Raw genomic sequence first — 57,671 nt, 5'->3', positions numbered from 1 at the left:
AAAGCCCATTCTATCTCATATCTTCATTCAGAACTTAATGGATGGGTTTATTTATCAGTTACTTCCATCGAGAGTATGACGAGACAATCGAATACGATTGGTACACTAACTTTATATATATGTGCTCTCATGTTAGTTCTTTCTATTCTACTGGCTTGGCTCGGTTCTCGGCGCATGTATTCGCCGATCGAACGATTACTTAACCAAATGGGACAACGTGTAACGGATGTTCGAGCAAAACACACGAATGAATTCCAAGTGATTGGTGAACAGATCCACCACTTATTCCAGTCTAAATCTCAATTAGAGAAAGAGGTTCAACAGCATATTCAGCATGTCCGTACTTTTTTCTTAATCAGAGCATTCCAGGGAAATATTAAACAACGAGAGTTATTAGAGGAGCTGGAGCAATTCGGTTACCATACTCAGCTTCTAGAGTGGAAGACTATGGCTGTTGTGACGCTTTCCATCGATTACGGTGAAGATTCCCGTTATGAGAAACGAGATCTAAATTTATTGCTCTTCGCCGCACATAACATGATCGAGGAAGTGATTCCCACCTCACAGCGGCTCGCACCTGTCATTATGGATCACACGGTCGTCACATTGATTGGGAGCACTATGGATGATCCAGAGGCCTTCCATCACTTTCTCTATGCATTGACTGAACGTCTTCAACAAGAGGTCAATAGCTATCTAGATCTAAGGGTGAGCATTGGATTAAGTCTTCCCTTCCATTCATTCCATAGAATAGCCATTGCCTACAAAGAAGGATTAGAAGCATTGAAGCATCGAATTAAACTCGGTAAAGGAATCATCATTCAATATGAGAACGTTAACTCTGGTAACCACTATTTGAATTTAACTTACCCTGTACATACTGAGAACGACTTAATTGATGCGATCAAACTGGCGGAGACAGATAAAGCGAAGGAACTTCTCCATCTTATTTTTAAAAACATCTTCTCTTTGGAGCTTTCACCACAAGAATATCAAGTTCCACTAACACGCCTATTGAACAATCTACTGATTGTGATGCAAGAATCAGGCATTAGTCTAAATCAGATTTATCATGCCAATGGCTCATTATTTGAGGAATTGATTGACCTTCATATCGTAGCTGAGATTGAGGATTGGTTCTGGACCATGGTTATTCATCCCATCATTAAAATCTTCATGGATCGACAAGATGAACAATACCATAACATTTCTGAGAAAATTATCGATCTGGTTCAGCATCATTATGATACGGATCTAACGTTAGAAGAGTGTGCTTCAAGGCTACATTATAATGCTAATTACTTGAGCAGCGTATTCCGTAAAGAAACCAACTATTCATTCAGCGAATATCTCACCATGTATCGGTTCAATATGGCGAAGAAATGGTTGGCAACGACGGATATGCCTATTAAGGATATTGCCGCAAAGTTAAGATACAACAATTCTCAGAACTTCATCCGTTCCTTCCGCAAGCAAGAAGACATGACTCCCGGTCAATACCGGGACAATAAGAAGCAAAGGGATTAAGGGATCCATCCCCTAATCCCTTAATGATTTATTAGCTTATTAACTTATTGACTTAGCCATGTATCGAAGAAGTTCCGATATCCCTCTTTCATCACTCGGCTGGAGAATTTCTCAAAGGCATAAGCTCGATTGTCGAACGAGAACTTATGCGGTGAAGCCGCAGCCATATTAACTAGCTCGAACCAGTTCTTATCGTTACCGGAGAAGGCATGCGTCGAGCTGATATGGCCATAGCAAGGGTGTTCAGGCTTAACAATAATCTTCCCCATTGCCAAAGCTTCGGTAAGAGGCATAGCAAAGGTGTCGAACTTGGAGCAGCTCCAGTATACTTTCGATGAATTCATCAGTGTAAATATTTCCGCTTGCGATAATGCGAACTGTAACTTCACGTTAGAAGGAATGTTATATTTCTTCATACTTTCCTTATAACGTTCACCACCGAACACCATAATAACCTCCTTGTCTGGGTTCTGTCGTGCATATTCCAGAACTAGATCAGGTCGTCTATTCTCTTCATCCCTACCAATCCAAAGGATCCGATTATCGATGATTTGTGATGGGTCAAAGTGCTGCTCAGCTAAGCTCTCGCTGAATCCAATCGGGATCACATCCACATCTGTCACCCCATAATGACGGGCAAATTCTTGCTTCAAGAATTCGGTCTGAACGATAGCTTTATCTACCATTTGATAAAAAGGCTTCATCATCTCATAACCTGTCAGTGCCGGGTCTGGGAAACTATGTGGAAACAGTACGCTGTTCTTAATGAACATCTTCAAATATGTAAATCCCGAGACGGTATAAATCACATGATCAATTTGTTGTGCATGGATCTGATCGAGCACAATATCATAATTGACCAAATCACCCTTCTCATGCTCATATCCCGGAATCCAGTCGTGAGCACTAACATGACGCTCGGGGGATATAAATACAATATCCACACCCAATTCCTTGCCAATTTGCTGCAAGCGATCTGCAAACACACGAGGACCTTGAGACTCTGCAAATTGTATCTTTCTCATGACCAATCCGACTTTTGTCATCTATAGTTCATCCTATCTCTCATTAGTATTCGTATGACCAATATTACAGACGGTACATATCGTTATTGCTCACTTTAGCTCTACTGAAGTTCTTGTGAAATAACCTTCGATCTTCCTAATAATGACTAGCGATGCAGCGATAAATAACAGAACATACACCAGTTGAATAGGATGCTCAACAAAACTCTGCAAGTCATGTCCAATATAGGAAACATAGAATACCATAATACCTTTACCCAAAGTAACGGCTATCAGATAAGACCATATGCGCATACGCGCTATACCTGCTACTATATTAACAACTACAAATGGCCCCACTGGGAATATCCCTAATAAGAATACATAACTAAAGGCATTACGCTGAATCCAGATCATACTCTTAGCCACTTTAGGTTTCTGTGACCACTTTTGGAAATAAGGAAGTGTCGAGACCCTTCGTACGACTAGGAAAGTCACCAAGCAACCACTCACTAACCCTATCCATGAATATAGAAATCCAAGCCACAAGCCATACATTGCAGCATTTACACCCACGATGATCAATGTAGGTAATGGAGGTATAAATGATTTCATAAACGTCAAAAGAATGCCCGGTATTGGACCAAATTCACGGAACCTCTCCAGTGACTCCTTTATATTCTCCTCTGTCAACATAGACATAATATCTATTGCAGCTATCAACATGTACACCTACCTATCTCGCATCTATAGCTCATATTCCCTGACAATACCATCTTCGCATCATACCATATCCTTCTGTTATCTATATAATTGAAGGCAGATGCCTTTCTTCATGATAAAATAAAGATCATCTGATAGAATCAAACAACTTCATTATAGCTTAAAAAGGAGATCATCACTGTGAGTGAAATCAATTATCCCATTCTAGATCGTCTGATCATACTAGACCGAATGAATGAATTAACAGAGAACGATCCACTTTATCCATTTGCATTAGATGAACTTCTCTGCAGACATACAGGGAAAGGTGGTCCTGCGATCTGTCATCTATGGCGCCAGCCAAGGTCTTTTATTATCGGGATGAGGGACAGTCGTCTAGACGATGCCGAGAATGGACGCCAATGGATATCTTCTCAGAATTATCAGGTTGCCATTAGAAATTCCGGTGGTGCCGCTGTACCGCTCGATCTTGGCGTCGTTAACATTTCTCTGATATTGCCTCAAGATCATGGACATAACAACTTCAATCTTGGTTTTGAATTCATGTATAACCTTATCCAAGATGCCTTATCAAATACAGGTCTGCGTGTAGATAAGGGAGAAATACAAGGTGCCTATTGCCCAGGTAATTACGATCTAAGTATTGGTGGACGCAAATTCTGCGGTATTGCTCAACGGAGGCAAGCTCATGCTTATATCATTCAGGCATTTGTTATTGCTGAGGGCTCAGGTCAGGAACGAGTCAAGCTCGTAAGAGGATTCTATGATCGAGCCGCGGGGGAATCACCAACCGACCATTATCCGTTAGTAACAGATGATAGTACAGCGAGTCTTGAGGAACTAACTTCGATTGGATCTGGGGCAGCTAGAACATTCGCCGAAGCTGTGAAATATGTCATCCGTGATGGACAGACCGCACAGAGTGTGTCCAATGTAGCTAAAGATCTATACTTACCAAAGGTAGGTGAGATTAACGAATTGGCCCAAGCTTTGCGCCACCGATATGAAGTAAACGTTACCTAGAGAGTCCCATCGAGAATAATCAGGACATTTATAGTTTAAGAGGTTGTTCAAAAAGCCATCTTTTGATCACGAAGTATGCCAAGAAGCTTATTCGACATCGAACATTGAATTCAGCCGGTCCTTCTGGTGCTCACGTAGGTACTGCCTACGCTCCGCTCCTCACTCCCTTGCTTCATCCAATCTTCTTGGTGCTGAAAATTCGACTTTTTGAACACGCACTTTAAGATGGAAATACCCATAGAAAAGGGCTTCCTAATATTTCGGAAGCCCTTCTTACTGCGTTCATCAAGCCTTATATCAGCTCATCATGGTTTATCGAAATAGTTGACCGCGATAGCGTGTTCGATAAGTTGTTGGAAATATACATCATCTGGTTCCTGGCACTCTACTTGCAATTTCTGTAGATATTCCGTAGTTTGCGGGCAAGCAAATCTATAGATGGAATTCTTGGCGCCATCTCCTTCGAGCTGAGCCATAGCTAACTCTAATCCGACTCTCTCTTTCGGTTGACTGCTATCAAGTATCCATGATTCATACTGTTCCCAGTCTAGGAGAGTTATATCATATCCGTACTCACGGAACGCCTCGATCATATCTTCATAGGGAATCTGTACCGGATTACAAATATGAAATACTCGTCCAACCGTGTCGTTACTTAGAGCTAACGCAGTAATCGCTTGTCCCGCGTAATTAATCGGTGTCATATCAACCTGCCAGCTGACTTGCGGCGCTTTCTTCAAGAGTAGCATCGCTTTAAGCATTCTATAGAATGCATTATTATCTATATTATTCTGAAATACACCTGTCTCAGAATGACAGGACAAGTTCCCGACACGATATACCGTTGCCGCTACGCCTTCTTCCTCGCAAGTTCTAACAACTAACTTCTCGGCTTCTAGCTTACTGTTCGTGTAGACATTCTCAATGCTTACAGAATAATCGTAGGTATTACCATCGATGAACTTATTCCATTGCCCACTGAGTGCCAAATCCTCTGGAATTCCCAAGGTGGATACGAAATGAAAGCGAACATGTTCTTTCCCCCTAGCGAATGAGAGCAAACGGTTCGTACTGTCCACATTGACTCTAGCAAAATACTCAGGGTCTCCAAAATGCTTCACCTCGGCCGCACAATGAATAATAGAATCTAGCTTGTCGTTCAATAACGCTGCTACTGTATCTATCATACCTAGATTATCCTGCTCCAAATCCCCCTGAACAGCAACGACCCTCCCCTCAAGCTTCCCTACAATATCATCTCCGAAATAATCCTTCATAATTTCTATGAGACGCAGATAGGGATCTTCACTCCCCGATGAACGTACCAAACAATACACGGTTGCCTCAGATCGTTGGATGATCTCATATAGCAAGTGTGAGCCTAGATATCCCGTCGCTCCAGTTAAGAGTATATGTCTGTTACTGTATTCCTTAACATTTGCAGGAGATTGTATTCCAAATGAGCTCGGAAATTCTGCTAAATCCTGAATCCGTGAACTAACTGCCCTATTGTTATTCATCACCAACGTATCCTTTAGCTCTACAACCCTTTCCGCTAATTTGGAGATCGTGGAGAAGGCAAAGAAATCATTGATTTTTAATCTCGGAAACTTAGGCTTCAGAATAACTAGAACTTCCAATATCTTCAGCGAATGCCCACCGACCTCAAAGAAATCGTCGTGAATGCCTATGTGAGTACGGTTCATCACTGTCTCCCAAGCTTCGGCTATTTCCTGCTCCAATTCATTACGGGGAGCTTCATAATTGGAATTGTCCGCTACGGTTACTTCTACTTCGTAAATTGCAAGTTGTTTGCGGTCTATTTTGGCCGTGGGCGATAAAGGCATCTCTTCCAAAAAACAGAAGTGACTTGGAATCATATAGGATGGTACTTTTTTGCTTAAATATTGGACAAGCTCATTTCTGGAGATATCTTCTCCGTTCTTTGAAGTATAGAAGGCGACAAGGAACTTCGTTCCATCCGCTTCTGCCTTAGCAATGATCGCTATTTCTTTGATCTTCTCGTATTTAACTAAGTTTTCTTCAATCTCCCCGATCTCAATCCGATATCCTCTGATCTTAACCTGTAGATCCTTTCTACTCACGTACTGAATTCCGTTCTTCTGCAACATCACCATATCTCCAGATCGATAATATCGTTTGCCAGAGTTCGGATCCACTGGGTCAGGAATGAATACTTCATTCGTCTTTTCCTCTAGATTCAAATAACCTTTGGCTATACCCACAGAGCTGATGAGCAATTCACCCATAACATGTAACGGACAAGGTTGATTATTCTCGTTCACGATCAGAACCTCATAATTGGTGAGGGGTACTCCAATAGGAATGCTCGAGATATCATCTGGGACAACATAATCAATTACATGGCCCGTCGTTAAGGCTGTTACTTCTGTTGGACCATATACATTTATTATTCTAACGGCATGGCCGAACTTCCTCTGTAATACTCGGACGGATTCCCCGGATAAAGACTCGCCTCCAACGACAAGACTCTTGATCACATGATACTTCAGTGCATCTTCATCACTAAGATGAGCTGATAACTGATTAAAGAATACCGTCGGCAAGAGGCATAGTCGTGTCGCCTTGACTTCTTCAATTGCGGCTGTGAACGACTCTATTGAGAATCGTTGTTCATTATTTAAGATATGTAGTCTTGCGCCACTACATATTGAACTGTACATGTCATACACGGATGCATCGAAACTAAAAGTAGAATACTGTAACATAACATCTTCTTCATTAAATTGAAGATCTTCCTTGGTTCCCAAGGCAAGATTTACAACGCCTGCATGTGCGATCATCGCACCTTTGGGTTTACCAGTCGACCCAGATGTATAGATGACATACGCCATGTCATCGGGATGACTGATTACATCAACAGGATCCTTCGAATACGGATCGAGTTGCTTATCCAAACTAAATACTGCAACTTCTGATTCATTCCCACTTAACAGTTCTGCTACCTTAGCTGTATGTTGATCTTTTGTAATAATAATGTGAGATTGGGTATCCATAATGATGTAAAGATTTCGGTCATCGGGATGCTCCGGATCGAGTGGAATATAGGCTCCCCCCGCCTTTAATACACCCAACATACTTATAATCGCTTCAAGACCTCTCTCCATAAAGATAGAAACAAATTCCCCTTTGGAAAGTCCTTTATGCACCAGCATCTGAGCCACTTGATTCGATAAACCATCCATTTGGCTATAAGTTAAGCTACCCATATCAGAGGAAAGGGCTATCTTATCGGGAAAGCGACTTACTACGGATTCCAGCATTGCTGGAATCGTCAAAGTAAGTGGCCAATCCTTGGATGTGTTATTCAATTCAGCATATGCGTTCATATCTTCCTTGGTTAGAATGGGTACGTTTCCTATCAATGTGGCAGTATCGGCCAATCCAGCATTTACAAGATACTGATAGTACTGAACAAATCCATGAATGGTACTCTCCTTGAATAAGTTCATATGATATGAGATATGTACAGCCCATATATCTTCATCCTTACGGACTGACCAATTTAGAATGCTATCTTCCACCGTATGGTCTTCGCCATAAATCGTCTTAATAAGGGAAGACTGGCCCGTCATTAATTCTATCTCTGATATTGGTAGACTAGCAGCATATATGCTGCTTAATTTCTCCGATATAACATCGAATAGTTGTTGAAACGAAATATCTCCTTCCCACACCATCCGCAAAGGTAATATATTTCCGCTATGATCGTTGACACCAACAATCAAGTCCCTCTCACCAGTCATTCTATACAGAAATGCATAATAGCAACTTAGCATCCAACTATTCATATCCATAGGGTTAGTATGGTCTGGATTAACTTCTAGTACAAACCTTGCCTTCTGTAATACTCTGGGTGTAAGATGTTTCGGGAAATCCGTATATATATCCAATGCCGATAAAGGCGACTGCAGCTCTTTCACCCAATATTCGTTCGTAGTCCCCGTTATCAAAGTAGTAATCATTAACAATCGCTCCTTATTTATATCTCTAGAAGTAACGTATTTTGCGATAACAAACTAACCTTCGACATGCTATTTTAGACTTTCAATCCAAAGACTAATTCTTCAATCTTACTAGATACTTGATTTAAGTGCTCCGCAGTTTCAACCATTTTGTTCGAAGATGTTCGTTGCTCATGGGTACTAGACTTAATTTCCTCAGATACCTCAGCATTTCTCTCTGCTATAACCGCAAGATGCTTAATTGCAGCGGTGATTTGTTCTGTCTCAGCTACCATCTCTTCTGTTGCGGCAGAGACTTCCTGAATCTGACTTGTCACTGATTCTGTAGCTATTAACAGCCCATTAAATAAAATGCCTGTCTCCTTCACAATTCGTATTCCTACTTCTACATTACGTTCTCCTTCATTAGCCGCATTAACTGCAATCTGAGTTTCCTTTTGAATAAACTGAATTAATTCTGCAATTTGTTCAGCAGATTTCTTAGACTCTTCCGCCAGTTTTTTTACTTCATTGGCTACAACAGCAAATCCGCGTCCCTCTTCTCCAGCTCTTGCTGCTTCAATGCTAGCATTTAAAGATAGTAATTGCGTTTGCGTAGCAATTTGGGTAATCACGTGCACAATTTCACCTATTTGTCCAGAACGATTCTGTAATTGTTCGATGGAACTAACGGAGTTAAGTACCGATTTATGAATATTATCCATCTGTTGCATAACTTCGCCTACATTCTCGTTACCACGCTCTGATTGATCTTTCATTTCCATAGACGTATCAGATAACAGATTAGTACTGCTCGCAATAGTGCCCACGCCTGAGGATATTTCCTCTAATGAAATTACACTCTCTAAAATGGACTTACTTTGTTGAGATGCTTGTTCAGATATCTCCTCAATATTAGTAGTAATCTCCATTGAAATTTCTTGGTTATCTTCCAGATTGGAGAACAATTCTTTCGATTGTTCTGCCGATTGTAAAGATACGGATTTAATAGTCGTTACCAAGCGATTCATAGTGGTGACTGTCGCGTTAAATCTTTCCGCTACTTGACCGAATTCATCCTTGCCTATTGGTAGTTGAACGTTAAAGTCACCTTTACTTAGTGTCTCTAGAGCATTCATCAAGTGCTTCACAGGTGCAAAGGTCCGCTTCGTTATGAAATATTGCAGCGCCAACATAACAATTAAGGTAGCAAGTAGAGCTATCGACGTACTTTTTAGCAATGCCTGTTTCCCAGCCATAATTAAGCTCGCATCAACATCTATACCCATATAAGCGAATATATTGCCTTCGCTATCTTCATAGGGTGATAGAACGGTTACCCACGTACCGTAGTCATCATCATACGGATCAGTAAATGCCATTTCCTTCGTCTTCAACATTTCTCTGACACCATCAGCATGAATAGTAGGCTGAGGGTACAGCGCCCCGTAAGCTAGTCCGTCTGCAGCAAGCATATCCATCACTTCATCTGAAAAGGCGATAATAGATGTTTCATTGCCATTCACAAGTTCAGGCCCGAATATGTAACCTTGAGCAACGTTAGGATGCATCTCTGGCAATTCGGCAAATACCTCAGCCATTTTTCGATGAATCGGTGAATTACGGTCTGTATTAGCTTTCGCTTCAAGAGTCTCTTCCGCTGTTATCTTCCCTTTCCAAGACTCCATAATTTTCTGCGAATCAGACTCCAATTGATCTGTAAGAACTTCTCCTTGAATATAATAACTTGATATAATTAATATAACTCCTGTTAAAATAATGGATATACTAGTCCACATCATATTTTTAGTGACAATACTTCTGTTAGTGATCGATTTAAACATTTGTGGTAACTTCATGTCCTATCTCCTCTTTGTCTGTTTAATATGTGCGAAATCTAATGTCGTTGAAACTACAATTATAACGTCGTTCCCCCCTATCCTTTCAAGTTCAGTTTTGTCTATTCATAAAGACAAAAAAAAGGTGATCTACGGAAACTGTTATAACAGCCGCAAATCACCAATTTTTCATGTAACTGGCTGACTATCCCATGCGGATTTAGTCCCTTTAGCTTTGCGTCACTACTTTTCAGTAATTTTGCCGAATTTTTTTTATGAAATTAATAATCCAACCAAGTAAATCCTAGTTCATTATATCTATTTATTAAAATACAATAACGAGTCCTATCTTACTACGTATTTGTAATCATTTCCATTGAATTTTGCAATTTTCTGAAATTTTCTTTCTAAAAGTAGAACTTTATGGTTCTAACGACCTAAACTCAATGAAATGATGAAGATAGAAATGACTTCAACATCATTTGACGGTATACTGGAGATTCGGTCTTGTTGTGTAAGGGAGGGATTTATATGGCTAAGCCAAAGGTTGCGAAGAGGCCCACGCGTGATGAATTTGAATTAGAAGAATTAGGGAACCAATTAGTCGAAGCAAAGAACGAGGAAAGTGACATCGTATTAACCGTTTGGGGACGGCAAGAACAGGTGCGTGGTCAGATCGTGCTCTTGGACTCAAGAACCCGATTAGTTCATATTCAGTATGATATAGAACTAACGAAGATACCTTTTCTAGATATTATGAGAGTGGACTATCCAAGAGATTAATCACATTGAAATCATACGCCCGAGGAATATGAGATTTCCATGGGCGTGATATGAATAGATATCCTTATATTTCAAAATAACTCCATGCTCAAGTATCGTTCACCCGTATCAGGAGCTATACATATTACTCTCTTGCCGGTTCCTAACTTCTTGGCTACCTGTATCGCGGCATAAACAGATGCACCTGAGGAAGGTCCTACAAGAATGCCCTCAAGACGAGCTAGGTCCTTCATCATTCCAACAGCATCTACATCCGTTATCTGAATAATTTCATTATATACCGTTGTATTAAGAATTTTCGGAACAAAGCCTGGACTCGTGCCCACTAATTTATGCGGACCAGGTTGACCACCAGAAAGAACGGGAGATCCTTGAGGTTCCACAACAGCGATATGAATATTAGGCAAATGTTCACGTAACTTCTCGCCTGTACCTGTAATCGTACCTCCTGTACCTGCGGTAGCTACAAATGCATCCAAACGATAATCCATTTGCTCCAATATTTCCGGAGCGGTCGTGATACGATGAATATCAGGATTAGCAGGATTCTCAAACTGCTGAGGTATGAAGCTCCCGACAATTTCTCCACTGAGTTCCAGTGCCTTAGCAATAGCACCTGGCATTTTTTCATTACTTGGCGTTAAAACAACCTCTGCTCCGTATGCTTTTAGAATATTGATTCGTTCCTTGGACATATTATCAGGCATAATAAGAATAGCCTTATAACCTTTAGCCGCTGCAATCATAGCTAAGCCAATACCTGTATTGCCGCTAGTCGGTTCAATAATTGTCCCACCAGGGGTGAGTAAACCCATTCTTTCGGCTGTATCAATGAGATTAAAGGCCGCTCGATCTTTCACACTTCCTGAAGGATTGAACATTTCTAACTTCACGTATACCTCTGCTGCCCCTTCCGGAACGGTACGATTTAAACGAACCATCGGTGTCTGGCCTATAAGTTCTGTTACACCATTTACGATCTTCATATATATCTCCTTCACTTATACAAGTATCCATATCTGGTTATAGTGAAATATTCCTTTCTTGATGGGAAGGCTCTTTCCAACTCCGAAAAAATAAGTGGAGTGAAATTCGGGCACAGGCAAGCGCAATAGCAAGAAATAATAACGCCCATAATACGGTAGGTATATGTGTCCACTTAGCTAAATTAGAAGCATCCCCAGCATTCTTTCCCAGTAGAGATTGTGTAACGAGAAATAATGGCCCCATTACAGATTCCTCCAATGTCAGGAAGGCCAGTAATCCGAAATACATATTGCGTAACATCGGTGGAAAATATAGCATGATGATGTTCAGGACAATGAATCCTATAAGCCAGATCACCCCATAACCCTGATGTACAAAAAAGATAATCATCAACAGTGCAATCGTTGTTAATAGCACCAATCCCCACTTCTGCCGCTGCTTATGCAGCCAATAGAACAACAATACAGCCGTCAATGATGCTGTGATATAACCTGCAAGTCCAATGAATATAGCACTCCATAACGAGGTCATTGTCGAATATGTAACACCGCTGTGGTCTGCATTCAATTCAATGAACAATACGCGACCAGATGTGAACAACGTCATCACGGCATGAGCGAATTCATGAATCATCGTATCCAACGTCCGAAATAAATAGCTCATCGGAATGAATCGTGTCAATATAGCCGACCCAAGTAGTATAAGAATTGTCTTCAGCCATTTACTCATAGCATTCTCTCCTCGGCGCCAGCGCCTCAATCACAATGTTATTCTTTACTGTAATTATCATAGTTACATTAAACATCATATGCAAATATGTTTAAGAAAGGCGCCGACGGCGCCCAGCGGAATAGCTGCAAAAACTGCACTTAAAATAGCGGGAAAGGTACGGAAGCGGGAACTAGTTGCACAAGCTACAGTTAAAAGTGGCGATAACTATGTAAAGTGGGAATTTGAGTAATCTAGATGTACTCTATGCAGCTAAAATTAGTGTTAGAGGAAATTGGTCGGATTTAGATGTACTTTGTACATCTGTTGATTAACGAAAAGGTGGAATAGATCTAAATGTCTCCCAAAAACAAAAACTTATACTTTCTATTATGTTAAAAAAATAGGAGCGAATAAATTCGCCCCTACTATGTCACTCATTATTTACTCTATTCCAGCAACCCATTCATTTACCGTTGCTTCATTCGCAGCGATCCACTTCTGAGCAGCTTCTTGTTCAGTCATACCTTCAGATATATCGACCATAACAGTCTCCATATCAGCTGCTGTCCATTCGAATTGATCTAGAAATTGATACGCAGCTGGTTGATCTTCTTTTAACCCTAAACGAACGAGTGTATGGATTTGCTCGCTACCGCCATATACGGCTTTAGGATCTTCAAGGTATTTCAAATCCATGTCAGCGAACTTCCAATGTGGAGTCCACCCTGTAATAACAATCGGCTGTTCCTTTGCGTAAGCGTCTTGCAGTACTTTGACCATCGCGGCAGAAGAGCTCTCAAGAATGTTCCAATTCTTCAGGTCATATTCCTTAACAACATTCTCCGTTTGTGTCATAATACCCGCACCCGGTTCGATTCCCGTAATTGTGAAATTAACGGATTTCCCTACTTCTTCTTTATTCAAATCCTCAATTGTTGTAATATCCATGTAGCTTGGAACGACTAATCCACTTTTAGTTCCATCTAAATTAGCTCCGAGATCTTCGAATTTTTCTTTATTCGGCTCATAGTAGATCTCACCATGCGTGCTTGGTAACCATGCAGCCACCATGGCATCTGCACTACCGTCTGCAATACCTACGTACATTGGACCCGCATCAACCTGAAGCATTTCTACTTTATAATTCAATTTACTTTCCAGTACTTCCTTTACAACATTCGTACTGGCAATTTCGGAATCCCATGCCACATAAGCCATCGTGATCTTCTTATCCTTCTTGGCTCCTGTTGTATTACCGTTCCCATTTCCATTAGTAGAACACCCTGCAAGCACCAACGTTATCGCCATAAAAGCCATCAAAAGTACACTCATTTTCTTCTTCATCATATCTTACAATCACTCCTTCTTATTTTTTTTAGCTAATTTCTGTGTCATTCGATCTAACATAATAGCAAGGACAACAACCGCTAATCCTGCTTCTGTACCAATACCTGTCTTCGCTTGCGTTACTGCTCTATACACATCTGCTCCAACACCTTGTGCTCCAATCATCGATGCAATAACAACCATCGATAGTGAAAGCATAATCGTCTGATTAATTCCTGCCATAATGGTTGGAATAGCAATCGGCAACTGAACCTTAACTAATTTCTGCATTGGAGTAGAACCGAAGGCATCCGCTGCTTCTACTAAATCCTCGGGAACTTGACGAATACCTAAGCTAGTTAACCGAATAGTAGGTGGAATAGAGAATATGACTGAGGCGATAACGCCAGGTACAACCCCAAGTGAAAAGAAAGCAACGGCTGGTAATAAGTAGACGAATGCCGGCATCGTTTGCATCAAATCGAGGATCGGAGTAAAAACGCTCTGTACTTTTTTATTTCCAGCACATAGAATACCAATCGGCACGCCTAGCACAATAGAGATGAATGATGCTGTCAGCACCAATGCAAGGGTGTCCATCGTATGTTCCCAGTAACCTAAATTAAGAACTAGTAATAAACCGAGAAGTGTAAACGCTCCTAATCTAACCTTACCAAGCCAGTAGGCCAGAATCGTAAATAGTGCGATCACAACAAGCGGAGGTAAGAAGTTAAATCCATCTGCCAAGCCATTGACTACACTACCAACAACAAATTTGATGCCATCGAAGAAAGGTTCAAAGTTCGTCTCCAGCCAGCCTTCTAGCGCTTCTACCCATTCTCCAATGGGGATCTTAGGTATACTCATTGAGGTTCACCTACTTCTTCCTCATTATTTCCACTCAATGCAGCAAGAACCGCTCCTCTAATTACAATACCTACTAAGCGTTTGCGTTCGTCAATGACCGCTACTGGAATTTTGGCACTACTCACAACATCAAATAACTCGACCAGAAGAACATCCGGAGATACAATCGGCGAATCTTTAATGATAATCTCCTCTAACGACTGACCCTCTCTAATAGCTGTTGCTGCATCTTCTGCCGTCACAACTCCAATAAGCTGACGAGTCTTGTCTACGACATAAAGATTGGATATTCCCCGCTCACGCATAAGCTGTAACGCTACTCTTGGCCCGCGATCCATCGTAATTGTCTCTGCACGAATCATCACATGAGCTGCTGTAAGTACTTTGGATAAATCTACATTCTCGACAAATCGCTCTACATAAGCATTCGCAGGGTTCATTAGAATCTCCTCAGGAGAACCAATCTGAACGATAGCTCCATCCCTCATTAATGCAATTCGGTCGCCAAGACGCAAAGCCTCATCCAAATCATGCGTAATAAAAATAATCGTCTTCTTCATATTTGCTTGGAGTTCTAATAATTCATCCTGCATATCTTTACGAATCAATGGATCTAGCGCACTAAAGGCTTCATCCATTAATAGAATTTCCGGATCATTAGCAAGACCACGTGCTAGTCCTACTCGTTGTTGCATCCCACCACTTAATTCATCTGGACGTTTATCTTCTAGACCACCCAGTCCGACCATTGCTAATGACTCTTTTGCTTTCTTTCGCCGTGCTTCTTTTTCTACCCCTTGTACCTCTAAACCATATTCAACATTCTCTAATATTGTTCGATGTGGAAATAAGGCAAACTTCTGAAATATCATACTCATTGTTTTACGTCTAACATGACGTAACTCTTCTCGATTCATCTTAACAATATCCTTACCATTAATAAGAACCTGTCCTGCCGTTGGCTCGATAAGACGGTTTAACAATCTAACCACCGTTGATTTCCCGCTACCCGATAAGCCCATAATAACGAAAATCTCTCCAGGTTCGATTGAGAAATTGACGCGGTTGACCGCCACTGTCAGTTTTGTTTCCTTAGCAATACGCTCCTTGGACAAGCCTTGCTCTAGTAAAGGAAATGCCCTTTTCGGATCATTTCCAAACACCTTAGTTAACGATTTGACTTCTATAATTGCCATCTATCTTCCTCCATTCCAAATCATCCGTATCTGATTTATGCCACTTCTATAGTGTAGACTTCATAAAATATGGGGTCAAAATGCAAAATGGACCGTATAGAGTGTACAGTTTTAACTTTACGTACTTTACTAACCGTATACTCTGTTTAACTTACAATCCCTGTAACACCTCATCCTTTACTTTTCAGATACTTTTTCCTACAATAGGTGCTGTGGATATTGTTTCCGCTCATCGCAGGCGTTATTCAAGGGAGAATACAATATGGCAACATTTGATGGATTAAATGAGGAACAAGTAAAAGTGATCGAGAAATCCCGACAACGCGTCATGGATTCTGTTGGCACAAATATGGATCTGTATGGGGTCACGATGTCCATTGGTCATTTGTATGGCAATATGTACTTCCATGATGGTCCTGTCACGCTGGACGAGATGGGTCAAGAAATGGGAATGAGCAAGACGAGTATGAGTACTGGTATGCGTACTTTACTCGATCTAAAAATGATAAGTAAAGTTTGGGGTAAGGGCTCGCGGAAGGATCTATATGAGGTAGAAGGAGATTGGCATCAGAATTTCGTTGATTACTTCTCGATTAAATGGCGCAAATCTATGGAAATGAATATTCACTCTTTATATAAATCGTTAGCGGAACTCAGAAAGCTACGGGAAGAAAATTCGGATAGCTTGCAGGTGATTGCCCATCTTGATAAAGATATCGACAAAATGCTTCACGCTGTCCAATATTACAAATGGTTGGGTCGCTTCATCGACGCATTAGAGACTGGAAAGATATACGATTTAGTTCCAAAAGAAGAGGATTAGCTATCACAATATAAAGAGCCGCTAACAGAAGGATTACTCCCACGTTAACGGCTCTTTATGTTGTGATTAGAATTGGTTATAGCTTACAAACTCACCCACAGGTTTCCGGTACCCACGCGGTCTTTTACTCGATTCATCCTCTTTACCTATCGTGATCATCATAGCTGGCACATACGTATCTGGAATATTCAATATATCGCGAATCTCTTCCGGATCAAAAGCAATCATCGGGCACGTATCCCAACCCTTTTCTTTCGCAGTTAGCATGAATAACATAGCAGATAAGCTTGCACCTCGAATGGCTTCTTCTTGTATAAATGAAGACCCTCTATCTTCATAGAAAAAATTCACCTCTGCGGATGCCGCATCATATTCCTGCTTACTCATAATACCTAAGTTAAGCAGTCCCTCATTGATTCTCCCTATGTCTTTGTAGGCATCCTTCTTTCCGAGAACTAGAATGACAGCAGAAGCCGTCTTTATTTTATATTGTTTATTAGCAGCCATATATATTCTTTCCATGATCTCAGGATCTTTAACAACGACATAATGTGCATGTTGCAAGTTGAAGGCAGAAGGCGCAAATTTCACAAGACTGAATATTTCCTCCAACTCTTTATCTGGTATCTCCACACCTGTAATAAACTTATTCGCTGATCTACGTGCCTGTACTAATGTAGTGAAATCGTTCATGATTTATTCCTCCGTTTAATTTATCTTAATTTAAAGATACATTATTCAAGTGTATCGGTCAACCTATATTTATGAAGAATGTCACCGATTCATTCCTTTATGGTTAAACATCATAGGTCTTTGGGCAACCTCTAACTAATAGGGAAGGGGATCTATCTACATGCAGCGCAATCAAACGATGATGCAGTTTTTCGAATGGCATATCCATGCAGACGGAACGCATTGGAATACATTAAGAGATGCCGCACCAGAATTACAATCGAAGGGCATTACCGCTATCTGGATTCCGCCTGTCACCAAGGCTCTGTCCGTTAATGATACAGGTTATGGTGCGTATGATCTCTATGACCTAGGGGAATTCGACCAGAAGGGAACCGTTACAACCAAATATGGCACAAAGCAGGATCTAATGAATGCGATATCGGCCTGTCACGAACAAGGTCTTACTGTTTACGTGGATCTGGTTATGAATCATAAAGCTGGGGCAGATGAGACGGAGAAATTTCAGGTCATTGAAGTTGCTAGAAACGATCGAGTGAAAGAAATTTCGCAACCTTTTGAAATTGAAGGTTGGACGAAATTCACTTTTCCGGGACGAGGGGAACAATATTCTTCTTTCAAATGGAACTTCGAACATTTCAATGGAACAGATTATGACGCACGTGCCAATCGAGGTGGAGTATTCAGAATCTTAGGTGAGAATAAACGTTGGAATGAGCATGTAGACCATGAATTCGGGAATTATGATTACTTGATGTTCGCTGATATTGATTATAATCACCCACAGGTGAGAGAAGAAATGACCTCTTGGGGGAAGTGGCTTGCCACAACGTTAAGTTGTAATGGTTACCGTCTGGATGCGATCAAACATATTAACCACAATTTCATTAAGGATTTCGCAACACAGATGGTCAAGGAACGCGGAGAAGATTTCTATATGGTTGGCGAGTTCTGGAACCCAGATTTATCTGCATGCCAACAGTTCCTAGATACGATTGACTACACAATGGATCTGTTCGATGTATCCCTTCACTACAAATTGCAAGCCGCCTCACAAGCTGGGAAGGATTTCGATCTCACGACCATTTTTGAAAATACATTAATCCAATCCCACCCTATGAATGCTGTGACTTTCGTCGACAACCATGACTCACAGCCACATGAAGCGCTGGAATCATGGGTTCAAGATTGGTTCAAACAGAGTGCTTATGCGCTTATTTTGCTCCGCCAAGATGGCTTCCCAGTGGTCTTCTATGGTGACTATTATGGAATTGGTGGAAAAGAACCACTAGAGGGGAAGCGCTCGGCTATCGACCCACTACTTTATGCGCGTTACCATAAGGCTTACGGCGAGCAACAAGATTATTTCGATCATCCCAATACAATTGGCTGGGTTCGCCGCGGCATACCTGAAATTGTAGGTTCAGGCTGCGCTGTCGTTATATCTAACAGTGATCCTGGAGAGAAACGGATGTCACTTGGAGAGCAACATGTAGGGGAGGTATGGGTAGACTATACCCATAACAGAAAGGATACCATCACCATAGAACAGGATGGGTACGCAACATTCCCAGTCAATGGTGGTAGTGTGTCCGTATGGGCAAATACATAAGAGGATGTCCTGCAAGCCATATCATATGGCTGCCGGACATCCTCTTGATTAAACTTCACACCTCGGATATTTATTCATCGAAGTTATTGTCCTTTTCTAGTTACTTATTCCCCTTCTTAAGCAAAGAAACGGTAAAGTGGATTGCTTCTAGAACCTCTTTTACAAAAGGAATATTCTCCTTCTCCCACTCCTCCGGGCTATCCATACCGTATTCATCTATATATTCTAATAATTGTGCAGTGGCATCATGGAGTTGAGCCCCTTTTGCAGCTGATTTGCCTCGCAACACTTGAACGGAGAGCTTCATCGCTTTGGACGTATCCTTTATAAAAGGGTACTCATCCCGCTCCCAAGCTTTCGCATCGTCCATGTCATATACTGAAATCCACTTCTCTATTAGTTGTGCTGCACGTTTCGCATCCATTTGGCTCATATCATCGTTCTCCAATCTTGTTGTTTTTCTTATCTTACCACGTCAATTACATTCAGTTCATATTTTTTGCTATTATAAGCTTTTACGGATATGGTTGAAGATATAATGAAATAGGAAGAGAAATTAATTGCTAAAGGGATGGGAAGTTATTGATAACAAATCAACAAGCACCAACATTTATTTACACTTTTGCATGTAGTGATGATGAACGATCCTTGTGGGGATTGGAGATGCGCTCACTTTTTGCACAGGAAACAGAATCTTTTATAATGAAAAGTTCTATTAATATTGACCCTAGTCGCAGTCCATTTATTAAAGAACAGATCGAAGTTATGTACGAAGGACAGAACTTGGCGGATATCTTAAAGCAAGTAGAGGACATTGTATTACATAAGGATACTTTCAAGGTTATTTTCATTAAAATCAACGACCTTACGGAAGTCGACAAAATATCCTATGAAGATAGGCGTCTCATTGAGAGGGATTTAGGGTTGCATATCGAAGGTGAAGCTGATGTTCATAACCCAGATCATACATTTGGAATTGTCACCCTTGGGGGACGTTGGTACTTCGGAAAATATCGCAAGAATGATGCGGTATGGTTCCATCATATGAAGAAACCCCGTAATTATTCGATAGCACTCGGGACACGTCTTGCAAGAGCTGTAGTTAATATCGCCGTTCCGAATCCCATAGGAGTCCAAGCGATTGATCCTTGCTGTGGCATTGGAACCGTATTGGTTGAGGCCCTCTCCATAGGAATCAATATCGTGGGTCGCGATTTCAACCCTCAAATCGTCCAAGGTGCACGGGAGAACATTGCCCACTTTGGATACGATTGTGAAGTTACTTTCGGAGATATAGCCGACATCTCTGAATCGTACGACGTAGCTATTATCGATATGCCATATAATCTGTTCTCGTCAACAACGCCAGAGGAACAACTCTCGATCCTCCGGCATGCTCGTCGTATTGCAAGCAAGGTGGTTATTATCACCATTGAGACGATAGATGACATGATTACAGAGGCAGGGTTCGTTATCAACGACCGTTGTATCGCTAGAAAACGATCATTCTCTAGACAAGTTATCGTATGTGTATAGATTCTAGTTTATATCAAGAATAAGAGGGTTCGTCTTTAGTTCATTCTATATGCTTAACTTTTCCACCAAGTAGACTTAGGATAATTAGGGGAGCCAATCCAGACGGCCTCCCCTATTCTTGGTGTGGAAATGGCTACATTACTCTCTTTAGCAGCCTTCAATGCACGTTCTACGGGATCGGTCCAATCGTGTAATGCTAGGCTGAATGCACCCCAATGGATTGGAATCATTAGTTTCCCCTTTACATCCATCTGAGCTTGCACCGTTTGCTCAGGCATCATATGAATTCCGGCCCAGTGCTCATTATATTGGCCACATTCCATGAGTGTAATATCAAAAGGCCCATACAAATCGCCGATTTCTTTGAAATGAGGACCATAACCGGAGTCACCACTGAAGAATATTCTCGTCGATTGCCCAGCGATAACCCAAGAACACCATAGAGTAGTATCATTCCCCAGCAATCTTCTCCCAGAGAAATGCCTTGCTGGCGTGCTCACCAACGTAAGCCCCGCAAATTCAACCTTTTCCCACCAATTCAATTCGGTAATCTTCTCTGTCCCTATTCCCCATCTCTCTAAATGAGCACCCACGCCCAGTGGAACAAAGAAATGCTTCACTTTCTCCTTTAACTGCATAATGGTACCATAATCCAGATGATCATAATGGTCATGGGAGAGCAGAATAGCATCTATAATTGGTAATGCCTCAATCTCAATAGGTAGCTGCTTACTATATCGCTTGCCCCCAATCAGTGGAAATGGAGAGGGTGCTCTTCCCAACATAGGGTCTAATAGCAACGTCAGTCCTTCCACTTCCACTAACAATGCCGAATGACCAAACCATGTAATTTGGGCTTCCCGTCCCCCTTCTATACCCCAAGATTTTATAGAGTCCACAGGTAATGGCACATGGGGTCTTCCATTAGGATTTCCTTTAATAAAATCAATAAGCATAGAGACTGTTCCCTTGAAGCTTCTATCCATCGATGCTGGAATTTGATTGATAAACTTACCCTTAGAGTAATTCGTTGATTGGCTTACTTTATGACGTAACCGGTCAGACGACAACCCACCAAATGACGGATAGAATCTCATTAGACAGTAGGTAAAAACCACCAGTGCAACAATACTAAACAGAATGATTACAACAACCTCCACGTGGATTCACCCCAACTTTCATAATTCTACTCAACGGAATACCAAGTCTGTCACACTTAGCTTAATCATCCGTCTCTCCTATACTAATATAACGGATCATCTAGAGACTTGCGTCAATTCAGCTCAGTCTATATGTTAAATTTAAAGCTTGACTCTTCATACCATATACCTTTATGTGGCACGCGAAATATAAAAAAGGCGTCGACTGGACGCCTTGATGAATCTGTCTATTTAGTGGATGCTGAATTCGACATGCTATAGTATGTTTCGATATACATAAACCTTCGTTCGATAGAGATCGCCGCAAGTAATCACTCGTACGGGTTGCCAGTCAGGCAACGCAAAACATACACTTATAATGATCGCTTCAGGGGCTAGCTGATCATAAAAAATCTTACTTAATCTCTTCATCGCGCCTGGGTATAGATAACAAAGTACCACATTAGCATTGTTGTATGGATAATTGTAAATATCTCCACGAATAAATTTCATATCCCTACGTTGGTTTATTCTTAGCTTAAGGATCGATATCCACAAAGGAATGAAGGAATTCTCTATTCCAATAAACTGCCACCCCTTCGTATTCCCTGCTACATCGAAAGTTAGTGTTCCCCAACCTGAACCTGCTTCCACAATCAGTCCTCGTTCTCCTTGGCTTAATCTGTTCAGCTCTGCTATTACGGTCCGTCTGACAACTGCCGATGAAGGCATGGGTGAGATCCCATTCTTCCAGCTAACGTACACAATGGAGATTACTGCCCACAATACAGCCACCGCTAGAACGGCGGAACCTATTTGATAGAAAGTGCCTGTCATGAATGGTCCCCCCGTATGTTAATCGCTCTTGTTTTTATCTGTATTTATCATGATGTACTTTAGTGATTACCTTCATATCCAATGCGCTTTGTGGAGTAATTAGAAATACTGGACTTAGTACTAAGTAAGCATCATGATAAAAGCGTTTATGCTATTCAGCCCAATACCATTATGGTCAAATTGCCACCAGACCGCATACAGCAGAATACATAGGATAGGCACGGTTGCCACTGTACCTATAAACCACGTCAAATCTTCTGTCACCGCTCCAAATAGTATCGAGAATAGAACAGCAAGAGATATTACATTAGGAATATTTGTTGCAGAAATTGGCTTTCGGGTCATATCTGATATTCCTCCTTTTTTCATACTAAGAACTCTTAGAATATAAACTTTTTCAGATGGACGGAAACAATGTTGTTAAGTAAGCTCATTCCCCGCGTCCTCTCAGAACACCTAACTTTCGCCCACAAAAAAGAAAAGGGTGTCCCTAGCCATTTTTAATGACTCGGACAGCCCCTTTAAGTTTACTTCGGACGTTCAATCTCAAAGATCTCACCGATCTTCGCGTAGCTATCCCCTGCCAAACGGCTTACCGCGTTCAATCCACGGGGATCAATCCTACCATTCTCCATAAGATCATCCTCGATGTGATATTGAATGACTCTTCCGATAATAAGATCACATCCTGGGGAGCTCGTCCCACCCAATTCTAGGGCATGTTCTAATATACATTCCATGCGTATCTTTGCCTCTGCAATGCCTGGAACTTCAACCTTGTGGCTAGCTACAGCTGTGAGACCAGCCACAGTAATTTCACTTTGGTCCGAGGGAAGATTAGCCGCCGTCTCGTTGATCTTAGCAACATTTAGTTCATCAACGATATGAATGACAAATTCCTTCGATGCCATAATATTACGGGCTGTATCCTTTCGTTGACCCCCAGTACGCTGAATTGATAGCGAAATAAGTGGAGGATTGGAGGATACAATATTGAAATAGCTAAATGGAGCACCATTTAACGTCCCATCTTCAGATAAAGTTGTGACAAATGCAATTGGCCGTGGAATAATGCTACCAATTAACAACTTGTAATTATCTCTTTCTCCAATCATAGATGGATCTATAGAAAGCAATACCATCACCTCTTCAATCTAGAATTTAATGATGCCAGATGAATGTAGAAATACGAATACAACAAGAATCGGAGCTACAAATCGAAGCATAAACAACCATATTCGGAACCAACCTGCGGTTAGACCTGCTTCTTCTGCAACACCCTTATAGAAATATCCAGCAAATATAGTGACAATTAATCCTCCAAGTGGCAACAACACATTCGAGGCGAAGAAATCCATCCAATCAAAAATAATCATTCCCCCAAATGCTAGATCAGGAGCTGCACCTAATGACAATGCAGCAGGTACACCGAGTATGAAGCATCCAATCACAATGATCCATACAGACCGAGTTCTACTCCAACCAAAGCGATCCATTGTATAGGTGACAGGTACTTCTAACAAGGACACAGTGGAAGTCAGTGCAGCAATCGCAAGCAGGATGAAGAACAGCCCACCAAAGAAAGCACCGAATGGCATGGCAGAGAATGCGGCTGGTAAAGCTACAAATACAAGTCCAGGACCTTCTGCCGGATTTATGCCAAAGGCAAAGGTCGTAGGAAAAATAATCAACCCTGCAATCAGTGCATAGAGTAGATCTCCACCACCAATAGCAAGTGTACCTGCTCCTAGTGACTGACGTTTCTCAACATATGAACCATACGTAATCATCGTTCCCATTCCAAGCGATAACGAGAAGAATGCATGACCCAGGGCAACAAGTGTAGACTCTGGGGTCAACTTAGAGAAATCAGGATTTAAAAAGAAGGATACCCCAGCACTTGCACCAGGTAACGTTAGAGTTCGTACCATTAATATAACTAAGAGGATCAACATCCCTGGAATAAGAATTTTGTTGAACTTCTCTATCCCTCCCGAGATCCCCTTCATGACAACGAATCCTACTAGTATTAACACGACACCCTGCCACGCAATTGGTGTATACCCCGACATGAACCCGCTAAACTGTGCTGAGAAATCTGTATTTGAGAATAATTCTCCACTAAATGATAACATAGCATAATGAAGCGTCCATCCCGCGACAATAGCATAGAAAGACATGATGATAAACGGTGCTATAACCGATATCATGCCTAGCCCACCCCATATTTTGCTTCCGCTTAATTTAACAAATGATGAAGAGGCACTCCCACGACCCCCTCGGCCGATGGCAAGTTCTGCTAGAAGTACTGGCAAACCTACAACCACTAGACATACAACGAATAGCAGGAAAAAGGCTGCACCACCATATTGCCCTGTAATATAGGGGAATTTCCACATATTACCTAGCCCAACTGCACTTCCAATAGCCGCAAATATAAATCCTGAGGATGAGAAACGTTCCTCTTTACTCAATGATTGATTCCGTTTATTTACTTGCAAATGTATGACTCCCTCCACTAATCTAGCCTGATTATAAGGCTAATATCTCTCTATCTGATCTCCAACATTATACTAGACGTTCATATATACGTATAGCTGAGTTATCACCTTATTCTTACCAAGAAGATCTACACTTGGATTATTTGGATTATCCCTTATTTAGAGGGATTCAGCTTCTTGATTAGCAAGACAATCAACACTAACGATACAACGATAATCATCCCGTTGAACCACAACTTTTGTTGTAACCACCATGCAGGATCTTCCTTTGTAGTTGCAGGAACTTCGGCTTTCACTTGTATACTTAGCTTTCCAAGCCCTACATCCTCTTGTTCGATATGACTCTTAAAATTTACAATATCATATTGTGGCTTGGTAGCAGAGGTATTCCCGTAAAGTAACTTATACGGTCCCTCTCCTTTATCCTCGAACACCAACTTGTCAACGATATAGGCTATGCCAATCCCTGCAATGTCTAATGGTAAGTCATCTCGATTATTTATTTCTATTGTTATATAAGGACTTCTGATCGGGTCAGCTGCTGTGATCATATCGTTCCTGATCTGCGCATCTTTGAAGTCCAATTGGTATATTTCTTGTTCCCCAACCGTGTTAATCCTGATCCCCTGATCATCATATAACTTATATGATCTTGTGTAATTATTGCTCTCCGCCATTAACTGCAATTCGTTAATTTGCAGACGGCTTTCATTATTTACGATGATTTGGGTGAACTCATCTTCCTGCTTAACTTCATAGGATGGTCTCCCCAACTTCTTATAGTCTATCCATTGTCGCTCTTGCGTATTATGAATCAGTTGTAAGCTTGGAAATGTCAGTTCCTCTACATTATTGAGAACACTCAATCGATAATATTCATATTTGTACTCGGAGCCTAGATCAATACTATTCTTCTCCAACTGGTCTGTTCGGTACAAATCACTCTGTTCTACGAGTTCCCACTGGTTGCCATCATAACTCCCGTACACCTTAACATGCTTCAGAAAGGCTCCTTCTGGCAACTCCACGGATAGAAGATTTCCCTGAATATCCACATTGTCTGCCACTCGCGTAATCTTATAATCTAATAACGTATTACCATCTTTCATGGCTGTACGAAGCAATGAAGAGGAATAGACCTTCGTCTGCTCCTTAGCCTCTCCATACCCGCTATCGATATAATAAGGGACGAATTGCCCTTTCTGATTCACTATTCGTAAGTCTCCTAAATTCTCACCCGCTCCAAAGTACACTTCTTCATCTAGAAATAATGCATGATAAGGACCACTACTCTGCAATTCAATCCCCTTCGAGAAACGCCATTCCTGTTGTCCATCTTGTGAGACTGCAACAATAACATCTCTTCCAAAACATACACCCATTAAGAGCATTACCAAGAGGATCACGCTAGTTCTTCGAATCCACTTCAACCTTACCATTGTCATGAGTCTCCCCCATTCTGCTCGATACCCTCTGATAACCATAGGAAATACCCAGTAACACAAGTCCGAATGTGAAATACGCAAACATCTTACTTCCGGCCGATAAGAAACTCAGATCGTACAATATTAATTTCCCTGTGGCGACTAGTGTCAGCCCTAATCCGAGACGTCTAATGTACACATATCGGTAACGGAATCCGAACATGATATACACGATAGCGAGTAGTAAATACAGCACGCTAAAGATCAATCCTACCTCTGTTAATTGGAATTGAACGACTAGAAAAGAGGTTAGTATCCCGAGCAAGTATACCCCTAGAACAACCGGATACATCTCTAGGCTCTTATACTGCTGGCGAATAAATGTAATCAGCACGTCACGGATACTGAAGAACACTAATATGTTAAAGCCAACCAATATACCTAGCGCTATATATTCCGTTGCCGAATTATACATATAATTTGACTGGAGTGCTGGAATGCTTAATGTAATAATGAGACATAAGAAGTAACCGATTCCGTATAAAGCTAGACCGTAGTACTTCACCACGCGGTCATACAACACCGTAACTTTGGATAGTGCATAGGCGAGTCCAATGGTTACTGTCGCGATGAGCAACATTCGATAGAATCCGAAATGGCTGAACTCCCTTGGCACCCAAGTGTTATATAGATTCCCCATCTCGTACATTAAATAAAACCACACGTTCAGTAATGTAGCGTATTTAAACACCTTGATGAGCTGCGCCTCAATAGGTCGACTGTACAGCTGTGCTACCTTCTTATGTTGCTGAACAGCATAATAACATGTGACTAACAGCATGCCTACAGTAATAAAGCTATATTTCATAACAAAGTGATCAGGATTATAGCCAACCAAGTTTGTTAACATGTCTACTATAAAGAATGATCCTAGACATAGCGTTAGAATACCCCAACCCGCTCTCTCCAACTGCCTAAATCGATTACGACTTCCGTAGATCGTTAACAGAACACCTTCTATAAGCCAACCGATCGATACCCACTCTGCACCGAACTGGAACGGAATCATGAGCACCGCAAATGTAAGCGAAGTGGCGTAGAATAACAGCATAGACTGTTTCTCCTGTTGCATGAACTTTTCGAGGAATCTGCCTAATCCGAAATACACCAGACAGAAGACCAATGCCAGCAATCCATGGAAATTCTCCCAATCTGCTGCGGTAAACAACATATATAATGCGGAGCAACTAATGAACGTGTTCAAGGCTAGTAACGTGAAGTCCCACCAAGATAACTTAGATAAATGCTTAAATGCATACCCCAGCGTAATGCCAAGATACATCGTAAACGTAATTACGACATACAGCATACTGACAGATTCACTATTAGATAACAGAATCAAAGCGATCATAGATGGGACATTGAATAAAAAGCTGATGTAATTGACAACGGCCCAACGCTTGCGAAATGAGACGAGCAGAATGGATACATTCAGTAGGAACAAATAACCCATAGCTACATAAACAGCATTACCCTCAAGACCAAAGGTCCCCATATATGAGAACAACGGCAGATAACCGCCCACAAGACCTAGTGAAATAATACTACGCGAATGATACCTCAAAGACAGTAACACTGCGGTTAACGATACTAGAACAGATAAAGATAAACCGACAGTCATATTGATTATTGCTAACAAAAAGTAACTATAAAAGATAGAACCATACAGCACAGAAATACCGCCACCTAATAACCCTAACGCGAATGTCTGCTTATTCTTACGGAATAACCATTCTCCACCTACTAGCATAAGTACTCCAAGTAAGAAAAAGGTCATACCCTTCATATACCCATTGAACCAACCCGAATACATTAATCTAAAACCAGCACCTACACCCAAAACTAGGAGCAGTATAGCGACCTTATTCAACCAGTTCAATCCGATTTTCATCTCAAATTGGTTCTGCTTTATTCTCTTCTGCATGATCTCTTCTGTCACTTCTTCCGAAGCGAGTTGATCTAGCCCATTCGTAACTTGTTCATGAAGTCTCCTCTCGTCTTCTATCAACCGCTCGCGGTGCAGCATGATCTTATGATTTAACTCGTTAGAGATTTGCGCAAGCTTCGCAGCCATCTCTTCCTTCTCCTCTTTCAGATGGTTGGATGCTCGTTCATACAGACGGTGAACCCCACTCTTTACTTGAACTTCAAATTCTCCTAGCCGGTTCGAATGCTCAGCGATTCTACTTGCAAAGTATGTATCCAATTTCTCTCGTGATACGTGTATAACATTTAATTTCTCATTAAGGATCTGCTCCGTCAGAGAAGTGCGAATTCTCCCATTCTCCTTCTCCAGATGCGCTACCTTAGCTTGCAAAGCCACTAAGCGAAGCTGATGTTCCTTAGCTTTCTCCCGAAGATTCTCATTCTCATGCATTAAGTCATGCGACTCATACTCACGAATTAAAGCTTGAACCTCTTTCGTCAATTTATTCTGACTATCTTGTATAAGAAATAGGCGATCTTTAAACTCGTTCATGCTTTCCCTCCAATACTTTTGACTGTTAATATTTACATTTTACTATAGATAGTCAGCGAAAAGATCATTATTTAGAAAATAAGAAAAACGCCTGCGGCGTCCTTGGTTGAGGAGTTTATGTCGTGGGTAGGAAGGGACTGATTATGGGCTACATCCGCTCTTAAAATCGTGTTCTTTGAATTGTTATTAGATGATGAAACACGACTTTAAAGGCGGACCGTGAACTTTTCGCTCCATACCCATTCCCTTCTTTTGTTCTACTTTCTAGGGTTCTGCTAATTTAAGTGTAGTTTAGGCCCTTATTCGCCAGCGGTAGATTCTCTAACCTTTCTAACGGAAGCCACAGACCTTATTCCACGAAAAATACCAACATGAAATTCTAACGGAAATACAGACCTCTATATGCACATTAACAGCTCAAATCAGAAGGAAATGGCCAAATAAGGTCGCTCACTTCCGCTAAAATTCCAAAAGTGACGATTTAGGCAAAATAGAGGATGCTATTTCCGTTAAAAAATGTACGTGGTTACCCTCCATGATGCCACTACACGCGGTGTCTCCATAGAAATTTATACAACATTAAAAAGTGGGACCCTTCGGTTCCCCAAAAAACTTATACTTTCTTATATTTTGATAAAAAAGACGCCCTCCCATCCGCAGAATGCTCTGCGTTTCGGATTGCGCCTTCTTGTATGCAAGCATCATTATCGACCTGCTTGTCTAAATCCGGAAGCAATAGCTTCCTGATCCGTGCAGAACATGACTTCTGCTTTCGTTTCGTTATATCCTTCCCCACCGGGGATGTGAAATATTTTATCGTTCCGGGAATTAATATTGCCTTTGATCTGCGGATTGTCACAAGATGGAGTTGAATCCGCCTCAGCCCATAATCCTATAACATCATTCTGTGCTTCACGCTTCAGTCCTGAGAATTTCTTAGTGAATAAGACATCAGGAGACAATGACATCGTATTCGCATAACCTTCCATAATCAATGTCTCGTTAAACATGATGGGATCATCCTCAACAAATACAAAACGTAACCATCGATCATATTTATCAGTGTCGCTTACATCCTTGAATAGGTAAACCGTCTGCCCCTCTAGCCGCTGCTTGCTGAAATCACTTGCTTCTTGCCCATAATGCTCCGCTTCGCCAAATACTTCAGGTGTGTTCATTCCAATCATTCGCACCTTCTCACCCGAGGCTGTCACGAAAGTATCCCCGTCTACGATGCGCTTGATGACTGTAATCTCGTACTCCTTATCTAACAGTTCAGGGTAGTCCTTCACAATTTGGGCAGCAAATGAATCCTGAGCCTCTGACACAACATTCCCCGGATCGATACAACCTGATATGAAAATAGAGAGCACTAGAACCATGTATAGATAGGTTCTCATCGTCATTCCTCACTTACCTCTTATTCGCCACATGAACTTTCAACAGTTTCCCTTTGATAGTCGTATCCTTCATCATCTGAAGAACTAGTGGACCCTTACCGTTCAATATTTCAACATAGGATACATTATCCTGGATCGTAATAATACCAATATCGTCAGCTGTTACACCTTCAATTTTGGCCAGGGTACCTACGAAATCTACAGCTCTAATCTTCTTTTTCTTACCACCATTGAAATATAACTTCGTAATTTCTTTGTTTAATTGTTTGTTCTTATCTTGTTTAAGAGTAGGCTCAATACCCATCTTCCCTTGAAAAGCCTCTCTATTCTGTTCAACTGCCTCTTTAGAAGGTGGATTCATTTTAGAAATCGTAAACCCAATATATCCTTCGATTTCACTGAGGAATTTCTCTTCATAAGGAGTTACAAATGTGATCGCTTTACCTGTCTTACCCGCACGACCCGTTCTTCCTGTACGATGTACATAACTTTCCTTCTCCATAGGCAGATCATAGTTGATGACATGGGTGATATTATCAATATCAATCCCTCTCGCTGCTACATCCGTAGCTACCAGATAGCGGAATTGGCCTCTTCTGAAATCATTCATCACTTCGAAACGATCCTCTTGAAGCATACCCCCATGAATTTTGGCACAGGTATAGTTGGCATTAGTTAATTGTTCCGTTACTTGATTCACATGCTCTTGCGTCCGGCAGAAAATAATACAGCTATCTGGATTCTCAACTACCGTTACATCTTTAAGCAAAGAGAATTTCTCTGATTCTCTCACTTCATATAATGAATGCTTGATCGTATCTGTTGTGATACCAGTAGCTTGAATTTCTATGACAGCAGGATTATTCATATACTTGTAGCATAGTTTCTCCACATCATGCGGTAACGTTGCTGAGAACAACATCGTCAATCGTTCTTTCGGAAGCTTCTCAATAATGGATTCTACCTGCTGAATGAATCCCATATTCAACATTTCATCCGCCTCATCAATCACAAGATACTCCAAACGATCAAGCGCAAACGTTCCCCTTTCGATATGATCTAATACACGCCCAGGCGTTCCAACAACGACATGACTCTTCTGTTTCAACTCCGCCGTTTGTTTCGCATAAGGTGTCTTTCCGTAAAGAGCCGTAGCCTTAATCCGTTTGTATCGTCCGATGTTCGTGATATCTTCATTCACTTGTACAGCCAACTCACGGGTAGGTGTTAGAATGAGCGCTTGCGGCTTGTTCTCTTTCCAATCAACCATGTCGCAGATCGGAATACCGAAGGCTGCCGTCTTTCCACTTCCGGTCTGTGATTTCACGACAAGATCCTGTCTATCTAGCGCCATCGGTATCACTTCACGTTGTACCTCTGTTGGATGGTTATAACCTAGGTTATTAAGTGCCCTTACAATTTCTTCACTAAGTGTATAGTCTGTAAATCCTTGATTGCTCATGTTTCGACCTCTTCTATTCCAGTTTATTTGCCTTATGGACATATGTTTCCACGAATCACCTATCACATATACTCTATTATACTCGAAAAGAGGAATTTATTTCAGTCTTACTGAACCAAGTAGAAACATAAGGATTAGAATATGAAGTGAATCTTATATTTTCTTATATTTTAAAAAAACCAGAGTATTACCCATTAAGGGATTACTCTGGCTTGATTTCTATTATTTGAATGGATCAATACTATTATTCGCATGAGGTGTAAATCCCCTCTTCGTTACTCTGAAATATGGTAATCGAAGTAGTGATAGTAAGCAGAAGTCTGACTGTCCACACCATTACCCGTTGCATAAAGACCCATTAGTGCTCCGGTAAATCCACCGTTTCGTTCTGGTGATACGATGTTCGCTGCCGCTGTAGCAAGTGTATTCCAAGTCGATCCATCCGTAGAATACGCTAGCTCATATTCACGCTCTTGCGAAATAATACGTAGCTCAATGATATCTTCTAACACAGATACCTCTCCCAGTAGCGTCGTCTCTCCGCGATCAACAGCAACTGCCATTAGCACTCGATCCCCATTTACTCTGCGAACCCCAAGGGTAAGATGTCCCTGTTCGTTCAACCTTACCGCTAACCCAGCTTCCTCTCCATCCACTTGTGGAGCGAATAGTAACTCTGATGATACAGTCATACAACGATGTTGTTGGCGTACGCCAACGAATAGCGATGGCTCGTTATCCTTAAGGCCGTGTCTATTCCCTTTAAGCGAAATGTACCCTGGCAACTCACTCAACGACAGCCGTTCTTCTGGCAACGTACGGATAAATGCCCACCGATGATCAAGTTGCTCGTCATCGAAGTCATCTCGCCAGCCTATGGAACCAGAAGTATCTGACCCGCCTATCTGAGATTCATTCGCTTCGTCTTCATCCGCATCGTTCATTTCTGGATTCTTCCCTAACCGATTCACGATCATCTCCTGTTGCACAGTACCGTCATTGTTATCAACTGTCGGCCAACCGTCCTCACTCCATGTTACTGGGGCAAGGAATGTCTCCCGACCAAGGACACTATATTGCCCATCAACGGGACGTACACCTAGAAATAACGTCCACCAATCTCCATTTGAATCCTCAACCAGCTCAGCATGCCCAAGGTTCTGGAAGGGATGATCAGCAAGTTGATTATGTGTTAACATCGGATGTGGCATCATTTCAAAAGGACCATACGGCGTGCGTGCTCGGTATACGAGTACTCGATGATCTGGACCCGTACCACCACATGCGCAAGTTATATAATAGAAACCATTGATTTTGTACAGATGAGGACCTTCCGTCCATACGCCACCATCACCCCTTGCAACGACAACAGGTTCGCTCAACGCCTTACCCGTACTAATATCTATCTCATATTGGATAATATGAGATTCTTGATCTGCGCCCTTCTGTATAGTCACATATACCTTGCCATCATCATCAAAGAACAAGGATGGGTCAATATTTCCGTAAAGAGGAATCAAGATGGGGTCAGACCACGGTCCCTCGGGCTTTTCTGCTGTAATAAAGAAGTTCCCGATACCATAAACATCTGTCGTAATTAGATAGAATACGCCCTCATGATAGCGAAGTGTAGGCGCATATATCCCTTCAGAGCTTTGTCTGCTGGACAAATCAAGCTGGCTCTTGCGGGTTAGCGCATGACCTATCTGTTGCCAATGGATAAGGTCCCGACTATGAAATATCGGCAGACCTGGGTAGTATTCAAAGGAACTAACAGCCATGTAGAAATCATCATTTACACGAATAACGCTCGGATCTGGATGGAACCCCGAGAGGACTGGGTTCTTATAACTTTTCAGTATACTCATTGTCTGTATTCCCTCCATTAGTAAATGGTTCTACCCTGCTCATCTTCTACGCCTGATTTACGATAAAAATACGTATTGATAACATCTCGCCAGTGATGAGCATGCTCCATCTGCTCTTGCAGACGTTCCGTCACCTGATTGAAACGATCACTATCTACTAGACCCTCCAGCTCAGACCATTCTCTCTGAAGTAGCTTCGTTGCCTCTGCTCCCTCGAAGTGATCATCATAAATATGTTGGATAACGGTCTTACCCGAATGAAGGCGATGACTATACGGAACATGGTGGAAGAACAACAGAAGTTCGTCTGGGCATGATTCTATAGACTCATATAAAGCCGCATTCTCAGCATAATATTGAGATGCATAACCCGTTCCCGTCGCTGATGTACGGTCTACGCCCATCCCATTTCGATCAGCAAAATGATACGTTCCCCAACGTGAATATTCATAGCCATCCACATCTGGTCCATAATGATAATGCGGTGTTACCATCCAGCCAACGCTTAGCGGTGCTGTATAGCTCTCATATATAGACCAAGATTTCATCAATATGCCACATACGATTCCCACTACTTGAGCATCATTCCCAAATGTGAGCTTCGCCCACTCTTCCGCAATGTCCTCAGAGGATAAGTCTGGATTCCAAATGAGTCTGCCATATCCATATAGATTTACTTGAGCTAATGTATGCCCCGTCCAGTTCTCGTCATCTCCGATATTCGAGACTGCAGCAATACCGCTGTATTTCATATTGAACACAGATCCCTCTACGACTCTCTTGACCTGTGCCCCTTGCTCATTAGCATGTGTCTCGAAATCAAGTACTGCCTTCCATTGTGGTACTAGATAGCATACATGCCGCTGTTGGCCGGTATACTCTTGTGTAATTTGGAATTCTAACATCTGATTCGTCTGCTTCATCGCACCGAATAACGGCGAGACAGGCTCCCGCACTTGGAAATCCATCGGTCCATTCTTAATTTGTAACATCACATTATTCCTGAACCTTCCATCCAATGGTTTGAAATGGTCATATGCCGCACGTGCTCGATCTGTTGATCGATCACGCCAATCCTGCATACAGTCGTATACGAAACAACGCCAGATCACAATTCCACCATGTGGTTCCAGCGCTTCGGCAAGCATGTTCGCCCCATCTGCGTGATCGCGATTATACGTAAACGGACCTGGACGATGCTCTGAATCCGCCTTAACGAGGAAACCACCGAAGTCTGGAATGCATTGGTACACAACATCTGCGGTATTACGCCACCATTGTCGAACACCTTCGTCCAATGGATCAGCCGTTGTCAGTCCACCGACTTCAATCGGTGCCGCAAAGTTCACACTGAGAAACAGACGAATGCCGTATTCACGAAATACTCCTGCAACTCTTGCCACATCAGGTAGCCGTTCGGGCGTGATGAAGCCTGTCTCTATCTCATGCACATTGACATTATTTATGGAAATACTATTAATCCCGACGGAGGCTAACATCCGTGCGTAATCTTTGACTCTAACTAAATGTTCCGTAATCTTCCCATTATAATAGAAGATAGACGAACCAGCATATCCCCGCTCAATAGAACCATCTACATTATCCCATTGATTAATCATCCGCATCTGATTGGTTGGTTGATCTATTATATATTGCCCTGTAAGCTGAACGCCGCTTGCGATAAGTCTCAACAAGTGAAATACACCGTATAAGATTCCAGTTGTAGAACCCCCAATCAACAACAAACAACTCCCGTGATTCGAAACGATATGCCGTAATATAAATCCTTCGATTGAGAGATTCTTAATATCTTGCAACACATCTAATGAGGAACCTTGATCGCCTTCAAGCTCTACCCAATCTTTTGCCTCTGTTGCTGTGCCTATACGAATATACGAAGATTCTGTGGACTCACTTGTCACATCAATTCTAATACCTAACATGGAAGAGACTGCTTCCTTCAGTTCATGTATCGCAGCATTCATGACGACATCCGTTGTTCTAATTCCCGTCACGACATTCCCAAGAATCTCAGTGTACACAGCTCGTAATGCTGGATCCTTCACCTCAGAATATTGTAGCCAGGCTTTATATAAAGTGCTTTCCATACGATATATTCCCTCCTTGGGTATCATAAGCTTGTATTTAAATGTAGGATTTATCTTATATTATACAACAAATGCCGGTCACGAAGACCGGCATCACGGATAAATACGGCTATGCCGTTTCTTCTTGTCTAAAGCCTATTTCTCTTGTCCCACAAGTCTATTGAAGGCAGCCTTCGGCTGATGCAACTCATCAAACAGGAATGGCCAATTCTTCCGTCCTCGTACTGGGAAATCATCCAACCATGTGTAATCATCAGCCGCTCCCCAGAAGGTAACAGAAGTGATTTCACTTCGATACTCTTTCATTAGCTTGAACATCGCATCATATCGCTCTGCTTGCATCTCTAGCAAATCCTCTGGAGGAGCAGTCAGATCTGTACGCTTATCATCGAAACGGAATAAGGATACATCCAGTTCTGTAAAGTTCAGTTTCAGACCAAGGGAAGCATACTTCTCAATCGCACTACGAATATCATCTAGTGATGGATCATATAAATTCCAATGCGCTTGAAGACCTACACCGTGGATCGGCACTCCTTGATCAAGAAGTGACTTCACTAACTTATAAATCTTATCTCGCTTAAGCGGATGAGATTCATTGTAATCGTTATAGAATAACAACGCTTTCGGATCAGCCTCATGTGCATACTCGAATGCTTTGGCAATGAAATCAGGTCCAATAATATCTAGCCACTTCGACTTCCGGAGCAATTCTTCCCCTTCGTCCGCAATGACCTCATTCACTACATCCCAAGCATAAATGTCATTCGTATATCGACCTACTACCGTATCGATATGCGCCTTCATTCGCCCAAGTAATGTCTCGCGATCAATAGCCTTGCCATTCTTGTCTTCGAATAACCAATTCGTTGTTTGATTATGCCAGACTAACGTATGTCCTCGCATCGACATATCGTTACTCCGTGCGAAGTCTACCAGTTGGTCTGCCAACTCGAATGTATATGTGTCCTCCGTTGGGTGTAGACTCTCGAACTTCATTTCGTTCTCCGCTGTAATGCTATTGAAATGATAAGCTAGCAATTCCTTCTGAGTAATAATCGTCTTAGGGTTCACCGCTGCCCCAATCAGAAAGTCCTCAGCGAATACTTCCTTCAGCTTCGCTTCCTTACGCACTCCTGTAATCGTCATAAAGTATCTCCTCCTTATCCTTTTACGCCACCAATAGTCATCCCTTGAACAAAGTACTTCTGTAAGAATGGATACACCAACATAATCGGAACACTGGCAACTATTGTCATCGTAGCACGAATAGATGTTGGTGTAACTTGATTGGCTATACTCCCAGTAGAGAACATGGTTGAATAATCCTGAGAGTTCATAGATGCACCTGAGTTCTGCAATATCTTCATAAGCTCATATTGTAGCGTACTTAACTCAGGATAAGATGAGTTGTAGAGGAACACGTCAAACCACGAGTTCCATTGAGCCACTGCCGTAAAGAGTGAGACAGTTGCAAGTACAGGTACACATAATGGAACTACGATACGTAAGAACGTTGTGAATTCCCCTGCTCCATCGATCCGTGCTGATTCAAGGATTCCTTCAGGTAATCCCTCAATAAACGAACGGATAACGATAACGTTGAATACTCCGATCAATCCAGGAATGATATATACAGAGAAGCTACCAATCATACCTAGTTCACGAATAAGTAAGAAGTTAGGAATCAATCCACCACTGAAATACATGGTAAGGATAAAAGCAAGAGATACAAACTTACGTAGTACATATTCCGGACGACTGATCGTATAGGCTACCATAGAACAACATAATACGGAGGTTACCGTACCTATGATCGTTCTCATTGCTGAAATAAAGGTCGCTTGGTAGATCGATGATTCTTTTAGAATATATTTGTAGTTCTCTAACGTGAATTCTCTAGGCCATAAATAGATACCGCCTTTAATCGAGTCATTCGCCTGATTGAGTGAAACCGCTAATGTATTAATAAAGGGATATAGTGTCACTACGACTAGTAATAACATCATTAGAATATTGAAGGTGTCAAAAGCCCGATCCCCAGGGGATTTGAAACGCGCATATTTCTGTCCTGTCTTTGCCATTATAAATCCTCCTTAGAAAAGTCTATCTTCGCCCAATTTCTTCGCGATGTTGTTAGCACTGAATAACAAAATAAAACTGACGATAGTCTTGAACATTCCAGCTGCAATAGATAATGAGAAGTTACCCATTTGAATACCATATTTGAGTACGAAGATATCTAGGTTCTCAGAGAAGTCGATATTCATCCCGTTGCCGAGCAAGTATTGCGGTTCGAATCCAGACTCAAGTAAGTTACCAATATTCATAATCATTAGAATAACAATAACAGGCTTGATACCTGGTAGTGTAATATGCCAGATCCTCTTGAAACGCCCTGCTCCATCGATTTCTGCAGCCTCATATAGTGACGGATCTACCGATGTTATTGCCGTTAAATATATAATAGTGTTCCAGCCGACATTCTTCCAGACTTCTGAAGCACCGAGTATTCCCCAGAAATATTCACCTTTTCCAAGCCATAGGACCGGCTCATCGATAAAACCAACCCACATAAGCAATTCGTTAATAACTCCTCCGTCTGCTGATAGCACGGTAGTGATAATACTGGCAGCAACTACCCATGATATAAAGTGAGGTAGATAACTGATAGTCTGTACAACCCTTTTAAACATCACCTTACGTAGTTCATTAAGTAGTAACGCTAGAATAATTGCTGTACAAAATCCTAATACAAGGTTTATAAAGCTCATGGCTAATGTATTCCGAAGTACTAATAGGAAATGTTTATCTTGAAATAAGAAACTAAAATGCTTTAGACCAACCCATTTCTGATCCGTAAAGCCTTTAGCTGGTTTGAAATCCTGAAAAGCAATGGTCCAGCCCCAAAGAGGGACATATTTAAAAACAAATAACCAGATTAAAAAAGGAACGGACATGAATACCAATACCTTCTGCTGACGAATTCTCTTCAAGAAAAGTTTCCATCCTGTTGGTGTATCAACTATCGTTGGAAACTCATGTGGTACTATTGGAGTGCTATTGCTCACAGTATATTCTCCTCTCTATCCTCCGTAGAATCGATAAATGAGAAAGGAAGGGCCGTCGACCAAATCTAGACAACTCCCCTTCCCTTCTCCAACAATCGTTCTACTTACCTGTTAATATTTCTACTTTTTTAGCTACTCCAGCATTAATTACATCTTCAAATGACTTAACATCTAGTTTGTTAAATTCTGTGTAATATTCGGTCCAAATCTTCTCGAAACTAGCAGGAGCTGCAAGGACTAGTTGTGGGAAGTATTTGCGTTGTAAGTCACTTCTCTTCTGTTCGAAGACTTGCGCATCTGATCCTTGTGGAATCGCAATGCTCCATGCAGGATACCAAGGGCGTTCATCTGGTGCAGAGAAAAGTTGAGAGAATGATTCAATATTGTAAGCCTCCAACAACTTCTTATCACCATCAGTATATGACATTTGTGCAACTTCTGGTTGAGTTCCTGGACTTACAGAGTTACCATCCGTATACGATGATCCCCCACCATACATTGGCCAGCTATAATTGAAATAGGTGAAACCAAATGATTGTTGAAACGCTTTCTCATTCGTTTGTACAATTTGTTCTGCTGTACGGTGGAAGCGTCCTTCCTCATTAACACCAAAGGTCTCACCCTCAATTCCCCATTGGTTGAGAACTTGGTTCTCATCAGTTAGCATATTATCGAAGAATTGAATAATACGAACCGGGTCCTTAGCACTAACTGTGATACCGATACCCCGATTGTTTACAAAGGATGGTGGCTCAATATATTGATCCTTTATGTCTTCGTCAAATACGATAGGAAGTGCCATATAATCTAGATCATCGTTACCCGTTGCTACTGCAGCTTCACGAAGACTATTCATGCCATCTGCCGCTTGCCATTTGTAGTCAAAGAATCCAAGAACTTTACCGGAAGCAAGCTTCGCAATATATTGATCTTTCGTATCCACGAAGGATGACTTATCGAAAAGTCCCTCAGCATTGAGCTTGTTCAATTCTTGAAGATAACGTTTAGTGCTATCTACATCGTCTCCATAATCACTTGCTTGGTGAGTCTCCATATCAATGATAGTGCCACCATCGTTTGGATAGCCTGCCAAATGCATTGGTGGATTAGTGAAAGCGAAGAACTGGTCTTGTGAAGTCAGTGCCAAGTAAGCAATCATATCTTCTTCAGGATGCTTAGCAACATAATCACGAATTAAGTTCAAATATTGATCATATGTCTTAATTGTTGGGTATCCAGCTTCTTTCAACACCCGACGTTGAATCCAGAATGCACCTTGTGTTATATTGGGTTCTGGCTGAAACTCGCCTACGGTTGCACTGAATGGTAGGAAGTTGATATTACCTTCCTCATCCTTCATTAAGTTGAAATAAGGTTCATATACTCGTTTAATGTTCGGACCATGTTCCTCGATCAAATCATTGAGAGGGATGAACGCACCTGCATCAACAATCTTATCAATAGACTCTCCTGGTACGATGACATCTGGAAAGTCATTACTGGCAATAAATGTACCAACCTTCGTATTCTCATCACCTACGAGATGCTCAATTTTCCAATTCACACCCGTCTGATCTTCGTAGATTTTTCCAATATTCGTATCTTTCGTGTTAACATCTTTACCTGCTGCTGCACTGAAATAACTGAAAGTAACCTTATCTACCTTTTGCTCTGTTGCTACCGGATCTTTCGTAGTACCCGTGTTACCCCCACTTGCTGTATTCCCATTATTACCGGAACAGCCCGCTAGAATAGTCCCCATCATAACTGCCGCTAGACAAATCAAGCCTATCTGTTTCTTTCCCATACTCATGACAATCCCCTTTCGAACTATGATTGTTTTGTAAGCACTTTCATATTCATTATAGATCAGCGACTTTATTACGTTTACCCACCATTCTAAAGTTGACACTTAGAAAACTATAGATACTTCATTATTCTTCTAATGGGATTGTGAGCATAATCTGAGTTCCCTCTCCAGGATGACTATCGATCACTAGCTCAAAGCGTGTACCGAAATATAGCTTAAGACGATAGATTACATTCTGTATACCTACCCTTTCGCCCATATCTTCCTCTTCCTTGATATAACTGTAAAGCCGCTCGATCTTCTCATGTTCCATCCCCACACCGTTGTCTTGGATAAGAAAAACAAGATCGTTTCGATCCCGCTTAATATCCACCACAATCTGTCCACCTGACTTCAGTGGTTCAATTCCATGAATACTCGCATTCTCCACGAATGTTAAGACAGACATCTTAGGAATAAGGAACTTATACAGACTCTCTTCGACTCGCACAGTATAATCAAGCTTATCTCCGAAACGATATCTTTGAATCTCAAGAAAACAGTGAATGAAATCAAGCTCTTCCTTGAGCGTAATCATATCCTTCTTCCAGATAAGCGAGTTGCGGAATATCTTTGCCATGTTCTGTATGATATGAGCCGTCTCCTTCTCATCCTTCATGACACTACGCATTCGGATAGTCTCTAGTGCATTAAAGAGGAAATGAGGATTGATCTGACTCTGCAAAGCATTAAGTTGAGCATGCCTACGTTGAATCTCGAGATCTTTCTTCTGAATATCTGCCACGTACACATCATTAATTAAATTGGCGATCTGGAGAGTCATTCGATTGAACTCTTCCGTCAATTGACCAATCTCATCTTGAGAATGATCTTCCTTAATGATATCAAAGTGTTGATTCTTAACCCTCTTCATATGTTTCAAAATACGGATAATCCGTACGTTCAGTGAGCGAGTGACCCAGATAATAATACAAGTAGGTAAAAGCGTATTCATGATTGTAATCAGAATGATGAAATTACGCGATTGATGTACTTCCTTGAATACTTCCTCCTTGGAAGCCCTTGTTACGATACTCCATCCATTCAGATCATTCGTCATCGTATATTTCGTGCGAAATTCAATCTGATCATCAGAAGATTCTATCGTATTGAAAGCTACAGGCTCCTTGTCTATATCGATGCTCGGATCCGTTGTATACTGAATCTGACCGTTTCCGTCCAATAGATAAGTGCTACCTTGTAAATTCAAATTGCTAAATATCTGTTTTATAGACGACATTTTCATATCAATTTTTAGGATCTTCTGATAATTATTTTGCGAATAAAAGGAATCCATCCTGCGAATGACGCTGAACGTTCTCATCGACTCGCCACCACCTGTCCGCACGATGATCGGTTGAGACCAACGATTACTCACAATCTGCTCGTACCACTCGTTCTCCATCACTCGCTCATCAATCATATTAACCCCGCCAGAATATAATAACGTCGGATTATTCACATAGATCGTGATCTCCCCCACCGCATTATATACAGGGCTGTATGCATTTAGAATTCGGCGCAGATAGCCGTCATATGCTCCAATGTACGCAGCAGGATGAGTATATTCTGTATCAATAACTTCATTTAGTAGATGATCCATATAGAACAAGGATGATATTTCCATCGTGCCTTCGACTTCCTTTGCGAACTCGTTCTTTATCTGCTCCATAGCGCGAGTGCTATCTTCAATAATTTGATCTTTCATATTATTGGTCGTCGTATAATAGAAAATATAACTAATAATTAAGAGTGGCACGAATACGCATAAAAAATAAATGATCAACATTTTACCACGCATGCGAATATTATTCAGACTAAGTCTCATTCAGCCGTCCTTTGGGACTTCCCCCCCTTTATTAAACTGTTACGATATTCACTTGGGGTAACGCCTTCAATCTTCTCAAATCGGGTTACAAAATAATCACTGTTTCCAAATCCTACCCGTTCAGCCACTTCGTAAATACGTAGATCAGTCTGCCGCAATAGCCTTTTCGCCTCATTAACCCTCAATTGTTGCAAGAAATCGTTAAAATACATCCCGTATGTCTTCTTAAAAACCTGACCTAGATATACTGGATTAATATAAAATACCGCCGCAATGGACTTAAGACTAATATTTTCCTGATAATTCGCTTCAATATATGACCTAATTTTCGGAATATCGCCACCTTGCTGTTTTTTCCGGAGATTAGCAATATACCGACCACTCTCCTCCGCGAACTTCATGAAGATTCTTCTTAACTCGCTAAGAGACAGATTCAAGTCATGCCAGTCCAATAGCATCTCTAATGTAGTGATTTCCTGCTTATCACCATCCATTTCATGAATGATTCTAACGATCATCGTCACGCATTGATGGATATTCGTTTTCACTGCTTCTGGTGCATAGCATTTGTCACGGAAGTTATCAAATATCTCATCAATCGTTTTGTTCAAATTTTCAAATGCCATCTCCTCAATCTGTTCAACCAGTTGGCTATACAGCTTATCGTCCAGACTCATATATTGCAGCGCCTGCATGGACCCTTCATCATGAATAACGATACCTGTATCATCATGCACATATTTGTATTGTAGCGCTTCCTTAGCACTTCGATATGATTCACGTATGTTCGTTAGGCACTCTACCTTGCAGCCTGCATACAAGAAAATTCTGAAACCACATTCATTCCTCAGCTGTTCCAACAGAACTTCTACGAATGGCCCAATCTTACCTTGGAAGGGCTGAAGCATACTGTCTGGAATGATGAAACCAATACGGTTACGATGCTCATGTAAATAGAAGGGCTGTCCGCCCCCTGTGATCCGTTGGAGAGTCCGTTGCAGAATTTCCCTGAATACTGAAAGGCTTGGAGACATCCCCTCTTCCGTTGCAAGATGAATATCATTTAACTCAGCAAACATATAATATAGTCCACTCACTTCTTTCAACATCAGCCGATCTTCCCATTCAGCCAAGAAAGCATCGTCTGGATGATCTAGAATAAGTGTCTCTATCATCGCACCGGTCAACAGGTTATCCTTAATACTACGATCCTCTTGATCTCGGGTTAGCTTCATCATTAGTGCTTGAAGCGTTTCAGTGAATTCAATCTCGTCTATGGGCTTAAGAATGAAATCATGCACACCATATCTCACTGCCTTCTGAGCATAATTAAAATCATCATATCCGCTAATGATAATAAACACGGGATCTGCAGCCTCTTCCTCAGTAACCCTTCTTATAAGTTCCAGTCCATCAAGAACAGGCATACGGATATCCGTAATGACTAGATCAGGCTCAATTCTTCCTATCAATTCTAATGCATCTTCTCCATTGTCAGCTTCCCCTACAACTTCGAACCCACAAGCTTCCCAGTCGATCAATTTAATTAACCCTTTACGTGTAAACATTTCATCATCTACTATAATAACTTTAAACATTATGTGCTCCCCTCTCTGCAGTCATGTAACTATTTCAAAAAGACTCTTAAAAACTCTCCATGTAAATATCACTTCTCAAAGTGAATACTATAGTTTATACGGTACTCTACTACTGTACAAATATGATAACATGATCAAATAGATGTTGTTCGGAAATTTACCAAAATATATCTTTCACGAGGGGGGTTTCTCATGTTTAATCATAACTATATCTGTTCTCATATGGAGAAAGACTATTTCCAACTAGTTCATCAAGGCCAGGTTGCTAATCTCTATATTTCTTCAACTGAAGACCCAGGAATCACGCGCGCAGCCAAAGACTTATGTAAAGATATTACTAGGGTTACCCTACACTCGGCTAAGCTAGTTAGTGAGATGTCCGAGTTATCCGGTCATGTCGTTCTGATAGGAACCATCGGTCAGAGTCCACTCATTGATCAACTCATTGCGGATGGAAAAATCGATACTCTCGGTGTGCAGGGCCAGTGGGAGTCCTTTGTGATCCAGACGGTAACCAACCCACTTCCGGGCATAGAATATGCGCTCGTCGTCGCTGGAAGCGATAAGAGAGGTACGATCTTTGGCATGTATGATATCTCTGAGAATATCGGTGTGTCACCCTGGCATTGGTGGGCAGACGTTCCTACCGTCCAACAAAGCGACTTGTATGTTAAACCAGGTCTGTACAAGCAGGGAGAACCGTCGGTGAAATATCGAGGTATTTTTCTTAACGATGAAGGCCCTTCACTCATGGCTTGGGCTCGCTCTAATTATGATGATATGAATCATGATTTCTACGAGAGTATATTCGAGTTACTTCTACGTCTTAAGGCGAATTATCTATGGCCAGCGATGTGGGATAACACCTTCCACGAGGATGATCCTCTTAATCCTAAGGTAGCTGATTACTACGGTATTGTCATTGGCACATCTCACCATGAACCGATGCTTCGTCCGCACGGAGATTGGAAGAAACATAAGCAAGGTCCATGGGATTATTCATTGAATCGTGACGTGCTGTACCGTTTCTGGAAAGAAGGGATCTCACGTAGTCGTGAATACGAGACCATTGTTACGCTTGGCATGCGTGGGGATGGGGATGAACCGATGGGCGGACACCTGAATTTTGAAGAAAAGGTAGATCTCCTGCAACATGTTGTGGAAGATCAGCGAGAAATTATCGCTACCGAGATGAATTCCGATGTTACACAGGTCCCTCAACTGTGGGCTCTCTATAAAGAAGTTCAGGATTACTATGAGAATGGGATGAGGGTGCCAGATGACATTACGTTACTCTGGTCAGATGATAACCATGGTAATCTGCGTAGAGTACCCACTGACGAAGAACGTAGACGCTCTGGTGGAGCAGGCGTATACTACCATCTCGATTATGTTGGTGGTCCTCGTTCTTATAAATGGCTTAACACCGTACCGATTCAGAAAATATGGGAGCAAATGCACAAAGCATATGAATACGGTGCTGACCGAATATGGATTGTTAATGTCGGCGATTTGAAGCCTATGGAATTTCCAATGGAATATTTCCTACGTATGGCTTGGAATATTGAACTTTTCACGAAGGATAACTTCCATTCGTATACACTCCAATGGGTGAATCGTCAGTTCGGTGCTGAACATGCTGATGAAATTGCCCATCTACTGGAGAGTTATACGAAATATAATGGTCGATTAAAACCGGAGTTGTTAAATGCCGTTGATCTTTACAGCCTTATCAACTTCCAAGAAGCCGAAACCATTGTCGCGGAATTCCGTGATATTACCGTCCGAGCAGAACGATTATTTGATCAGCTTCCAGGGCATCTGCAAGATACGTTCTTCCAGTTAGTACTCTACCCTGTAAAGGCTTCAGCCCAAGTACTCGAGCTACATATTCGTGCCGAGAAAAGTAAGCTGTATGCTCAACAAGGCCGGGTCATCGCTAATATAGAGGCACGCGCTGCCGAGCTTCTATTCGAAGCAGATCAAGAACTCACATTCGACTATAACAAACGACTATCGTTGGGCAAGTGGGATCATATGATGGACCAGACGCATATCGGGTATACGTATTGGAACCAGCCACCTCATAACATCATGCCAGAGATTGGGCGTATAGAAGAACAAGAAGGCGCGGAAATGGGCGTTGCCGTGGAAGGTTCCATACATGTATGGCCAAGCAATGGCAGTGATTCGTTGTGCGCATTGCCTGGATTCGATGTGTTCACGCAGGAGCAGCGATATTTCGAAATATTCAATAAACGCTCGTCTCCCTTTGACTACAGCGTTCATGTAGATGTCCCTTGGATTACGGTATCTTCATCAGAGGGTCAGGTTCTGAAACAGAAACGGATCTGGGTAGACATTGATTGGGAGGTAGCTCCTCAAGGTGAGGCTGTTACCGAAACAATCACCGTCATCGGAGCTGATGACGTTAAAATCAACATCCAGGTGAGTATCTTCCATCCCGTAAGTCCACAGCGTGAGACGCTAATTGGACACATGGAGAGTAATGGATATGTATCTATTGAAGCAGAGAACTATACTCGAAAGATAGCCGCATCTAGTGCTGGGTGGGAGCGCATCGACGGCTACGGTCGAACTCTCTCCTCGATGGCCGTCTTCCCTGTCACAACTCCTTGCGCGAATCCACCGGTGCCAGAGCAATCTCCACGTCTGGAATATCAAGTCTATCTAGTTCAGCCAGGGGAAGTCACGGTGTCACTATTTCTTGCGCCATCAAATGACTTCGTTCCGGGAATGGGACTAAGACTAGGGGTCTCCTTCGATGATGGGCCAGTAGAAATATGCGATGCGGTGTTACGGATGACTGATGGCTCCTTCCATGAGAGGGACTGGGAAGTAAGTGTCATCCACAACATACGTACAGCTAAGAGTGTACATCATATTGCCGAGCTAGGTTATCACACCTTAACCGTTTGGATGGTCGATCCAATTGCGGTTCTACAGAAAATCGTTATAGATCATGGTGATTTAGAACCGAGCTACCTTGGACCTACAGAAAGTTACTATGGCGGAAAGGCCCTAGGTACGTCGGTGCAATTAAGTGATCATTCGTACGATCCAGTATCTATACCGGGTATGATCACCATTCCGTCATCCGTGGAATCGGAACGTATAGATATATTCGTTGAACATAGCGGAATATATGATATAGCACTGCCTTCTCAGGACGATACTACAGCCAATGGGGATTATAACGTTAAGTTTACTTTGAAGTGTGATGGACGTGATATATCTGGTCCAATCTCTTGTGGTTCAGATAGAACTCGACAGGGTTCTGACACTCATTCGATGGGGCGTATTGTGCTTGAGTCCGGCGAACATGTGCTTGAGGTCGTGCCGGAGAATGGATTTACTGCTCCAATGGGGCTTGTTCTTACATTAGTCGCTCCTGATATGCTGAGCATACGACCGTCGTTACGCAGAGACAGCCTGCTCCCGACCAAGCCCCTTGTCGCGCAGATTGGGGTAATCAACAAAGATGTAGCCTCCAGTCACCAGTATGTGATGACGGTATCCCTGTATGCAGAAGATGGATCACTACTAGATCAAGCTACACTTACTAATACCCTTGCTGTGCGCGGTCAAGAAATGCACCAATTATGCCTTTCTAAGTCGGATATGAGTAACATATACACATTGAAGACTTCCCTCACGATGGATGGGCAGACACGAGAGTACGTTTCGGATTGGGTGCTTTAATTTAATAGATTTATTAAACGACAGCAGGCCTAGGATTGGTTATCCTAGGCCTGCTGTTGCTCTCCATATATAGATTTCTTTCGAATGGACTGTACTTCTAATGAGTACTTTCTAAAATCTTTATCAAACGATCCTTCTGTAGTAAATGATGGCGGTAATGCATCTCGACGAATATAAACCACTCCTGCGCATTTAGGCCACCGAATCTAGGATGTGAGGCGGTATTCAGTAATGATGATTTATCCAGTGTAGGCTTGATCTCTTTCATTCGACGTAACACTGTGCTCAGCCCTTCGATAATCTGTTCTTTATCTCTAGGTTGTTGAGGCGTATACTGCGGTGAAGCTGGGACATGAATACGGATTGGTGGAAATCCACCTTGTTCAAATATAGCTTTCCCTGCCTCTGTTTTCCCCCCTGCGGTGCTAACCGTATCTATGCTTTGCGTCATGCATTCCTCTATGCTACGAATCTGCATGAACAATGCGGATCCAATCAAATGAAGGTACATTTGGCCAATCGACCATTCATTCTCATTCGGTTGTCGAGTCAGTTGTTCCATACTGAGAACATTTAATTCATCCAGATAGGTATTCGTTATTTCTTCCAAGCACTGCAATGATTCGAGCGTATTCATATACTTTAGACAACTCCTTTTCTTTAACTAACCTCAGCATACAAAAACGCTACTGACAACAGTATGTCAGTAGCGTTTGAACATTCTTTCTGCTTCTTCCCGAACTCGGTTCCGAAGTGATTCGGGCTCTAGCACAACAACATCTGCTCCCCACCCGAGCACCCAAGATAGTATTTCTTCGATCTGTCGGACACGAAGGGTCACAATCAATCCACGCTGGTGATCCTCTAGTGATTCCATATAAAAGTTATTCGATTCTTTTATTTTATCTGCAATGGTAAGATGTGCTTGAATACGAACACATAAATGGCGATCATCTGTAGGTTGATAATCCTGCAAATTGAAATGGGACGGATACTTAAATCTGTCTTCTAGAACGGTAAGGTTACTCATCCGAGTTAATCGGAAATGGCGTAGCTCTTGCCGCAAATCACATCGTGCAATCAATATCCATGCACCTCTGACAAGCACAAGTCCATAAGGGGCAACGGTACGAACGCTATCTCGATTGTCACCGTCTGCAGATGTGACTTTCGAGTAATGAAAATTTACCTTCCGCTCCTCCAATATAGCCCGACGCAATGTTTCTATGTATTCTTTCTCTTGTCCACTATTTACAGCCTCACCTGAAGCTAATAATCTAATGCTTGTACGCACTCGGGTCGCCTCTCTTCGAACACTTTCCGGTAAAACAGCTTCAATTTTCCTTTGAGAAGCTTGTGCCTTTGCGCCATAGCGTATATCAAATTTTTGTTCAATAAAATCGGCTCCAATGAGCAACACTACGGCTTCTTCAACCGTGAAGCTCACGGGCGGCAAGAAGTAGCCCTCCATCAGAGAATATCCTAGCCCAGGAGAACTTACAACTGGCACTCCTGCCTCACTAAGCGCTTGAATATCTCGATATATGGTCCTTCTACTCGTTTCAAATGTAGCCGCCAGATCTTCCGCTCGCAAAACCCCTTTGCGTTGTAACTCAAGTATAATAGCTAACAAACGCTCTGTTTTATTCATAGTTGCTACATCCTTTCTTGTGTCACATAAATCTATCGGACTATCTAGATTTCCCTTAACTGTCTGCTATCCGTTAGCTAAGCAATCGCTCACTCTAGGTAATCCATATTCAATTATTTTTTTTGCTCTTACTGTCTTCAATTAGGTGATACAAATCCATCTTCCAAACATTATTCTCTTTCTTCAAGCCATAGATTGTTGTTGTAGTATAAATACCCACACTTGCGGTAATATCCATTGCTATTTCGTTTTCCTCAAACAGCCCTTCGTGTGCTTCGATGGAGTCATAATATCTATACTCCAAAGCAACCCCTTGCTCTCGATGCATTATATTTTCGTAATATTCTTCTCTAAAGATATCAAGGTCAGGTAACGAACCATTATTATATGTGAGGTAGTAAATCACTTCTACATCACTCATAGCTACAGAATGGATGTAGATTAATAGTATCTCCTCGGGAGAAAATGTTTGTAAATGACGGATATCATTGTCATCCATAAATCGTTGATACTCCTTTACCCTTTCCTTCGGCAACTGTTCCAGATAAGAAAACCCCTCCTTCTTAGCAACAACAGGTTCCTGTATTGTTGGTTCACTTGGACTTATAACCGATTTCTTTTCAAAACAACCTGTTAGAGGTACTGAAACAATAAGTATGGTAACGAAAACTATGAAACCTACTCCTTTTATTCTCATGGGACCTCCATTTATTACATTTTTATTTTTAAGCCATATAGTATTGATCTATCTCTATAATATTCCAAACGCTATATAGCATAATAAAGTTACCAGTGCTTCTATATTACTACGCGGGACCGACCAGTCTGCAGTGAAGTTCTTCGACAGTAACCCGTCTTCATCGCAAATCCATCATTGCAGCATATTCCTCGAAAAAATGTTAAACTTCAAGACAAAAAGGAATCCGGACTTCTATGCAAAGTCAGATTCCTCGCCGAACTCTTTAGCAATTCTTTCACAGAACTCTTGAAAGTTAAAATTAAACACATACTTACGATTTACTTTTACCTTGTCAAAAATGCCCAGTGCTTCTAACTCCATTAAGTCAGTTCTTGCAGTCTCATAGGAAACTTTGTGTCTTTTCTGATATTCTTAATCGGGACAACATCGATAACTTCGGGAGAACCAAATGATATCGTACGTTATTCATCTTTTGAAAAGAAACCGATGATCGAATCATTTGTGGTATGGAACCGGATATTTCTAATTTGGATATTACCCTAGAAGAAAGCAATACAGCGGATGGGAACAGGATTAAAGCCACCAATGTCCCCAAAGTGGATGCACCAATAATCATTCGTAACTGATAGATTAGATTATTATCCGCATTATGTTTGGCGAAGTCTATGATTTTACCGGTAAGCGGGGCTTGAACCATGTTAGCTGTTCTTGAAATTAAGAGTATTATTCCAGTTAACGATAAGGCAACTGCTAATTTCCCTAAACGTACTCCTGCTAAGCGAAGAGAATATGTCAATGTCTCTGATAGATGAATGATAAATGTAAACAGCGAAATAAGCATTATTTGCTCTAACAAACAATATCACCTCATGATCTAATTCCCTTCGGATAAATATTCCTTCAGCGCTCTCCCCGCCCGGTATACAGATAGATTAAGTGAAGGCCAATCATCATTTATCTCAGACAATTCCTTCCGTTGATAGGTTAAATGCTCATCCATAATGCCGAGTTCTTCACGACTAAAGTGAATAAGTGTAGGAATCGCATCTGTAGATAAACTATGCAAATACTCCTCATCGAGCATTCCACTTTCTTGGTAACGAGCCATATTATTCTCTGCTATGATGATGTCCATTCCCACATAGTTAAGGATTACATAAGATACTAAACCAAGAACGATATAGATCTTAGCCAATGGGATCGTTGAAAAGTGAATTCGAAGTGCTGCAATAATCAACAATACGGCTAGAAAAATCATGAACGCATGAACAAGAAATCGAATATATGTATAGCCATATGCCTGTTCATACAGGACCAGTCGGATAAAGGCGGAGTACAGCATCACACAAGAGCATGCAACCAGTATGTACAACATGATATTGTTTATTCTCTGTAATAGATTACGCTCTTTCTCACTAAAGATGAGAGTACCCATCAATAGGATAAAGTTGATTGTCGTTACGGCTACAAGCTCAAGGAACCCGCTTCTAGCATAGTCTGCATAGGAAGTTCCAGCCGGTAACGTCCCTTCCGATGCACCAAATAAATACGAGAATTGCACAACAACAAACAGGACATATACTATATTTATCGCTACTAATACGGTGACCGCGATGATAGGATCTAGCACCAGCTTGAATGGGTCGGATGAACGCTCGATGGCATCACCTGTCCTGTGATCAATCTCCACTTCATGTCCCCAATCGAACTTCTTGGAGTCAATAAATCCCCATAAGTAGCCAAATAGTAAAATACAAACGATACATACCCAGATAAATCGGAAGATGCCCTCACCTATGGAAAAGTTGTTCAACATGTCAGGAATTCCAGAGAGAATCTCATCGAATACGCCATCTGCGGACGATAATAAGCTGATGACAACGATTAATACTGGCGTCGCAATGGCAAGTCCCATCAATATTTTACCTATGACCGCTTTACGTCGCTCTCCCATGGTGCTAGTTGCTGATGTCTTCACCATTCTAAATGCGGTTGGAACATGTCGTAAGCTTTGCACAATAAGATGATCTAGTGATGTGGAAATGATCTGCGGCTTATGCCATAAAGGCCTTCTTACACTAAACGTATAGGCCATATGTACGAATATTAGTGAAGGAATCACCATAAAGTTGAGCCCTCGAAAGATTTGATTTTGAAATAAGGCATACGTCAAAGAAAGTAACAGAATGGCTCCAAATAACACCCATCCGAACCATGCTGGTTTAGCCATTTGATCCTTTGCATTGTAGAACATATACAAGTAAAAAAGTCCCACAAACATAGGATATGATACGCCAAACTGATGTCCATAGAATAAATAATGATGAGCCATAGCTAGAACGAGCGCACCCATAAGGGCGACAAAAGGTCGATCTATTCTCGATTTCATCTTATGAATCACAGGTAATCCCCCATTTCATACTTTCTAAACCTTATTCTAGATGATAAAATAAGAAGATAAAGAGAAGTAATTATTATAAAACTTCCTATTTTAGGAGTGAATCGAATTATGAAGCTACATAATCAGTTCCTACGCCTGTATTCCCACTATGGAAACTCTGAAGATATTCGGGTTACCTTAGACGAGTTAGCTATCACACTGAACTGCACTCACCGTAATGCATCTACGATCATTCGCAAAATGGTGGAACACGGTTGGGTTCTTTGGCTATCTCAGCGTGGACGAGGGAACAGATCTACCTTGCGATTCCTGATTGATCCTGAAGAAATAGCAGCGCAATCGATGATGAAAGCGATCAGTCGGCAAGATCTCAAACATGCTATTGATCAGATTCGAGTCCATGCCAGATCATCGACGATGCAAGATCGACTACAGGAGTGGCTGCTTACTTATTTCGGACATCATTCCGAGATGAAAAGCGAGAAACAGATTGATACTCTCCGTCTACCCATTCGTCAGCAACTTCATACGGTAGATCCCTTATATATGAATCTGTTAGCTGAATCTTTCGTTTCTAGCCATGTGTTTGATGGTCTCGTTAGGAGGTCGAGCAGCACGCATGAGATTCTTCCGAATATCGCTCATGCCTGGGAAGTGGATGCTAGTCGTACGCAGTGGACATTCTTTCTACGCAAAGAAGTCCTATTTCATAATGGCACTCTAATGACTGCGGAAGATGTTGTGTTTACATTTGAACGGTTAATGGAGACTTCGCAAAGAACGTTGTACAGCACTATTTTCAAACAAATACAATCTGTAAGAGCCGTCAACACCACCACAGTAAGCATGGAATTAAAACAACCGAATGAGCTATTCTTATCCTTTTTATGTACAAGCCGTGCTGCCATCGTTCCGCGGGGCTTAGATCAATTGGGGGAGAAGGGGTTTGGGGTTAAACCTATTGGCACGGGGCCTTTTAAGGTGACGGAATTTAATGACAGTGTCTGCGTATTGGAGGTATTCACTCATTATTTTCAGGAGAGAGCACATTTAGACCGTGTGGAAATTATCCAAATCCCTTGGCGTATGGGGAAGGAACAACGTGATCATACGGAATCTTTGTCTCCTTTTCACATTATTCATAATCCATCCTCAGCAGAAGGGCAATCGTGGAGTCAGATCCATTCCAAAGCTTCCGTGAGAAAATTCATTACCTGTAACACAAAAAAAACCGGACCTTTAAATGATCCAGCCATTAGAGCTCATATGCTATCTTGTCTACGCGGTGAACCGATTCATCTAGTACATGATGCCGTGATGGAGCAACCGATTACTCTACAAATTTCCACCATTCCACAATATCGACAGGATGCCCATTCCATAGCGGATAGACTAGCCAACTTCGGTTATGTGTGCAACATCGTCTCTACTTCCCCAGAGGAGTTCAAAGGTTCCGTCCGTTTGGAATCAGATCTTATTGTCTTCTCTTTCATTCGTGATCAGGATGAGCAGCTTCGTCTACTCGATCTCTATGTAACGATGTCCGAACACGTCGAGCCTCATACAAGGGTAGATATTGAAACAGCACTTCTTCACGTAACACGAGAATCTGATCCTCTAGTTCGTGCTCAATTGTTCCAAACGATTGAAACTCGTCTCATCCAGGAGCATCAATTGCATATTTTATATGAAAAACCAGTTCAGACCGCCTATCTTCCCTCCGTACGTGGTGTGACTTTTAATAGTCAGGGTTGGGTGGATCTCAGGCATATCTGGTTTCCACCGCTATAAGACCGTCATTTACAATACATTTAACAGCGGCTTAATATCTCTCTAACAAATTTCTGTTATGATCGTATTAAATATGGAACTCAAGGAGGGCTATATGCGACTTGCACTATTTACCGACACTTTTGTTCCTCAGCTGAATGGCGTGGCTAACACGCTTCAGCGACTGACCGATTATTTGCAGCGCCGGAGTATAGAGCATCTCATATTTGCACCTAAATGCTCCCCAAAGGATATTTATGCTAATCCAATCCGCCCCATCGCCAGTATTCCGTTATTTCTCTATCCTGAGTGTAGACTTGCACTACCGAATCTATTGGCCATACGCGCTGAACTCGATCGCTTCCGCCCTAATTTAATCCATTTAGCTACACCATTCAACCTCGGTCTCTGCGGTCTCCGTTACGCCCAAAGTCATCATTTACCCTATGTCACTTCCTATCACACCCATTTCGACCGTTACCTCGAGTACTACCGGATGAAAGCACTCATCCCCTTTTACTGGTCTTATATCAAATGGTTCCATCGATCATGCGACGCCACATTCGCTCCATCTCTCGATACCATCGAAACACTTCAATCCCAAGGGGTTGATCGATTGAAGCTGTGGTCTAGAGGAGTCGATTGTCAACTATTCACACCCAAGAAGCGCAACTCAAGTATTAGAGAACGATACCAAATTACTGAACCTATCTTACTACTCTATGTCGGAAGAATCGCCCCGGAAAAGGATATCGATACTTTATCTACTATCATGCGAACATTACCTCAATCATTAATGGAACGTGTCCACTGGCTCGTTGTGGGGGATGGTCCGCTTCTTCCTGAACTGCGTGGACAAGTGCCCTCCAATGTAACTTTTACCGGATACAAACAAGGTGAAGAACTTGCGCAGCTCTATGCCTCAGCAGACATATTCGTATTTCCATCGAGCACCGAGACATTCGGCAACGTCGTGCTCGAGGCCATGGCTTCAGGATTACCCGTCATTGCTGCAAATGCTGGTGGAGTTCGAGAGATAGTTGTACCCGGGCGTACAGGAGTCTTATGTGAGCCTGGCCACTCAGGATCGTTTATTCGAGAGATTAGGAATTATGTAGACAATCCAGAACAGTTATCTACACTGAGCAACGAAGCGCGTCGAGTAGCGCTTACTCGCTCATGGGACTCCATCTTCGAGGAACTTCTAGGAAACTACACTCAAATTATCAATTCTCACCATCACGATAGCCATGCTAATATTTACTCCGCTTGATTAGAAGATTTCATTTGCAATCATTATTTGTGAACACAAAAGTAGAAACGGCTTCGCCGTCCCTTTTAAGGACGGCACCCGTTTCATTGGAAATATAAGAAATATATCATCAAAAGTCGAGATGTTAAAATTCTGCCTGAATGGTAGAACCATTGTCCACGACAAATAAAGCCTATACCTCTAATGAGTTAGGCCTTATCCATATCACTTAGTACCTCTTCATAATGAAATTACAACCAGATTGGGAAACATCGACTTAGTAGACATACAACGAGCCTAGAATAAACTGGAGCATCTGAAGAGAATGAGTCATAGTCATCGCATCTTTGTTACAAAACTTTGATTTCAAGTAATTCATATTTAATAATTCCCATAGGTGCAGTTACATGAATCACTTCGCCAATCTTTTTACCCATGAGTTCCTTACCTAGAGGACTTTCATAGGAAATCTTATTGTTCAGAACATCTGCCTCAGCTGGACCTACAATTTGATAGTCGATTTTTTCGGAGAATTCAATATCATTCAAGATGACCGTAGTACCCACATTGACAATGGATAAATCTAAGCTGCCTGCATCGACAACAACAGCCTTAGTTAGCATCTTTTCCAATATTTTTATTCTAGTTTCCATGAAGGATTGATCGTTTTTGGCAGAATGGTATTCACTATTTTCTTTCAAATCGCCATAACTAATCGCTAGTTTAAGACGCTCTGCTAACTCTTTACGTTTCACGGTTTTGAGATCCCTAAGTTCAAACTCTAATTTATCTAATCCATCTTGTGTTAAAATCACTTCTTCTTTGGCCATGTTTACAACTCCTATTTTGCTTTCTTTATTCAATTCTAACCTATATCCAGTTAACATTGTTAGTAAACTTACAAAATGGAGTGCATAAAACACTCGGATAATCCTTTTATTGGGCATGCCATTGATGGAAGTTACAAAAAACAGTAAACCAAAGTTATTCATTCTCTTTGGCTTACTGTTTTCTTGTGTAGTATACAGAGGACTCCTGTTTAAACTTCCTCTTTAATATGCCAAACTGTAAAGTGCTTTAATATGTGACAAGTAACGAATATTACTTGCTTCTTTCATAAGAGAAGCTGGCATCCCTTTAAGAGGAGTTGAGTTAGCCCCAATCGTTGCAACAGCGTCTTTACGACCCAAGCTTGCAAGGGTTCCGGAGTCAATTGGACTAAAGGACTCCATAGACTTGTCATTAAGCTTAGCGAATAAGTTGTAACCAATCAATTCTCCCATTTGCCAAGCAATCTGAGCAGTAGGTGGATATGGACGTCCTTCTGGTCCAAAGTAGACAGCACTATCCCCTGCAACAAATACGTCTGGGTGAGAAATAGATTGAAGATATTCATTCACACTTGCACGTCCGCGATTCACTTCAAGTCCTGATTCGCCCACTAGAGGATTGCCTTGTACTCCACCCGTCCATACAAATGTATTGGCAACAATCTTCTGACCATCTTTCAGGTCAATCACATTTCCTTCAACATTCGTGACAGGAAGACCTGTTAAGAATTGAACACCACGCGATTCCAGACTCTTCGTTGCGCGCTCAATTAAGTGGTCTGGCAACACAGGAAGAATTTTAGGACCCGCTTCGACGAGTAATAACTTGATAGATTTAGGATCTACACCAAATTTTTTGGCAAGTGCAGGCATACCATCAGCAAGTTCGCCAACTAGCTCAACACCCGATAGACCGCCCCCACCAATAACAATCGTTCCATCAGCTTCATTCTTACTTTTGGCAAATTCACGTATACGATCTTCAACATGCTTATGAATGTTGTTCGCATCTGCTGCAGATTTCAAGACCATACTATTCTGCTCAAGCCCTGGAATACCGAAAAAGGCCGTTTGGCTTCCTAATC

General features: G+C 41.7%; 44 protein-coding genes and 1 riboswitch (2 of these 45 running past the window's edge). Of the genes, 9 read left to right on the top strand and 35 right to left on the bottom strand.

Annotated features, from left to right (window positions below):
- Positions 1-1,527 carry the 3' portion of a helix-turn-helix domain-containing protein gene (locus AC1TO9_RS09500; RefSeq protein WP_482058999.1) on the top strand. It extends 774 nt beyond the left edge of the window, so 1,527 of the gene's 2,301 nt are visible here — the last part of the coding sequence; the start codon falls outside the window, past its left edge; its stop codon occupies positions 1,525-1,527.
- A 44-nt stretch (positions 1,528-1,571) separates the two neighbouring features.
- On the opposite strand, the gene AC1TO9_RS09495 is transcribed toward AC1TO9_RS09500, so the two are convergent.
- A complete protein-coding gene (locus AC1TO9_RS09495; RefSeq protein ID WP_482058998.1) occupies positions 1,572-2,573 on the bottom strand; it encodes a glycosyltransferase in 1,002 nt (333 codons plus the stop codon).
- Between the two features lie 69 nt (positions 2,574-2,642).
- Positions 2,643-3,257 (bottom strand): TVP38/TMEM64 family protein, encoded by a 615-nt coding sequence (locus AC1TO9_RS09490; RefSeq protein WP_482055914.1) that lies wholly within the window; start codon positions 3,255-3,257, stop codon positions 2,643-2,645.
- 177 nt (positions 3,258-3,434) lie between these two features.
- Between AC1TO9_RS09490 and AC1TO9_RS09485 the strand changes: the two genes are divergently transcribed.
- Complete coding sequence (locus AC1TO9_RS09485) at positions 3,435-4,277, top strand: lipoate--protein ligase family protein (protein WP_482058997.1); 843 nt, start codon at positions 3,435-3,437, stop codon at positions 4,275-4,277.
- Positions 4,278-4,582: 305 nt separating this feature from the next.
- Here the strand turns inward: AC1TO9_RS09485 and AC1TO9_RS09480 are convergent, their stop codons facing one another.
- Together AC1TO9_RS09480 and AC1TO9_RS09475 are read right to left on the bottom strand one after the other, a co-directional pair.
- Positions 4,583-8,284 carry a non-ribosomal peptide synthetase family protein gene (locus AC1TO9_RS09480; protein ID WP_482058996.1) on the bottom strand — a complete coding sequence of 1,234 codons (3,702 nt, stop codon included), beginning with the start codon at positions 8,282-8,284 and terminating at the stop codon, positions 4,583-4,585.
- A gap of 74 nt (positions 8,285-8,358) precedes the next feature.
- Complete coding sequence (locus AC1TO9_RS09475; RefSeq protein ID WP_482055911.1) at positions 8,359-10,122, bottom strand: methyl-accepting chemotaxis protein; 1,764 nt, start codon at positions 10,120-10,122, stop codon at positions 8,359-8,361.
- A gap of 168 nt (positions 10,123-10,290) precedes the next feature.
- Positions 10,291-10,375, bottom strand: a riboswitch (cyclic di-GMP riboswitch).
- 257 nt (positions 10,376-10,632) lie between these two features.
- On the opposite strand from AC1TO9_RS09475, the gene AC1TO9_RS09470 reads away from it, so the two are divergent.
- On the top strand, positions 10,633-10,884 hold the full coding sequence (locus AC1TO9_RS09470) for a YolD-like family protein (RefSeq protein ID WP_482055910.1): 252 nt from the start codon (positions 10,633-10,635) through the stop codon (positions 10,882-10,884).
- Positions 10,885-10,955: 71 nt separating this feature from the next.
- Here the strand turns inward: AC1TO9_RS09470 and cysK are convergent, their stop codons facing one another.
- From cysK to AC1TO9_RS09445, 5 genes are all read right to left on the bottom strand, one after another.
- Positions 10,956-11,870 (bottom strand): cysteine synthase A, encoded by a 915-nt coding sequence (gene cysK / locus AC1TO9_RS09465; RefSeq protein WP_482058995.1) that lies wholly within the window; start codon positions 11,868-11,870, stop codon positions 10,956-10,958.
- Positions 11,871-11,907: 37 nt separating this feature from the next.
- The gene (locus AC1TO9_RS09460) at positions 11,908-12,600 is read right to left on the bottom strand and encodes a M50 family metallopeptidase (protein ID WP_482058994.1); all 693 of its coding nucleotides are present in this window, start codon (positions 12,598-12,600) and stop codon (positions 11,908-11,910) included.
- A gap of 423 nt (positions 12,601-13,023) precedes the next feature.
- Positions 13,024-13,929, bottom strand: a complete 906-nt coding sequence (locus AC1TO9_RS09455; protein WP_482055907.1) for a glycine betaine ABC transporter substrate-binding protein — start codon at positions 13,927-13,929, stop codon at positions 13,024-13,026.
- A 9-nt stretch (positions 13,930-13,938) separates the two neighbouring features.
- A complete protein-coding gene (locus tag AC1TO9_RS09450) occupies positions 13,939-14,775 on the bottom strand; it encodes an ABC transporter permease (protein WP_482055906.1) in 837 nt (278 codons plus the stop codon).
- A complete protein-coding gene (locus AC1TO9_RS09445; RefSeq protein WP_482058993.1) occupies positions 14,772-15,971 on the bottom strand; it encodes a quaternary amine ABC transporter ATP-binding protein in 1,200 nt (399 codons plus the stop codon). Before AC1TO9_RS09445 ends, AC1TO9_RS09450 begins: the two co-directional genes overlap by 4 nt.
- A gap of 262 nt (positions 15,972-16,233) precedes the next feature.
- Between AC1TO9_RS09445 and AC1TO9_RS09440 the strand changes: the two genes are divergently transcribed.
- On the top strand, positions 16,234-16,794 hold the full coding sequence (locus tag AC1TO9_RS09440) for a GbsR/MarR family transcriptional regulator (RefSeq protein ID WP_482055904.1): 561 nt from the start codon (positions 16,234-16,236) through the stop codon (positions 16,792-16,794).
- A gap of 66 nt (positions 16,795-16,860) precedes the next feature.
- Here the strand turns inward: AC1TO9_RS09440 and AC1TO9_RS09435 are convergent, their stop codons facing one another.
- The gene (locus AC1TO9_RS09435) at positions 16,861-17,487 is read right to left on the bottom strand and encodes a nitroreductase family protein (protein WP_482055903.1); all 627 of its coding nucleotides are present in this window, start codon (positions 17,485-17,487) and stop codon (positions 16,861-16,863) included.
- A gap of 160 nt (positions 17,488-17,647) precedes the next feature.
- Between AC1TO9_RS09435 and AC1TO9_RS09430 the strand changes: the two genes are divergently transcribed.
- Entirely contained in the window at positions 17,648-19,099 is a 1,452-nt protein-coding gene (locus AC1TO9_RS09430) for an alpha-amylase (RefSeq protein ID WP_482055902.1), read from the top strand.
- A 100-nt stretch (positions 19,100-19,199) separates the two neighbouring features.
- Here AC1TO9_RS09430 and AC1TO9_RS09425 read toward each other — a convergent pair whose 3' ends face one another.
- Positions 19,200-19,532, bottom strand: a complete 333-nt coding sequence (locus AC1TO9_RS09425) for a hypothetical protein (protein WP_482055901.1) — start codon at positions 19,530-19,532, stop codon at positions 19,200-19,202.
- Between the two features lie 149 nt (positions 19,533-19,681).
- On the opposite strand from AC1TO9_RS09425, the gene AC1TO9_RS09420 reads away from it, so the two are divergent.
- Positions 19,682-20,635: a TRM11 family SAM-dependent methyltransferase gene (locus AC1TO9_RS09420; protein WP_482058992.1), complete on the top strand. Its 954-nt coding sequence runs from the start codon at positions 19,682-19,684 to the stop codon at positions 20,633-20,635.
- A 53-nt stretch (positions 20,636-20,688) separates the two neighbouring features.
- Here the strand turns inward: AC1TO9_RS09420 and AC1TO9_RS09415 are convergent, their stop codons facing one another.
- The 17 genes from AC1TO9_RS09415 to AC1TO9_RS09335 form a co-directional block, all read right to left on the bottom strand.
- Complete coding sequence (locus AC1TO9_RS09415) at positions 20,689-21,795, bottom strand: MBL fold metallo-hydrolase (RefSeq protein ID WP_482058991.1); 1,107 nt, start codon at positions 21,793-21,795, stop codon at positions 20,689-20,691.
- Between the two features lie 255 nt (positions 21,796-22,050).
- Positions 22,051-22,611: a class I SAM-dependent methyltransferase gene (locus AC1TO9_RS09410; RefSeq protein WP_482055898.1), complete on the bottom strand. Its 561-nt coding sequence runs from the start codon at positions 22,609-22,611 to the stop codon at positions 22,051-22,053.
- 120 nt (positions 22,612-22,731) lie between these two features.
- Positions 22,732-22,956, bottom strand: coding sequence for a hypothetical protein (locus AC1TO9_RS09405; protein WP_482058990.1), 225 nt, complete (start codon positions 22,954-22,956; stop codon positions 22,732-22,734).
- 182 nt (positions 22,957-23,138) lie between these two features.
- Positions 23,139-23,747, bottom strand: coding sequence for a flavin reductase family protein (locus tag AC1TO9_RS09400; RefSeq protein ID WP_482058989.1), 609 nt, complete (start codon positions 23,745-23,747; stop codon positions 23,139-23,141).
- An 18-nt stretch (positions 23,748-23,765) separates the two neighbouring features.
- Positions 23,766-25,112 (bottom strand): sodium-dependent transporter, encoded by a 1,347-nt coding sequence (locus tag AC1TO9_RS09395; RefSeq protein ID WP_482058988.1) that lies wholly within the window; start codon positions 25,110-25,112, stop codon positions 23,766-23,768.
- Between the two features lie 155 nt (positions 25,113-25,267).
- On the bottom strand, positions 25,268-26,551 hold the full coding sequence (locus AC1TO9_RS09390) for a DUF3999 family protein (protein WP_482058987.1): 1,284 nt from the start codon (positions 26,549-26,551) through the stop codon (positions 25,268-25,270).
- The gene (locus AC1TO9_RS09385; RefSeq protein WP_482058986.1) at positions 26,520-29,075 is read right to left on the bottom strand and encodes a DUF2339 domain-containing protein; all 2,556 of its coding nucleotides are present in this window, start codon (positions 29,073-29,075) and stop codon (positions 26,520-26,522) included. The genes AC1TO9_RS09390 and AC1TO9_RS09385 overlap by 32 nt, the downstream gene beginning before the upstream one ends.
- A gap of 704 nt (positions 29,076-29,779) precedes the next feature.
- Positions 29,780-30,481: a thermonuclease family protein gene (locus tag AC1TO9_RS09380; RefSeq protein ID WP_482055892.1), complete on the bottom strand. Its 702-nt coding sequence runs from the start codon at positions 30,479-30,481 to the stop codon at positions 29,780-29,782.
- 7 nt (positions 30,482-30,488) lie between these two features.
- Positions 30,489-31,937: a DEAD/DEAH box helicase gene (locus AC1TO9_RS09375; RefSeq protein ID WP_482055891.1), complete on the bottom strand. Its 1,449-nt coding sequence runs from the start codon at positions 31,935-31,937 to the stop codon at positions 30,489-30,491.
- A 275-nt stretch (positions 31,938-32,212) separates the two neighbouring features.
- A complete protein-coding gene (locus AC1TO9_RS09370) occupies positions 32,213-33,805 on the bottom strand; it encodes a glycoside hydrolase family 43 protein (RefSeq protein WP_482055890.1) in 1,593 nt (530 codons plus the stop codon).
- Positions 33,806-33,822: 17 nt separating this feature from the next.
- Positions 33,823-35,913, bottom strand: coding sequence for an alpha-glucuronidase family glycosyl hydrolase (locus AC1TO9_RS09365; protein WP_482055889.1), 2,091 nt, complete (start codon positions 35,911-35,913; stop codon positions 33,823-33,825).
- A 135-nt stretch (positions 35,914-36,048) separates the two neighbouring features.
- Positions 36,049-37,062 carry an endo-1,4-beta-xylanase gene (locus tag AC1TO9_RS09360; protein ID WP_482055888.1) on the bottom strand — a complete coding sequence of 338 codons (1,014 nt, stop codon included), beginning with the start codon at positions 37,060-37,062 and terminating at the stop codon, positions 36,049-36,051.
- Between the two features lie 14 nt (positions 37,063-37,076).
- A complete protein-coding gene (locus tag AC1TO9_RS09355) occupies positions 37,077-37,997 on the bottom strand; it encodes a carbohydrate ABC transporter permease (protein ID WP_482055887.1) in 921 nt (306 codons plus the stop codon).
- A gap of 12 nt (positions 37,998-38,009) precedes the next feature.
- Positions 38,010-38,873 carry an ABC transporter permease gene (locus tag AC1TO9_RS09350; RefSeq protein ID WP_482055966.1) on the bottom strand — a complete coding sequence of 288 codons (864 nt, stop codon included), beginning with the start codon at positions 38,871-38,873 and terminating at the stop codon, positions 38,010-38,012.
- A 211-nt stretch (positions 38,874-39,084) separates the two neighbouring features.
- Positions 39,085-40,791 carry an extracellular solute-binding protein gene (locus tag AC1TO9_RS09345; RefSeq protein WP_482058985.1) on the bottom strand — a complete coding sequence of 569 codons (1,707 nt, stop codon included), beginning with the start codon at positions 40,789-40,791 and terminating at the stop codon, positions 39,085-39,087.
- Positions 40,792-40,918: 127 nt separating this feature from the next.
- Positions 40,919-42,661, bottom strand: a complete 1,743-nt coding sequence (locus AC1TO9_RS09340) for a sensor histidine kinase (RefSeq protein ID WP_482058984.1) — start codon at positions 42,659-42,661, stop codon at positions 40,919-40,921.
- Positions 42,658-44,259, bottom strand: a complete 1,602-nt coding sequence (locus tag AC1TO9_RS09335) for a response regulator (protein ID WP_482055884.1) — start codon at positions 44,257-44,259, stop codon at positions 42,658-42,660. Before AC1TO9_RS09335 ends, AC1TO9_RS09340 begins: the two co-directional genes overlap by 4 nt.
- A 192-nt stretch (positions 44,260-44,451) precedes the next feature.
- On the opposite strand from AC1TO9_RS09335, the gene AC1TO9_RS09330 reads away from it, so the two are divergent.
- Positions 44,452-47,982 carry a glycosyl hydrolase 115 family protein gene (locus tag AC1TO9_RS09330; protein WP_482058983.1) on the top strand — a complete coding sequence of 1,177 codons (3,531 nt, stop codon included), beginning with the start codon at positions 44,452-44,454 and terminating at the stop codon, positions 47,980-47,982.
- Positions 47,983-48,079: 97 nt separating this feature from the next.
- Here the strand turns inward: AC1TO9_RS09330 and AC1TO9_RS09325 are convergent, their stop codons facing one another.
- The 5 genes from AC1TO9_RS09325 to AC1TO9_RS09305 form a co-directional block, all read right to left on the bottom strand.
- On the bottom strand, positions 48,080-48,619 hold the full coding sequence (locus tag AC1TO9_RS09325; protein WP_482058982.1) for a DinB family protein: 540 nt from the start codon (positions 48,617-48,619) through the stop codon (positions 48,080-48,082).
- Positions 48,620-48,685: 66 nt separating this feature from the next.
- A complete protein-coding gene (locus tag AC1TO9_RS09320; RefSeq protein WP_482058981.1) occupies positions 48,686-49,633 on the bottom strand; it encodes a helix-turn-helix transcriptional regulator in 948 nt (315 codons plus the stop codon).
- Between the two features lie 109 nt (positions 49,634-49,742).
- Positions 49,743-50,330: a hypothetical protein gene (locus tag AC1TO9_RS09315; protein WP_482058980.1), complete on the bottom strand. Its 588-nt coding sequence runs from the start codon at positions 50,328-50,330 to the stop codon at positions 49,743-49,745.
- A 382-nt stretch (positions 50,331-50,712) separates the two neighbouring features.
- A complete protein-coding gene (locus tag AC1TO9_RS09310; protein ID WP_482058979.1) occupies positions 50,713-51,189 on the bottom strand; it encodes a lipid II flippase family protein in 477 nt (158 codons plus the stop codon).
- Between the two features lie 18 nt (positions 51,190-51,207).
- Positions 51,208-52,722, bottom strand: coding sequence for a DUF4153 domain-containing protein (locus AC1TO9_RS09305; protein WP_482058978.1), 1,515 nt, complete (start codon positions 52,720-52,722; stop codon positions 51,208-51,210).
- Between the two features lie 120 nt (positions 52,723-52,842).
- On the opposite strand from AC1TO9_RS09305, the gene AC1TO9_RS09300 reads away from it, so the two are divergent.
- Both AC1TO9_RS09300 and AC1TO9_RS09295 read left to right on the top strand, forming a co-directional pair.
- A complete protein-coding gene (locus AC1TO9_RS09300; RefSeq protein WP_482058977.1) occupies positions 52,843-54,525 on the top strand; it encodes an ABC transporter substrate-binding protein in 1,683 nt (560 codons plus the stop codon).
- Positions 54,526-54,619: 94 nt separating this feature from the next.
- Entirely contained in the window at positions 54,620-55,777 is a 1,158-nt protein-coding gene (locus AC1TO9_RS09295) for a glycosyltransferase family 4 protein (protein WP_482055877.1), read from the top strand.
- 329 nt (positions 55,778-56,106) lie between these two features.
- Here AC1TO9_RS09295 and greA read toward each other — a convergent pair whose 3' ends face one another.
- Complete coding sequence (greA, locus tag AC1TO9_RS09290; RefSeq protein WP_482055876.1) at positions 56,107-56,586, bottom strand: transcription elongation factor GreA; 480 nt, start codon at positions 56,584-56,586, stop codon at positions 56,107-56,109.
- Positions 56,587-56,808: 222 nt separating this feature from the next.
- A protein-coding gene (locus AC1TO9_RS09285; RefSeq protein WP_482055875.1) for an NAD(P)/FAD-dependent oxidoreductase crosses the window boundary here: on the bottom strand, positions 56,809-57,671 show its 3' portion. It continues 316 nt past the right edge of the window; only the last 863 of its 1,179 coding nucleotides appear in the window; the start codon falls outside the window, past its right edge; its stop codon occupies positions 56,809-56,811.

The organism is Paenibacillus sp. Y916, from assembly GCF_056786435.1.
Note: the sequence above shows the minus strand (reverse complement) of the source record. Positions and strands in the feature narration are given on the sequence as shown.

Coding starts and splice junctions, on each gene's coding strand:
- AC1TO9_RS09440 (WP_482055904.1), top strand. CDS start 16,234: ATGGCAACATTTGATGGATTAAATGAGGAACAAGTAAAAGTGATCGAG.
- AC1TO9_RS09340 (WP_482058984.1), bottom strand. CDS start 42,661: ATGAGACTTAGTCTGAATAATATTCGCATGCGTGGTAAAATGTTGATC.
- AC1TO9_RS09330 (WP_482058983.1), top strand. CDS start 44,452: ATGTTTAATCATAACTATATCTGTTCTCATATGGAGAAAGACTATTTC.
- AC1TO9_RS09480 (WP_482058996.1), bottom strand. CDS start 8,284: ATGATTACTACTTTGATAACGGGGACTACGAACGAATATTGGGTGAAA.
- AC1TO9_RS09490 (WP_482055914.1), bottom strand. CDS start 3,257: ATGTTGATAGCTGCAATAGATATTATGTCTATGTTGACAGAGGAGAAT.
- AC1TO9_RS09370 (WP_482055890.1), bottom strand. CDS start 33,805: ATGAGTATACTGAAAAGTTATAAGAACCCAGTCCTCTCGGGGTTCCAT.
- AC1TO9_RS09445 (WP_482058993.1), bottom strand. CDS start 15,971: ATGGCAATTATAGAAGTCAAATCGTTAACTAAGGTGTTTGGAAATGAT.
- AC1TO9_RS09385 (WP_482058986.1), bottom strand. CDS start 29,075: ATGAACGAGTTTAAAGATCGCCTATTTCTTATACAAGATAGTCAGAAT.
- AC1TO9_RS09495 (WP_482058998.1), bottom strand. CDS start 2,573: ATGACAAAAGTCGGATTGGTCATGAGAAAGATACAATTTGCAGAGTCT.
- AC1TO9_RS09335 (WP_482055884.1), bottom strand. CDS start 44,259: ATGTTTAAAGTTATTATAGTAGATGATGAAATGTTTACACGTAAAGGG.
- AC1TO9_RS09425 (WP_482055901.1), bottom strand. CDS start 19,532: ATGAGCCAAATGGATGCGAAACGTGCAGCACAACTAATAGAGAAGTGG.
- AC1TO9_RS09470 (WP_482055910.1), top strand. CDS start 10,633: ATGGCTAAGCCAAAGGTTGCGAAGAGGCCCACGCGTGATGAATTTGAA.
- AC1TO9_RS09315 (WP_482058980.1), bottom strand. CDS start 50,330: ATGAGAATAAAAGGAGTAGGTTTCATAGTTTTCGTTACCATACTTATT.
- AC1TO9_RS09360 (WP_482055888.1), bottom strand. CDS start 37,062: ATGACGATTACAGGAGTGCGTAAGGAAGCGAAGCTGAAGGAAGTATTC.
- AC1TO9_RS09435 (WP_482055903.1), bottom strand. CDS start 17,487: ATGAACGATTTCACTACATTAGTACAGGCACGTAGATCAGCGAATAAG.
- AC1TO9_RS09410 (WP_482055898.1), bottom strand. CDS start 22,611: ATGACAGGCACTTTCTATCAAATAGGTTCCGCCGTTCTAGCGGTGGCT.
- AC1TO9_RS09455 (WP_482055907.1), bottom strand. CDS start 13,929: ATGATGAAGAAGAAAATGAGTGTACTTTTGATGGCTTTTATGGCGATA.
- AC1TO9_RS09430 (WP_482055902.1), top strand. CDS start 17,648: ATGCAGCGCAATCAAACGATGATGCAGTTTTTCGAATGGCATATCCAT.
- AC1TO9_RS09350 (WP_482055966.1), bottom strand. CDS start 38,873: ATGTCCGTTCCTTTTTTAATCTGGTTATTTGTTTTTAAATATGTCCCT.
- AC1TO9_RS09375 (WP_482055891.1), bottom strand. CDS start 31,937: ATGAGCAATCAAGGATTTACAGACTATACACTTAGTGAAGAAATTGTA.
- AC1TO9_RS09325 (WP_482058982.1), bottom strand. CDS start 48,619: ATGAATACGCTCGAATCATTGCAGTGCTTGGAAGAAATAACGAATACC.
- AC1TO9_RS09355 (WP_482055887.1), bottom strand. CDS start 37,997: ATGGCAAAGACAGGACAGAAATATGCGCGTTTCAAATCCCCTGGGGAT.
- AC1TO9_RS09345 (WP_482058985.1), bottom strand. CDS start 40,791: ATGGGAAAGAAACAGATAGGCTTGATTTGTCTAGCGGCAGTTATGATG.
- AC1TO9_RS09475 (WP_482055911.1), bottom strand. CDS start 10,122: ATGAAGTTACCACAAATGTTTAAATCGATCACTAACAGAAGTATTGTC.
- AC1TO9_RS09320 (WP_482058981.1), bottom strand. CDS start 49,633: ATGAATAAAACAGAGCGTTTGTTAGCTATTATACTTGAGTTACAACGC.
- AC1TO9_RS09450 (WP_482055906.1), bottom strand. CDS start 14,775: ATGAGTATACCTAAGATCCCCATTGGAGAATGGGTAGAAGCGCTAGAA.
- AC1TO9_RS09300 (WP_482058977.1), top strand. CDS start 52,843: ATGAAGCTACATAATCAGTTCCTACGCCTGTATTCCCACTATGGAAAC.
- AC1TO9_RS09305 (WP_482058978.1), bottom strand. CDS start 52,722: ATGAAATCGAGAATAGATCGACCTTTTGTCGCCCTTATGGGTGCGCTC.
- cysK (WP_482058995.1), bottom strand. CDS start 11,870: ATGAAGATCGTAAATGGTGTAACAGAACTTATAGGCCAGACACCGATG.
- AC1TO9_RS09390 (WP_482058987.1), bottom strand. CDS start 26,551: ATGGTAAGGTTGAAGTGGATTCGAAGAACTAGCGTGATCCTCTTGGTA.
- AC1TO9_RS09405 (WP_482058990.1), bottom strand. CDS start 22,956: ATGACCCGAAAGCCAATTTCTGCAACAAATATTCCTAATGTAATATCT.
- AC1TO9_RS09295 (WP_482055877.1), top strand. CDS start 54,620: ATGCGACTTGCACTATTTACCGACACTTTTGTTCCTCAGCTGAATGGC.
- greA (WP_482055876.1), bottom strand. CDS start 56,586: ATGGCCAAAGAAGAAGTGATTTTAACACAAGATGGATTAGATAAATTA.
- AC1TO9_RS09365 (WP_482055889.1), bottom strand. CDS start 35,913: ATGGAAAGCACTTTATATAAAGCCTGGCTACAATATTCTGAGGTGAAG.
- AC1TO9_RS09460 (WP_482058994.1), bottom strand. CDS start 12,600: ATGAGTAAATGGCTGAAGACAATTCTTATACTACTTGGGTCGGCTATA.
- AC1TO9_RS09380 (WP_482055892.1), bottom strand. CDS start 30,481: ATGACGATGAGAACCTATCTATACATGGTTCTAGTGCTCTCTATTTTC.